The sequence below is a fragment of the Candidatus Phytoplasma sp. AldY-WA1 genome (assembly GCF_020312115.2).
Lineage (GTDB): Bacteria > Bacillota_I > Bacilli_A > Acholeplasmatales > Acholeplasmataceae > Phytoplasma > Phytoplasma vitis.
Window position 1 is genome coordinate 1 of sequence record NZ_JAHRHX020000001.1, and the last position, 52861, is coordinate 52861.

General features: G+C 23.0%; 34 protein-coding genes, 1 tRNA gene, 1 rRNA gene and 1 pseudogene. 28 read left to right on the forward strand and 9 right to left on the reverse strand.

Annotation, left to right across the window (positions count from 1 at the left end; translation table 11 throughout):
* Window positions 1-67: 67 nt before the first annotated feature.
* The 9 genes from KTO59_RS00005 to KTO59_RS00045 all read right to left on the reverse strand — a co-directional run bounded on the left by KTO59_RS00005 (window position 68) and on the right by KTO59_RS00045 (window position 10251).
* Complete coding sequence (locus tag KTO59_RS00005) at window positions 68-244, reverse strand: hypothetical protein (protein ID WP_284928094.1); 177 nt, start codon at window positions 242-244, stop codon at window positions 68-70.
* 274 nt (window positions 245-518) lie between these two features.
* Window positions 519-1289 carry a hypothetical protein gene (locus KTO59_RS00010; protein ID WP_284928095.1) on the reverse strand — a complete coding sequence of 257 codons (771 nt, stop codon included), beginning with the start codon at window positions 1287-1289 and terminating at the stop codon, window positions 519-521.
* A gap of 200 nt (window positions 1290-1489) precedes the next feature.
* Window positions 1490-2776 (reverse strand): glucose-6-phosphate isomerase, encoded by a 1287-nt coding sequence (locus KTO59_RS00015; RefSeq protein WP_284928096.1) that lies wholly within the window; start codon window positions 2774-2776, stop codon window positions 1490-1492.
* Window positions 2777-2800: 24 nt separating this feature from the next.
* Entirely contained in the window at window positions 2801-4267 is a 1467-nt protein-coding gene (locus tag KTO59_RS00020; protein WP_284928097.1) for an MATE family efflux transporter, read from the reverse strand.
* A 432-nt stretch (window positions 4268-4699) separates the two neighbouring features.
* The gene (priA, locus tag KTO59_RS00025) at window positions 4700-6856 is read right to left on the reverse strand and encodes a replication restart helicase PriA (RefSeq protein WP_284928098.1); all 2157 of its coding nucleotides are present in this window, start codon (window positions 6854-6856) and stop codon (window positions 4700-4702) included.
* A gap of 91 nt (window positions 6857-6947) precedes the next feature.
* Entirely contained in the window at window positions 6948-7295 is a 348-nt protein-coding gene (rbfA, locus tag KTO59_RS00030) for a 30S ribosome-binding factor RbfA (protein WP_225696268.1), read from the reverse strand.
* A 2-nt stretch (window positions 7296-7297) separates the two neighbouring features.
* Window positions 7298-9106, reverse strand: a complete 1809-nt coding sequence (infB, locus tag KTO59_RS00035) for a translation initiation factor IF-2 (RefSeq protein WP_225696269.1) — start codon at window positions 9104-9106, stop codon at window positions 7298-7300.
* Between the two features lie 125 nt (window positions 9107-9231).
* On the reverse strand, window positions 9232-9687 hold the full coding sequence (locus KTO59_RS00040) for a hypothetical protein (RefSeq protein ID WP_284928099.1): 456 nt from the start codon (window positions 9685-9687) through the stop codon (window positions 9232-9234).
* Window positions 9688-10152: 465 nt separating this feature from the next.
* Entirely contained in the window at window positions 10153-10251 is a 99-nt protein-coding gene (locus KTO59_RS00045) for a hypothetical protein (RefSeq protein WP_284928117.1), read from the reverse strand.
* A gap of 2460 nt (window positions 10252-12711) precedes the next feature.
* Here KTO59_RS00045 and KTO59_RS00050 point away from each other — a divergent pair.
* The 28 genes and pseudogenes from KTO59_RS00050 to KTO59_RS00185 all read left to right on the forward strand — a co-directional run bounded on the left by KTO59_RS00050 (window position 12712) and on the right by KTO59_RS00185 (window position 52786).
* Window positions 12712-17271 (forward strand): exonuclease domain-containing protein, encoded by a 4560-nt coding sequence (locus KTO59_RS00050; RefSeq protein WP_284928100.1) that lies wholly within the window; start codon window positions 12712-12714, stop codon window positions 17269-17271.
* A 128-nt stretch (window positions 17272-17399) separates the two neighbouring features.
* The gene (locus KTO59_RS00055; protein ID WP_225696141.1) at window positions 17400-18743 is read left to right on the forward strand and encodes an FAD-dependent oxidoreductase; all 1344 of its coding nucleotides are present in this window, start codon (window positions 17400-17402) and stop codon (window positions 18741-18743) included.
* Window positions 18744-19133: 390 nt separating this feature from the next.
* Window positions 19134-21647: a preprotein translocase subunit SecA gene (gene secA, locus KTO59_RS00060; RefSeq protein ID WP_284928118.1), complete on the forward strand. Its 2514-nt coding sequence runs from the start codon at window positions 19134-19136 to the stop codon at window positions 21645-21647.
* Between the two features lie 32 nt (window positions 21648-21679).
* Window positions 21680-22765, forward strand: a complete 1086-nt coding sequence (prfB, locus tag KTO59_RS00065; RefSeq protein ID WP_284928101.1) for a peptide chain release factor 2 — start codon at window positions 21680-21682, stop codon at window positions 22763-22765.
* Window positions 22766-22853: 88 nt separating this feature from the next.
* Window positions 22854-23600, forward strand: a complete 747-nt coding sequence (locus KTO59_RS00070; protein WP_284928102.1) for a YitT family protein — start codon at window positions 22854-22856, stop codon at window positions 23598-23600.
* Window positions 23601-23763: 163 nt separating this feature from the next.
* A complete protein-coding gene (locus tag KTO59_RS00075) occupies window positions 23764-25527 on the forward strand; it encodes a nitrilase-related carbon-nitrogen hydrolase (protein ID WP_284928103.1) in 1764 nt (587 codons plus the stop codon).
* 37 nt (window positions 25528-25564) lie between these two features.
* Window positions 25565-26713, forward strand: a complete 1149-nt coding sequence (mnmA, locus tag KTO59_RS00080; RefSeq protein ID WP_284928104.1) for a tRNA 2-thiouridine(34) synthase MnmA — start codon at window positions 25565-25567, stop codon at window positions 26711-26713.
* A gap of 61 nt (window positions 26714-26774) precedes the next feature.
* On the forward strand, window positions 26775-28505 hold the full coding sequence (locus tag KTO59_RS00085) for a RelA/SpoT family protein (RefSeq protein ID WP_284928105.1): 1731 nt from the start codon (window positions 26775-26777) through the stop codon (window positions 28503-28505).
* A 109-nt stretch (window positions 28506-28614) separates the two neighbouring features.
* Window positions 28615-29880 carry a histidine--tRNA ligase gene (hisS, locus tag KTO59_RS00090; protein WP_225696147.1) on the forward strand — a complete coding sequence of 422 codons (1266 nt, stop codon included), beginning with the start codon at window positions 28615-28617 and terminating at the stop codon, window positions 29878-29880.
* 1 nt (window position 29881) lies between these two features.
* Window positions 29882-31627, forward strand: a complete 1746-nt coding sequence (aspS, locus tag KTO59_RS00095) for an aspartate--tRNA ligase (protein WP_284928106.1) — start codon at window positions 29882-29884, stop codon at window positions 31625-31627.
* A gap of 42 nt (window positions 31628-31669) precedes the next feature.
* Window positions 31670-32938: a tRNA lysidine(34) synthetase TilS gene (gene tilS / locus KTO59_RS00100; protein WP_284928107.1), complete on the forward strand. Its 1269-nt coding sequence runs from the start codon at window positions 31670-31672 to the stop codon at window positions 32936-32938.
* Window positions 32939-33027: 89 nt separating this feature from the next.
* Window positions 33028-33765: a hypothetical protein gene (locus KTO59_RS00105; protein WP_284928108.1), complete on the forward strand. Its 738-nt coding sequence runs from the start codon at window positions 33028-33030 to the stop codon at window positions 33763-33765.
* 34 nt (window positions 33766-33799) lie between these two features.
* Window positions 33800-34651, forward strand: a complete 852-nt coding sequence (gene ylqF, locus KTO59_RS00110) for a ribosome biogenesis GTPase YlqF (protein ID WP_284928109.1) — start codon at window positions 33800-33802, stop codon at window positions 34649-34651.
* A 55-nt stretch (window positions 34652-34706) separates the two neighbouring features.
* Window positions 34707-36656, forward strand: coding sequence for a type I DNA topoisomerase (gene topA / locus KTO59_RS00115; protein ID WP_284928110.1), 1950 nt, complete (start codon window positions 34707-34709; stop codon window positions 36654-36656).
* 97 nt (window positions 36657-36753) lie between these two features.
* Window positions 36754-37710, forward strand: coding sequence for a signal recognition particle-docking protein FtsY (gene ftsY, locus KTO59_RS00120; protein ID WP_284928111.1), 957 nt, complete (start codon window positions 36754-36756; stop codon window positions 37708-37710).
* A 42-nt stretch (window positions 37711-37752) separates the two neighbouring features.
* Entirely contained in the window at window positions 37753-39102 is a 1350-nt protein-coding gene (gene ffh, locus KTO59_RS00125) for a signal recognition particle protein (RefSeq protein WP_225696154.1), read from the forward strand.
* 48 nt (window positions 39103-39150) lie between these two features.
* Complete coding sequence (locus KTO59_RS00130) at window positions 39151-40002, forward strand: 5'-3' exonuclease (RefSeq protein WP_225696155.1); 852 nt, start codon at window positions 39151-39153, stop codon at window positions 40000-40002.
* Window positions 40003-40135: 133 nt separating this feature from the next.
* Entirely contained in the window at window positions 40136-41761 is a 1626-nt protein-coding gene (locus tag KTO59_RS00135) for an AAA family ATPase (RefSeq protein WP_284928112.1), read from the forward strand.
* Window positions 41762-42016: 255 nt separating this feature from the next.
* Window positions 42017-42598 (forward strand): phosphate propanoyltransferase, encoded by a 582-nt coding sequence (gene pduL / locus KTO59_RS00140; RefSeq protein WP_225696122.1) that lies wholly within the window; start codon window positions 42017-42019, stop codon window positions 42596-42598.
* A gap of 169 nt (window positions 42599-42767) precedes the next feature.
* Entirely contained in the window at window positions 42768-44075 is a 1308-nt protein-coding gene (locus tag KTO59_RS00145) for an HD domain-containing protein (protein ID WP_284928113.1), read from the forward strand.
* Window positions 44072-44890: a 16S rRNA (adenine(1518)-N(6)/adenine(1519)-N(6))-dimethyltransferase RsmA gene (rsmA, locus tag KTO59_RS00150; protein ID WP_225696124.1), complete on the forward strand. Its 819-nt coding sequence runs from the start codon at window positions 44072-44074 to the stop codon at window positions 44888-44890. Before KTO59_RS00145 ends, rsmA begins: the two co-directional genes overlap by 4 nt.
* Window positions 44891-45047: 157 nt before the next feature.
* Window positions 45048-45308: pseudogene (gene spoVG, locus KTO59_RS00155) on the forward strand (septation regulator SpoVG); the annotation flags it as partial.
* A gap of 15 nt (window positions 45309-45323) precedes the next feature.
* Window positions 45324-45677: a SpoVG family protein gene (locus KTO59_RS00160; protein WP_225696138.1), complete on the forward strand. Its 354-nt coding sequence runs from the start codon at window positions 45324-45326 to the stop codon at window positions 45675-45677.
* Window positions 45678-45757: 80 nt separating this feature from the next.
* Complete coding sequence (locus KTO59_RS00165) at window positions 45758-47719, forward strand: heavy metal translocating P-type ATPase (protein WP_284928114.1); 1962 nt, start codon at window positions 45758-45760, stop codon at window positions 47717-47719.
* A 648-nt stretch (window positions 47720-48367) separates the two neighbouring features.
* A complete protein-coding gene (locus KTO59_RS00170; RefSeq protein WP_225696126.1) occupies window positions 48368-48898 on the forward strand; it encodes a hypothetical protein in 531 nt (176 codons plus the stop codon).
* A 427-nt stretch (window positions 48899-49325) separates the two neighbouring features.
* Complete coding sequence (locus tag KTO59_RS00175) at window positions 49326-50441, forward strand: lipoprotein 17-related variable surface protein (protein WP_284928116.1); 1116 nt, start codon at window positions 49326-49328, stop codon at window positions 50439-50441.
* A 603-nt stretch (window positions 50442-51044) separates the two neighbouring features.
* Window positions 51045-51128: transfer RNA gene (locus tag KTO59_RS00180), tRNA-Tyr, on the forward strand.
* A gap of 123 nt (window positions 51129-51251) precedes the next feature.
* Window positions 51252-52786, forward strand: a 16S ribosomal RNA gene (locus tag KTO59_RS00185).
* Window positions 52787-52861 lie beyond the last annotated feature (75 nt).

Sequence of the window (52861 nt, forward strand, 5' to 3'; positions counted from 1 at the left end):
AGAGTCTTTTTTATTGTGTTTTCGTAAACTAAATCTTAGTATCGTAATTACTTTATTTCTATAATACTTAAATAACCTTAGTTTGTAATTCGTTATTTTCTAGTTGATAAGAACGTTTTTTTAGTATGATCGTATGAAAAAATAATATTGTCTTTTGAGGTTTGAGTGTATTTTCTATTAATGTAATTAAATTTTCATTTTCATCATAACAATATAATCGGTATTCCCAATCCGAAAAATCCAAATTATCTTTCGATCTACAATAAGATTGTTACATTTTTCCTTGTTTATAAATTTTAAAAAAAGAACTTTCATCATAGACAAGTTCTTTATATAAACTATTAGGATTTTTTAGTTTTGGTTTGATTTATGTTGTTAAGACCGTAAAATTTAGCACAAATTCTTGAAAATTTAAAAATATTTGAGTTATTATATTGTTATAAGGTGTATTTTTAGGTAATTTTAAGTCTTTTTATAATCCCAAGCAAGAAAAATAAAAAGAGCACTAATTATTAAAATTATTTTTTAATAAATTTATTTCTATATTTTTTATAAAAAAATAAATACAATCCACCTAATAACATTAAAATAAATAAAGTTATAATAATCCATAAAAAAACATTTGATTTATTATTAGAAACTTGCGGATTATTTTCTAATTGATTATTTACAGATGAAGTCTCAGAAATTTCTTTTTCTAAAATTTTTATGTTTATTACACCAGTCATTTTTAATATTTCTTTTCTTTGGTCAGAAATAATAATACTTATTTGATTATTTGTTATAGTTAAATCATCAATATTTAAATCTTTTAATAAAGGATTTATTTTTCGAATTTCTTCTAAAATTTTTTCTTTATTATTTTTATCAGTTGCAGTAAGTTTAATGGTTCTTTTGTTTTCAGGTATAATTACCTCTATATTTTGAATTTCTTTAATATTTAAAATTACTTGGCCATATATTTTTGCCATTGTTGACGAATTTTCAGGAATTATAATTTGAATTTCATTATTTGGTTTTACATTTACATATTCTTTGGGTAAATCTTTTAATAAAGGATTTATTTTTCGAATTTCTTCTAAAATTTTTTCTTTATTATTTTTATCTTTTGTTTGAAGAAAAATAATTCTTTTAGAAATTGGTATAAATGTTTCAAGACTTTTAATTTCTTTTTCATTATATGCATTAATTAAAAAAAATATTAAATGATTAGATAATAAAATTATAAACATAAAAAATAAAATTAAAATATTTAAATTTATTTTTTTGTAATTTTTTTTATTTATCATATTTTTTTATTTAATATTATTTTTTGTAAATAATATTACCTTTCTTTATTTAACAAAACTGTTCTAATTTTAAAATATATTTCATTTTCGAAAATAATTTATAAATTAAATTATTTTCTATTAAAAATTTAAATTTTAAAAATTTTAAAGAATGTAATTTGTTTAATATAAAAAGAAATATTATTTTTTTAAATAAAAAATTATTTATTTAAAAGAGAAGACATTTTTTTTTTGTAAATTTCTACTCCTGGTTGATCAAAAGGATTAATTTCTATTAAATAGCCAGACATAGCACAAGCTTTTTGAAAAAAGTAAATGAGGTAACCTAAGTTATATTCATCTAATTGAGGAATTGTGATTTCTATATTAGGAACGCCTCCTTCTATATGGGCTTGTTTTGTAGCTTGTAATATTTTTTGATTTATTTCAGAAAAAGATTTGTTAGCTAAAAAATTTAATTTATCTAATTCTTGATCAATCATTGGTACGAAACAATCATCTTTCATATTAGTAACATTTAGAATTGTTTCGAACATTATACGAGAACCTTCTTGAATAAATTGTCCTAAAGAATGTAAATCTGTGGAGTTATTGACTGAACCTACAAAAAGTCCTTTTTCATTTTTGCCTTCTGATTCCGCAAATAATTGTTTCCACCATTCGGCAAAAGCTAATAAATGAGGTTCATAACTAACAAATAATTCTGTTTTTTTATTTAATTTAGTATACATTAAATATCTAGCTACAGCATATTGATAAGCTAAATTTGTATCTAAGTTATCAGTTAAAGTATCTTTATAAGCTTGTTTAGCACCTTGTAAAATAGCTTCTACATCTAAATTAGCAAAAATAAAAGGTAAAATACCGACAATGGTTAAAACACTAAAACGACCACCAATAGAATTTGGAATAAAAAATGTTTCATAACCTTCTTTTTGGGCGATATCTAATAAAATACATTTATCAGCATCAGTGGTCACAAAAATTAATTTTTGAGCTTTTTCTTTGCCGTATTTATTTTCGATTTCTTTTTTTAAAATTCTAAAGGTTAAAGCAGGTTCTAAAGTAGTTCCTGATTTAGAAATCATATTAATTGCCCATTTTTTATCTTTTAAATAATTAATTAAATTAGTTAAATAATTACCTGAGACATGATGTCCTGCGAAAATAATTTGAGGTTTATTTTTATTAAAAGGAGCTTGAATAAATTCTATTCCTGCTTTAGCTCCCAAATAAGAACCCCCTATACCTATCACTACTAAAACATCTAAATCTTCATTTAATTTTTTTAATTTTTGAATTTTTTTGATATCAGAAACGATATTTTTTTGTAAAGGTAAATCCAACCAACCTAAATATTTTTTTTGTAATTCATAATCTTTATGTAATATATTATGTATTTTAGTTACTTTTGATTGTGTTCGCGAACTTTCTTTTTCCCAATCTAAAAAAGTTTTGATCCCTTGGATGTTTAATTTTAAATTCATTTTTTATAACTCCTGAATTTTTTATTATTTATTTGTTTGTAATTCTATTATTTGTTGTTTTTTGATAAAAGACATAAATAAAGCGATAGTAGTTATTAAGACGATTATATTACTCAAACTTGTGCTTAAACCAAATTGAGTATAAATATTTATTTTAGTATAATCATGAAAGATGTATAATAAGCACATTCTTGTTATAATTCTTAAAATATTTAACAATAAAACAATATTAGCATTTTTTTTATAAGACATTATATAAATCATGATCATGGAAGCCCAAACAGAAGTGAACAAAGACATTTGTTCGTAAAATAAAATTTCTTTAAAATTTTTTAATTTTGCGTTATCGATTTCTTTATTTGTTAAAAACGGAAGTAATTTTTGTCCGAAAAATTGATTGAAAAAAATGCCTGCGATACCGGTTATTAAAGTGATAATAAAAACATTTTTAAAAATTTTTAAAGTTTTTTTATTTTTATTTAATGATGCGTTTTGAGAAACCATTACTGATTCGGAATCTTCAAAAGATTGAGAAATACAATAAAAAATACCGTTTATAATTGTAACAAAGCCTGTTATTTTTAATATCTCGCTACCATCACCTTCACCATAAAATTTAATAATCATATCATTAATGAATTTTTTTCCAATTACATAAGTTGTTTTACCAATAACTAATATTCCTGACAATTTTAATGTATTTTTGATAATATCTTTTGAAAAAATTAATTTATGAAATTGAATTTGAAAATCATTTTTAGGATGAAACATAAAATAAAAAGCTAAAATAGAAATCATTAAATTAGAAAATAAATCTGCCAAAGCCAAATGAACAATTGTAATATCTAAACCTTTAGTATATTTAAAAACGAAGGATATTGAAATTCTACAAATAATATTAAAAACATTTAAAAATAAAACAAAACTATTTTTATTTTTAGATCTTTCTAAACCCATAAACATAGCATTGATTGTAATAAAGACAAAAGTTAATAAAGAAATATTATAATATTCTTTTCCTCCATCAGGATGGAATGCTTTGTTTAAAAAAATATTTCCTAAAGGAGAAGGTAATAAATTGCCAAAATAAAAAATAAAAAAAATAATTAAAGAACTTAAAACCGCAATTACAAAAGATAAATTAGCATATTGTTTCGCTTTTTGATCATTTTTTTGCTTATATTCTCTTGATACTAAAACAACTCCGGCCCCACCTAAAGCTATAGCGATACTGTTAAGCACTTGTTTAATTTGTTTTAAATAAGTTATAGCACCTTCTATATTTTCATTTGATCGTGGATTTGTTTTAATGATATAAAAATCTATTGCAGAACTTAAATGTTGAAATAATAAATATATAGCAATAGGAAAAGCTAAAATAATTAAATTTATCCAAATAGGCCGTTCTTTTTTTAATTGTTTCGGTTCAAATATATTTTTATTGGTAGAAGAATTATTTTTTGTCATTAAATAAATATTTAAACCTTTCAATTAATTTCTTTTCGTAAAAAATAAATTTAATTTGTTTATATTAAAATAAATTTAAAATAATTGATAAAAAAGAAAGATTAATTTTAAAACAAAAAAACTATTCTATTTATACTTAAGAAACTATTATAAAATAAAAATTATTAAACAAAAATTTTGTTTAATAATTGTTTAAAATAATAAATAACATTTATGATTATTCTATTTATTAAAAAGCATAATAAATTATTTTAATTGAATAAATAAAAACAAAATATGATATATTTTTAAATATATATATTTTTATTATATAAAATTTAATAATTATATTAACAAACAAATTTTTGTTTCAAATTTCAAAATTCTAATTAAATAAAAAAATAGAGATTAACTTTTTAAAGTTAATCTCTATAAATTGAAAATTTTAGATACCACAAAGTAAATTAAAAATATAAATTAAATAATACTAGCAAATCGATCAAATAAAATAAAAGCATCTTCATTTAAATTTTGTTCAATAATAAAATTTAAATTCAAAGGCCAATTGTAATATTTTAAAGTTAATAAAATTCTGTAATTTTTATTTTTGTAAAAAACACAAGGATAAGTAGGCCCTAAAACTATAATTTTATAAATTAAATTATTTTCTAAAATTTTTTTGATTTTTTTCGCGATATTTAAAACTTTAAACATTTTGGGATGTGAAATTAATATTTTACTATAAAAACAAAAAGGTGGAATATTAGCTAATTTTCTATCTTTTAAAGTTTGTTCCAAAAAAGGAAAAACATCATAATATTGAGCTTTTTGAAGAACTGAATGGTTCGTATTATAACCTTGGATAATCATCTTTCCTTTTTCAGATAAATAATTAGATAGTTTTATTAATAATTGAAAAGTTTTTTCGGTTGCTTTAAAGTTCGGGATATTTAAAAGAACATCTGACATTAAAATACCTATAGTTTCGATATCAGGTAATTTTAAGTTTTTAGCTATCATCTCTGTTCCTAACAAAAGATCAATTTTATTATCTTTTAATTCTTCCAAAATTTCTTGATATTGAGTTATTTTTTTGATATCATTAGAATCTATACTTACGAAATTAATAGCGGGTAATTGTTTTTTTAAAAATAAGGAAATATATTCAATTCCTAAACTAACATGTTTTAATGATTTATTATGACAAGATGGGCATCGAGAAGAAAATTTTTCAGTATAGTGACAAGAATTACATTTTAAAATAGATTGATTATGAAAAAAAATTAAATTTTTATTACATTTTGGACATTTAGGAATATAACTGCAAAAACGACATAAAACAAAAGGAGAGAATCCTAAAACATTAATAAATAAAATAGTTTTTTTCTTTTCTTTTATATTTTTTTGCAAATGCTCTAATAAAACAGAAGATAAAGGAGATAAATTTCCTTTTTTCAATTCTTCTTTCATATCAATTAATTGCATCGTTTGTTTATTTTTTTTAGTTAAATTTAAAAAAATAATTTTTTTTTGTTTCAGGCGCCAATAACTTTCTATTGAAGGCATTGTTGTAAAAAAGATTAAAGGTATTTTATGATATTGAGCACGAATATAAGCTAATTCTTTAGAATCATAATTAGGACTTTTATCTTTTTCAATTAAAGACTCATCATTTTCTTCATCAAAAATAATAACCCCTATTTGTTGTAAAGGAAGGAAAATAATTGGCCTTGTTCCTATTACGATCAAAATTTTTTGTTCTTGAATATCTTGGATTTTTTGATAATGTTCTTTATAATTAGATTCATATGTTAAAACAATCAATAAAATTTCTGGAAAATATTTTTGAATTTGTTCTTTTAAAAAAGAAATTAAAAGTATTTCTGGAACTAAAATTAAAACTTGTTTATTTTGTTGTAAAGTTTTTTCGATTAATTTTAAATATATGGCTATTTTATTTTCATAACAATCATAATATAATAAATAATTGTTATAATTACCCCAAGAAATTTGTTTCCAAATTGAATCTTGTTGTTCATTTAAACAAAAAGTATTTTTCAAATTAATACTAATTTTATTTTGATTTTTTATAATTTCGGGTTCTATTGAAGGACGAGAATCTTTTTTAGAAATGATAATTTTAGTTTTGATAATTTTCTTTTTTTGAAGTTTGAATAATTCCTCTGTAGGCAAAGTGATATCTTTTAAAGCTAATATCCCTTTTTTTTTAATTAAATATTCTTTAATTTCTTTATTCAATTCTTTTTCTTGAATAATGGTAATTTTTCTGGCATAAGTACTCAAAAAACTTCTTGGCATGATAGTGTTATATACTAAAGCAGAATTGATGAAAGGAATTTTTAATATTTCTTCTGCTAATAAAAAAAGCTCTTCGTTTAAAAAAGGAGTTTCATCTAAAATTTCTGTAATAGATTTAATATATTTAGGTTCGACAAGAGTTTTTTCTTTTAATTTTAAAATATATCCTAAACGTTCAGTATTCTTATTTCCAAAAGGAATGATGACTCTCATTCCTCTTTGAACTATTTTTTCTAAATATTCAGGAATTAAATAATCAAAACATTGGCTTAAATTAGGAATTTTATTATCGACTATTACTTCTGCATACAACATATATTTTTTTGAGCCTTTTTTATATTTTTTAATAATTTATTTGAATAATAAAAAAAGATAAATTTACATTTATCTTTTTTTGATTTATTTTTTATTTTATAATATTATCTAAAATTTTATCTATTTTTTTTCCATAAGTTAAAGATTCATCATATTTAAATATTAAATTAGGAATTTTTTTCATATGTTGAATTTTTCCAGCTAATCTTAAACGAATTTCTCTTTTATTTTCTTCTAAAGTTTTAGATGCTAAACTTAAAATTTCTGGAGTATCGTTTAAAATAGTGTAAAAAATGTTACAAAAAGATGAATCATTTGATAAATCTGCACCTGTTACAGTAATATAACCTATTTGGTCATCCTTAATAATATCATTAACTATATCTACTAATAATTCATAAATTAAATTAGCTCTTCTTTTGTTTGTAATATTGTTCATTATTAAACTATCACTTTCTCTATTTTTAATGATTCTATTATATCATCAATTTGAAAATTATTAAAATTATCCAACAAAATACCGCATTCATGTCCTTGATTAGCACTATTAATATTTTTCTTCAAATGTTTTAAAGAAACAATTTTTCCTTTAAAAATAACTTTATTATTTCTAATTACTTTCGCTATGGAATTATTAAAAATTGTTCCTTTAATAACATAACAACCTGCGATGTTTCCTATCGAACTGATACTAAATATTTTTTTAATCTCGGCTTGGCCAGTAGCTTTTTCTTCTAAAACAGGATCTAATAGATTTTTTAATTTATTTTCTATATCTTCAATCATTTTATAAAGAATATTATAGTTTTTCATATCTACTTTCAGATTTTTAGCATTCTTTTCTAAATTATTGTTAATAGCTGTATTAAAGTTAATTAAACAAGAATTAAAGGTTTGTGCCAATACAATATCATTTAAAGTTACCATTCCGACAGTAGCTTTAATAATATTTACTTTAATTTCTTGAATATTTAATTTTTCTAAAGATTCGACAATAACTTCTAAACTACCTTGAGTATCTGCTTTTAAAATAATGTTTAAACGTTTATTTTCTTTGTCTTCATTCGATATTAAAACATTATTATAAATATGATTATTAGATTGGGAATTATTTTGATTTTGTTCTTTTAAAGAACTTTTTTTGTTTTCGATAATTTGTTTCGCTGTTTTTATATCAGAAACAGCCATGAATAAATCACCTGCTTTAGGTACAGAATCTAAACCTGTTATTAACACGGGTTGCGAAGGGTAAATTTCTTTTAAACTATTTTTTAAATCATCTTCGATAGAACGAATTTTACCATAAGTATTATCACCTACTATTATGACATCACCTATTTTTAAAATCCCTTGAGAAGTGATTAAAGTAGCCGAAGGACCTTTATTTTTATTTAAACTAGCTTCTAAAACAACTCCCTTAACTATTTTAGTTAAATCAGTTTGAATATTTTTCATTTCGCTAATTAATAAAATAAGTTTTAGTAATTCATCTATTCCTTCTTTTTTTAAAGCTGAAATACCTATATATGCAGTTGTACCACCCCATTCTTCAGGAGTTAAACCTAAATTAGATAAATCACTCATAATACTTTCTTTTTTATTATTAGTTTTATCTATTTTATTAATAACAACAATAATTTCTACTTGAGCTTCTTGAGCATGTTTCACAGATTCAATTGTTTGAGGTTTTACTCCGTCATCGGCAGCAATTACTAAAAGACAAATATCAGTTACTTTCGCTCCTCGAGAACGCATTTGAGAAAAAGCTTCATGACCTGGACTATCTATGAAAGTTATTTTTTGATTATCATAAACAATTTCATAAGCTCCGATATGTTGTGTAATTCCTCCAAACTCTTTATCTACTAAACGAGTTTGTCTAATTACATCTAATAAAGTAGTTTTTCCATGATCAACGTGCCCCATAATAGTTACAATAGGAACTCTTTTAGTTAAATTAGAGTCTGTTGTTTCTTTTTTAATATCTTTATTTAAAGATTCTTTAGATGGGGATTCGAAAATAACTTCGATATCTAAAATCGTATTTAACATTTTAGCAATTTCTTTAGTTACAAATTGATTAATATTTGTTTTAATCCCTGCTTCTATAAATTTTTTAATTAAAGCAATATTAGAAATTTCTAAAATATTAGCTAAATCTTTAATAGTATGTTTAGGATTAAATAAATAACTTTTGACTTTAATTTTTTCTTTAGAAATATTGTCGTTATCCTTTTTTTTTTCATTCATGATTTTTTAATCATCTCTCTTTATTATTTCTTTTTTTAATCTTACAATTTTATCCAATTTTTAAAAGGATTATTATTTGTTAATAAAATTAAAATAAAAAATGTTTTTTCAAAAATATTTAAAAATTAGATAGTTTTAACAGAAATATTCCATTTAGTAACTATATTAGCTAATTGTACATTAGTTCCTGATTTTCCGATAGCTAATGAAATTTGATCCTCATTTACTAAAGCAGTGGCTATTTTTTTTTCAAAATCAATAATACTGATTTGATTAATTTGAGCAGGTTTTAAAGCATTAACAATAAGTTCTTCTGGATCTTCGCTCCATAAAAATAAATCTATTTTTTCACCTTTTAAACTGTTAATAATATTTCTGATTCTAACACTTTTATCTCCGATACAAGAACCTATAGCATCAATTGTAGTATCATGAGATAATAAACCTATTTTAGTTCTTAATGAAGGAAAACGAGCCATTGCAACAATTTCTATAATGCCTTCTTGAATTTCAGGAATAAATTCTTTAAAAGTTTCGGCAATAAATTCTACACAAATACGACTTACTAAAATTTTCGGCATTTTAGTAGTTTTTGAACTTCGGTAACATAAACTTTAATTATTTCATCTATTTCAAATTCATCATTATTTAGTTTATCTTTATTTAATAATACAGTTTGAACTTCTTTTTCTAATTCTAAAATACAAAAATTTTTTGATAGAAGTTACTTTAGCGTCAATTAATTTATTTTCGTATTTTTAAAAAAATATAAATATTTTCTTTTTAAATTTAATGATTTCTTCATTAAGTTTGTTTTTGAAATCTTGACTAGCGTAAAAATTAAAATTTTTAGGATCAACTTCGATCCTAATTATTTCTCCTATTTGAGGATTTTCTTTTATTTTTTAGCTTCTTCTAAGTTAATACAAGTTATTTTTTAATATTAATATTTTCTTCTTTAGTTGTATTTATTTCTTCTTCTGTAACTAAATATTCTTTGTATAAAAAATTCTTCATATTTGTTATCAAAATCTAAATGACAACTTTTAATTTGATAATTTTTTACAACCAGAAATAAGACTTTTTTCAAAAGCTTCTAAAATTTGTTGTCTAGTTAATTCGTGTTCTTCGGCTAATTGATCGATATGATTTAAAAATTTTTAGTTTTCATATAATTTAATTATTATTGTTCCTTAAATATATTTAAAATTTAAATTTTAATTTTAATATACTTTCATTTAAAACTAAAATACAAACATATAAATATTTTATCATTTTTAATATTTTTGTTTTGATAAAAAACAATTAATATAATAAAAAATAAAAAATTTTTATTTTTTATTATTTTGTATTATATTAATTAATTTAAAATTAAGATTTAAAATTTATTTTTGTGATAATATTTTTTATTTAATTTGATTTTTTAGATAAAAGAAAAACCAAACTGTTTATTTTTTATAAACAATTTGGTTTAAATTTTTGTTGTTTTTTAATTTTTTTAATGATAAATTTTATCATTTATAATATGTTTTTAAAAATTAAAATTTAAAAAATAAAAAGACTTAAAAGCCTTTTTATTTAGATGTTTGTTTTTTTGTAAATAAAAATTCCACCTGATATAGATGCAATTGTTAAAATTGTGAATGTTACCCAGAACCATATTGTTTTATAAAATGGTTTATTTTGTGTGTTTGTTGGTGTTGTACTTGCAGGTGTTGCTGGTGCAGCTGGTGTTGCTTGTGTGTTGCTTGGCAGCAGTGTGCTTACGTGTTGCTAGCAGTGTGTTACTCAGACAAGTAGTTATCTGTCATATAAGCAGATGTACTTTTAGCTGAGCAGGTGTTTACTGCAGTTTCATTTATCCTGGATTTTTGCATTTCTTAGCTCACCTTTAAATTCTTACTCAGCAACAGGTTGTTGCTAGTAGTTACTGTTGGCGCCATACATTAGTCTATATTCATTAGTTTTACATTGTTTTATTATATGTATCTAAATTTATTTTTTCTCTATGAGATTTACTCTTCAGAACTTGGTCTTACTGAGCGTTTTAATCACTGCATCAGTTGTTACTAGGAGTTTTTTTATCAAACTACTGTTACTTGTGCAGCAGTAGTGTAACTTGAGCTTAGCTTGTGTTTTATTCACTGTCACCTATTGTTGTTTTCAGTTACTTGCTTTAGCAGTGTTTACTGCAGTAGCTGTCACTTATCATTTGTAATCTTTTGAGCAGCAGATTTTGTTTGCGTTAACTGTACTGCTGCAGGATCTGAATACTGGAGCAGCATTTACCATTTAGCAGCAGGTGTTACTGGATTGTTTTTTTAGATCACTGTGTTACTGTTGGTTTATTGCACCTACTTGAAGCATGATCAGCTGTTACTTGTTGATCAGTAGGTGTAACTGACAGCTTAGATGCTACTGTGGCAGCATGTGTTACTTGAGCACATGTTTCTGGCAGCAGGTGTCACTGGAGCAGCAGGTTTGTCACTGAGCAGCAGGTAAATTGAGCAGCAGGTGTTACTGGAGCAGCAGGTGTTACTGGAGCAGCAGGTGTTACTTATTTAGCATGTGTTTCTTGATTAGCAATGCATCACTTGGAGCAGCAGGTAAACATTGGAGCAGCAGGTGAACTGCAGCTGGGTTTGCTTTAGTAAATGTAACTCTTACTTCGCCTGTATAATCAGTAGATGTAATCGCTTCGCTTGCATTTGGTTCCGCATCTATTTTTAAATTTTTATAAATGTTATTTTGTTCTAATTGTAGCTATAATTTCGTTTTTAGTAACTTTTGTGCCTTCAGCTGTAATGTATACTCTAAAGCTGAAACTGCTTATTTTATCCGATAAATTTTCTTTTTCTACTGCTATTTCCAGTTAATTTTGCGCTGTGCGCCTGTACTGGTATAAATCGTATAAACGAAACGCTTAAAATCATTAAAATAGATAAAAATAATAAATTTTTTAAATTTATTGTTTTTTTATTTAAAATTTCTGACATTTATGGTTAGCCAATCCCTTTCTTAATTTAATATAATTTAAAAAAGTTTTTTAAATTATAAAAATAAATAATAATAAATTTAATTTTTATTATTTCTTACAATTAAATTTTAATTTAAATAAAAAAAAAACAACTTATATGTTTTTTAAATAATATTTTATGAAAAATTTTATGAAAAAATAAAAAATTTAAATAATAAAAATTTAAAAGATTAATTTCAAGTTTTTATTTGAATATATTCTGTTCTTAAACTAGTTATAAATATTTTAGAACTTCAAAATTTATTTTTATTTGTTATCTTAAGGTTAAATTGTATCATCATTTTTTTATGATATAATAAAAAATATAGTTATTTTTTCAAAATTTAATTTATTAAAATGCATCAATAAAAATTATTAATTTAATATAATTGGAATTTTCAAAATCATTATATTTATAAAAAAATGTTAATCGATATTTTTCAATTAAAAAAAATTAAAATTAAGTTAAATTTTTGATTTTATAAAACATAATTACATTTAATTTTTATTTATATTTATACTTTTATAAATTTAAATAAAATTATTATTTTTTTCAATTTTAAAAATTAATTTCTAAGAGTAAAAATAAATGTCTTCAAATCTTATATCCGATAAATTTATAAAATTTATAGATGATTTTAATAAAGAAAAACAAACTAATTATGAATTTGTTCAAACAATTGTTTCTGTAAAAAAAATAAAATGGGTTTTAGAATTCTCAGGAGATAAAAATTTATCTAATATTTCTTGTTTAAATGATTTTGAACAATCCATTAAACAATTTATTAATGAAAAAACAAATGACTTAATGAAATATTTTAAAAATTTCAAAATTGTTATTCGTTTTTTATTTACGAAACTTGATAATATTCAAGATGAATCTTTATGGAAAGAACTTTTTCAATATCTTTTGAATAAAATAATTAAGAGTCAATCTAAAAAAGGTTTATTTTCTATTTTAAATTCTCGAAATGGTTATAATTACGATATTGAAATTTTAAAAATTGATTTTGAAAAAAAAATATGTCATATAAAAATTACATTTAATCAATATTCTTCAAAATGTAATGAAGAAGAATTAAAATCTCTAATTCAAGGATTAGATCAATTATTAAAAGAAAGATATGGTTCTGATTTGAGTTTAAATATTAAAGAAATTAAATTTCTAGATGTACCTGAAGAAAAAAATAATGATAAATTTTTTTTAACATTTGATGATATTCCTAAATCATATGAACAAGTTAAAGATTTGCAACCAAAAAAGTTTTGGATCAAAGGTTATATACAGCAAGTTATTAAAAAAGAAACTAAAAATAAACAAATTTTATTTTCTTTTTATTTAGTCGATCCGAAAACAAAAAAAGATTCTATATTGTATAGAATCTTTGCGGAACCTAATTCTAAAGAATATCAAAAAATGGAAAAATGTTTTCAAGAAGGAGTTTTAGTTGAAATTTTTTCTTCTTTAAATAAAATTTATAATGCAAAATATAAAGAAGATTTTAATTTTAAAATCGAAAATGAATATCGAATTGTCAATTCTACACCTTTCTTTTTGGAAAGAATAGATGATTATCCAGGAAAAAAAAGAATTGAATTTCATTTACATACCAAAATGTCTAATTTAGATGCTACAAATAGCGCTAAAGATTATATTGATACGGCTATAAGATGGGGTCATGAAGCGATCGCTTTTACAGATCATCATGGTCTTTACGCTTATCCTGAAATCGATAATTGTACTCGCAAAAAACCTATCAAACCTATTTTAGGAGTTGAAACAGATTTTATCGAAGAAAAACCTATTTTTATTACTAATCAAGAAGAGCATCCTAAATTTGAAGATTTTGTTTTAAAAAAACATAATTATGTTGTTTTTGATATAGAAACTACTGGTTTTTCAGAATGTAGAGATCGAATTATTGAAATAGCAGCTGTTAAAATAGAGAACGGCCAAATAACAGATAAGATTTTTAATGAATTAGTTAATCCAAAGGTGAAATTAAATAAAAATATTATAGAACTTACAAAAATTCAAGATGAAGATTTAGAAAATAAACCTACTATTGAAGAAATTTTACCTAAATTTTTAGAATTTATTCAAGGTTATGTTTTAGTTGCTCATAATTTGGCTTTTGATATAGGTTTTATTAAGGAAAAAGCTAAAAATTTAAAAATTCCTTTTATTGAACAACCTTGTATAGATACTTTAAGAGTAAGTCAAAGATATTTTGAAAAAAATTTAAAATATTTTTCTTTAAAGAGAGTGGCTAAATGTTTTAAAATTAAAACAGAATTAGAAGGTAGTCATCACAGAGCTTTATACGACTCTACTATAACAGCCCTTGTTTTAATAGAAATGTTTAAAAGATTAGAAGAACAAGAAATTTTTTATTTTTATGATTTAAGAGGCCGTATTGATGGAAAATTTGAAATATCTTATCATATTAATATTTTAGCTAAAAATCAAATAGGTTATAAAAATTTATTTCATTTAGTAAGTCATTCTTTAACTAAAGATTTTTATAGAAAACCTAGATTGTTAAAGTCTAATTTAGAAAAATATAGAGAAGGTTTATTAGTAGGAAGTGGTTGTGCTGAAGGTAATGTTTTTCAAACAGCTTTAAATAAAAATGATAAAGAGTTAAGTGAAGTTATTTCTTTTTATGATTATATAGAAGTTCAGCCGATAGATAGTTATAAACATATTATTTATAATTTGGTCGGCGATAATACAGAAAAAGGAAAAATTGTTATTCAAGAAACAATTTTAAAAATTATTAATGAAGCTCAAAAACAAAATAAAATTGTGATTGCTACGGGAGATGTTCATTATTTAAATCCTTATGATAAAATTTATAGAGAAATTTATATTAATGCTAAATTAGTTGGTGGCGGATTACATAATTTATCAAAATATCCGACTAAATATTTACCCGACAATTATTTTTTAACTACTCAAGAAATGTTAGACGCTTTTGATTTCATCGAAGATCAAAAATTAAAAGAAGATTTAGTAATTAATAATACTCATCTTTTAAATGATCAAATTGAGAAAATTAGAATTTTTCCTAAAAAACTTTTTTCCTTAAAAGATGATAATTTTGCTAAAAATTTAAATATTCCAAGTATTAAAATCGAGATGCAAAATTTAATCGAGAATAAATTACAAAAATTATATGGAAAAAAATTACATCCTTTTATTCAACAAAGGATGGAAAAAGAATTAAAAAGTATTATCGGTGATGGTAAAGATAAAAATATTAATCAAAATATTGCTCCTATATATTTTTTAGCTTATTTATTAACTAAAGAATCAATAGGAAAAGGTTATCCAGTGGGTTCTCGTGGTTCAATTGGGTCTTCGTTGATAGCTACTATTTTGGGTATAACTGAAGTTAATCCTTTAAAACCACATTATTTTTGCCCTCAATGTCAATATACCGTTTTCCCTCAAATGACTCCAGAACAAAAAGAAAGTCACGAATATAAAGAATATATTCAAAATCAAGGTTCGGATTTGAATGATTATTCACAGATAACAGATATTTTATCTGGTTATGATTTACCTGATATAAATTGTCCTTTTTGTTCTGTTAAATTTTCAAAAGATGGTCAAGATATTCCTTTCGAAACTTTTTTAGGTTTTGAAGGTAATAAAACTCCTGATATAGATTTAAATTTTGCGGGCGATTATCAACCTAAAGCTCATGAATATATGAGAGAATTGTTAGGACATGATTGTGTTTTTAGAGCTGGAACGATTCAAACAGTAGCTAAACAAACTGCTTTTGGTTATGTTAAAGGTTTTATCAAAGAAAAAGAATTAGAAGATAAAATTAGAAATTGTGAAATTTCTAGAATATCAAATATAATCGAAGGAGTAAAACGTTCTACAGGGCAACATCCTGGTGGTATTGTTGTTGTTCCACCTAATATTTCTGTTTATGAAGTTACTCCAATTCAATTTCCTGCTAATGATATAGAATCTAATTGGAAAACTACTCATTTTGATTACCATTCTTTTGAAAATAACTTATTTAAGATGGATATTTTAGGACATGATGATCCTATTTTGATTAAATTTTTTATGGATTATGTTGAAAAAAATCAGGATAAATTTAGTTTTACATCTTATCAAAATATTCCAGTTGATGATCCTAATGTTTATAAATTATTTTCTAATGAATATATTGACAAAGGTCAAAAAATAGCAACTATTGCTATTCCAGAATTTGGTACTACATTTGTACAAAAAATGTTAAAAGATATTTGTGAAAAAAATCAAAAAATTAATTTTGGTATTTTAGTTAAAGTGTCAGGTCTTTCTCATGGAACTGATGTTTGGTTGCAAAATTCTCAAGATATTTTAGAAAAAAGAGGCGATTTTGATTATTTAAAAAAATCAGATTTAAACATTTCCTTTAATGATATTATCGGTTGTCGTGATGATATTATGTTATATTTGATTCGTAAAAATGTTGACCCTTTAAAATCTTTTGAAATTATGGAATTAGTTCGTAAAGGAAAACAACATTCTAAACCTGGTGAATGGGAAGAAATGATCGAATCAATTAAAAAAGAAACAGATATTCATGATTGGTATTTTGAATCTTTAGGAAAAATTAAATATCTTTTCCCAAAAGCACATGCTTCTGCTTATGTTTTAATGGCTGTTAGAATTGCATGGTTTAAAGTTCATCACCCTCTTTTATTTTACAGTGGTGTTTTATCTACAAGATTAGATCAATTTGATTATGATTTAATGTTAAAAAATCAGAATGAAATTGATGAAAAAATTAACACTTTATTAGGTAAAAATATAAAACAAAAAAACACAACTAAAGAACAAAGTTTAATTAATACTTTAAATATTGCTTCAGAAATGCTTCGAAGAGGTTTTAAATTTTTACCAATTGATTTAAATAAATCCGAAGCTTATGAATTTGTAATGTATAATAATGATTCTTTAATTATGCCTTTTATCACGATAGATGGTTTGGGTGAAAAAGCGGCTAAACATTTAGTTGAAGAAAGAAAAGAAAAATTATTTACGCAAGCAGATTTTAAAAAAAGAGCTAAATTAAACAAAACTATTTCTAAAAAAATAATAGAAGAGTTAAAATTAGTAGAAAAATTACCATTATAATGATTAAAAAACTAAAATAATATTTAATATTACTTAAATTTAGTATAATTATAATGATTATTAATTTTTTTGATTTTTGTTTTTTTTAATAAAAAATATCATTAGGATGGTTTAAAATAAAATATATAATGAAAGTAATCGTAATAGGTTGTAATCATTCTGGAACAGCTGCAGTTAGAACAATGTTGAAAAAAAACGAAGATATTAAAGTAAATATTTATGAAAAAAACGATAATGTTTCTTTTTTATCTTGCGGTATAGCTTTATATATTGGCGGCGTAGTTAAAGATAGAAAAGGTTTATTTTATTCTAGTGCTGAAGAATTAAATAATTTAGGCGCTAATGTAAAATTACAACATGAAGTTGTTAAAATTGATTTAAATAAAAAAAATATTTTAGTTCGCAATTTAGAAAATGGTAATGAATTTTTTGATGATTTCGATAAATTAGTTCTTTCAACTGGTTCTTGGCCTGTTATTCCTAAGATAAAAGGAATCGAATCTAAAAATGTTTTATTATCTAAAAATTTAGAACATGCTAATCATATTATTGAGTATGCCAAAAAAGTCAATAAAATAACAGTTGTTGGAGCAGGTTATATTGGAGTAGAATTGGCTGAAGCTTTTTGTAGACAAAAAAAAGAAGTAACTTTGATAGATATCGAGAATAGAATAATGCCTAAGTATTTAGATAAAGAATTTACTTCAATAGCTGAAGAGAGTTTAAAACAACATAATGTTAAATTAGCTTTAAATCAAAAAGTAGTTGAATTCAAAACTAAAGGCGATTTAGTGACACATGTTCAAACTGATAAAGATTGTTATGAAACAGAGATGGTTATTGCATGTATTAGTTTCAGACCATATACAGATTTATTTAAAGATATTTTAGAATTAGATTCTAATAATTCTTTAAAAGTTAATGAATATTTACAAACTTCACATCCTGATGTTTATGGTTGTGGCGATTGTATAAATATTATATATACTCCGTTAGCCAACAAAAAAATGTATATTCCTTTAGCTACTAATGCTGTAAGAACAGGTACTATTGTAGGATTGAATATTGGAAAAAATGTTTATAAATATTTAGGAACTCAAGGAACTAGTTGTATTCAAATTAATGATTTAAGTATTTCTTCGACAGGATTGAACGAACATTCAGCTAAATTATTAGGTATTGATTATGATTCAATTACTATAAAAGATGCTAATAGACCTGAATTTATGCCTGATTACGACTCAGTATTATTAAAAATTTTATTTGAAAAAAAAACAGGTCTTATTTTAGGAGGTCAAATTTTATCTACTACTGATTTAACTGAAAAAATGAATACTTTAAGTGTTTGTATCGAACAAAAAAATACTATTGATTCTTTAGCTTTTAAAGATTTTTCTTTTCATCCATATTTCAGCAAACCATGGAGTTTGTTAAATTTGGTAGGGATCAAATACTTAGAATCTGCGAAATAATATAAAGCGATAATAATAAAAACTATGTTTATTAGTAAACATAGTTTTTATTATTTATTGAAATTATTTTTTCATTACATTCTTTTTATTCATTTATATATTTTGTATAATAATATTATAATTTAATATTATTTTAATAAAAAAGTTTTTAATTTTAAATTTATAAATTAATATAAGATAATGATTTTTTTCAATTTATAAAAATATTTGAATTTCATTATGTTTATAAATTTAAAATTATATTTTTTTTAAAAATTTTTAAAAAAATATTAAAATTAAGAAAATCTTTTACTTTTTAATATACTAAGAATTAAAAGATAATAAATTTAATATTATTTGTTCTGGAATAAATCTGAAATTTGTTTAGAAAGGTTTAAACATAAAATAATGATTTTTAATTTTTTCAAAAATTTTTTTAACTCTTCTAATAAATACTTAAAAAAAGCTCAATTGTTAGTTAATAAAATGGGTAATTTTAGTGAGGGGTTTGCTAAATTAAATGATGATGATTTTCCTAAAGAAACCGAACGATTAAAAAAAATGTATCAAGAAGGAACTTCTTTAAATGATTTATTGCCAGAAGCTTTTGCTTTAACTAAGGAAGCTTGTACTAGAGTTACAGGGTTAACGCCTTATAATGTACAGCTTTTAGGAGCAGTTGTTTTATATCAAGGACAAATTGCTGAGATGAAAACAGGTGAAGGTAAAACTTTAACTTCAGTTATGTCCGCTTATTTAAATGCTTTAAGTGGTAAAGGCGTTCATATTGTTACTGTTAATGAATATTTAGCACGTCGTGAATCTGAAGGAGAAATAGGAAATATTTTTCGTTTTTTAGGATTAACTGTCGGTTTAAATATTAAAGACAAAAATATCGAAGAAAAAAAATTAGCTTATAAATGTGATATTCTTTATTCTACTAACAGCGAATTAGGTTTCGATTATTTAAGAGATAATATTCAAAATGATATCGAAAATTTATTGATGACAAGAGAATATAATTACGCTATTATTGATGAGGTAGATTCGATTTTAATTGATGAAGCTAGAACTCCGTTAATTATTTCCAGTCCTTCGAAACAAGTAATTAAATTTTATAGAGATGCAAATCGTTTTGTTAAAACTTTAAAAGAAAACGGTTATATAATTGATTTAGAATCTCAAACAATTGAATTATCTGAAGAAGGAATCGCTAAAGCTGAAACTTTTTTTCAAATTAAAAATTTATATAGCGGTAATAATTATTCTTTAATACATTGTATTAAAAACGCTTTAAAAGCTGTTTTTATTATGAATAAAAATAAAGATTATTTAGTAGATAATAATAAAGTTTTAATTATTGATCAATTTACAGGAAGAGTTTTACAAGGTCGTCAATTTAGTGATGGTTTACATCAAGCTTTAGAGGCGAAAGAAGGTTGTAGCATCGAAGGAGAAACAGAAATTAACGCAACTATTACTTATCAAAATTTCTTTCGTATTTATAAAAAAATATCTGGTATGACAGGAACAGCTAAAACAGAAGAAAAAGAATTTATTAGTATTTATAATATGAGAGTTATTGAAATTCCGACTAATCAATTAATGATTAGAAAAGATATGCCTGATTTTGTTTTTGCTACTTTAGATGAAAAATGGGAATCTTTAATTCAAGATATAGAAGAAAGATATAAAAAAAAACAACCTGTTTTAATCGGAACTGTTACAGTAGAAGTTTCTGAACAAATTTCAAGAAATTTAAAAAAAAGAAAAATTCCTCATGAAATTTTAAATGCTAAAAATCATTTTAAAGAAGCGGAGATTATTGCTAAAGCTGGCCAAAAAGGATCAATTACTATTGCTACTAATATGGCAGGTCGTGGTACTGATATTCGTTTAGGAGAAGGAGTAGTAGAATTAGGCGGTTTAGCTGTTTTAGGAACTGAAAGACATGAATCAAGAAGGATTGATAATCAATTAAGAGGTCGTGCTGGTCGTCAAGGAGACCCTGGTTATTCAAGATTTTTTGTTTCAGCAGAAGATGAATTAGTTAAACGTTTTGGTGGCGCACGAATTCAAAAAATGATCACGCTTTTAAAAAGAACTCAAGAGAATCAAGGAAAAAATAAACCTATTTCTTATAAATTTTTCACTAAATTTTTTACTAATATACAAAAGAAAATTGAATCTTCTAATTTTGATTATCGTAAATTTATTTTACAATTCGATTCAGTTTTAGATGTACAAAGAAAAATCATTTATACACAAAGAAGAGCAATTTTAACGTTAGATAATATAGAAGATTTAGTTATTAATATCATACATAAAACAGTAAATAAAAAAATTAAATATTTTATATCAAATAAAATAGGCAAAATAGAAGATCAAAATTTAATTGATTTTATTGATTATCTAGAAAAATTATTTTTACCTCAAGGTATTCTGACATTGGAAGAATTACAAAAAATAAGAGAAAATAAAAATAATTTTGAAAAAAAAATAATTGAATTAGTATATGAAAAAATTAAAAATATTTTAGAACAACATAAACAAAACTTGATTATTGATGGTCAGGATTATTATTTCCAAACTTTAAGATTTATTATGCTTCAAAATATTGATAATCATTTTAGACGTCATATGTCAGATATGAATATGTTAAGTAAAAGTATTAATTTTTTAAGTTACGGACAACAAAATGTTTTAACAGTTTATCAAGATACAGGATGTACTTTTTTTAATGAAATGATGGACAATATTTGTTTTGAAACAACACGTATTATTTTAAAATTCTTTTTTTCAAAAGAAGATTTTTTAGAAAGAAAACAACAAGATCAAATTTTAAGTAAAAATAATTTAAAAAAAGATATTATTAATAGAAGAAAAAGAAGACAACATAAATCTATTAAAAAACCATGGAATTAGAATATTTTTTTAAAAGGATTATTTAATATATAATGGACAAGTATGAAATCAATAAAACTTTAGAAAATTTAAAAACAATTTTATCAGATTTAGAATATAAAATTAATTTAAAAGAAAAAAAAGAAAAAATCGAAGAAATTAATAAATTGATGGCAGACGCTTCTTTTTGGGAACAAAGTGATAATGCAACCAAAATAACTAAACAATTTTCTAAATTACAAGAACAAGTTAATTCTTTTTCGGAATTAAAAAAAAATTTAAATGATTTAATTGTTTTGTTAGATTTAACAGAAGAAAATGATAATGATTTTTTAATTTTGATGGAAGATTTGAAAAAAATAAAAAAAGATATTAAAAAATTTGAAATTAATATTTTATTAAATAAACCTTATGACGAAAATAATGCTATTTTGATTTTGCACCCAGGAGCAGGAGGTACAGAATCTCAAGATTGGTGTGAAATGTTATTTCGAATGTATCAAAGATATGCTCAAAGAAAAAACTTTCAAACTCAAATTTTATATTTACAACAAGGTTCAGAATCTGGTTTAAAAGCAGTTAGTTTATTGATTAAAGGTAATTATGCTTATGGATATTTAAAATCCGAAAGAGGAGTTCATAGGTTAGTGAGAGTATCTCCTTTTGATTCCAATTTACGTAGACATACTTCTTTTGTATCTTGTGAAGTTTTACCTGAAATAAAAGAAGAAATCCAAATTAATATTAAAGATGAAGATTTAAGAATTGATGTTTTTCGTAGTAGCGGAGCTGGTGGACAACATGTTAATACAACTGATTCGGCTGTGAGAATAACTCATTTACCTACTAATATAGTAGTAAACTGTCAAAATGAAAGAAGTCAAATTAAAAATAGAGAAAAAGCCTTACAAATCTTAAAAACTAAATTATTAAATTTAGCTCTTATGAAAAAAAAAGAAAATGAAAATAATTTAAAAGAAGATCAAAAAGATATTAGTTGGGGCAATCAAATTCGAAGTTATGTTTTTCATCCTTATCAAATGGTAAAAGATCATCGTACTAATCATGAATGTTTTCAAATTGAATTAGTTATGAATGGTTATTTAGATGAATTCATCAATGCTTTTTTAAAACAATAAAAATATTATAATTTTATAAAATTTTTATTTAAAAAAAGTTATAATTTAAAATTTAATTTATATAAATTAGAATATTAAGGCAATTTGGTTGAATATACAAAATATGATAAATTATAAAAAGATTTCTGATAATGTTTTTTATAAATGGTTTTTTATTATATTAAATGATTTTTTATTAGCTTTTGCTATTTATTTTTTTATTTTAGGTCCTAAATTGAATAATGGTGGTTTAGATGGTTTATCTTTATTAACAGTACAAATTATTAAATTTGTTTCATGTAATAAATTATTATCAGAACCACACATTTTTGATTTATGGATATTTATTTTTGTTCTTTTTTATAATTTTGTAACGATTTTATTAAGTTATAAATTTTTTGGCAAAGATTTTTGTAAAAAAACGATTTTTTTAGCCTTTTTTTTAACTGTTTGTTTTTTTCTTTTAAATTATTTTATAGGAATATATTCAAGAAAATCGTTTTTATCAAAAATTTTTATTGACCTAAAAAAAAATGATTTTAAAACATTTATGATATCTTCTCTTTTAGGCGGTCTTTTGATTGGTTATACCTTAAGTAATATTCGTAATTTAGGATATAATACAGGAGGAATGGATATTTGCCAAAAAATTTTAAAAGATATTTGTGGTATAAATTTTATTTTAGTTTTATTGTTTACTGATGGAATGATTGTTTTGTTTTCTTCTTTAATCGAAGACAAAGACGAATTAAAAATTTTTTTAAGTAGAATCTTTTGTTCTTTTTTATCTTTAGTTATTGTTGGTTTTGTAATTGAAAAAAGAGATGTTCTTGAAAAAAATGAAAAACTATTATAATATTTTAATAAATATTTTATATATTTTTTTTCTTTAACATATCAAAAAGATATTTTAGATATTTTTGTTAAATACTATAAAAATTTATTAAAAAATGATTTATCCAATGTACATTTATAACAATTAAAAATGAAAAAAACATAATTAGAAAGGTTTTGCAAAAATGTATAAAAATGACTCTATCAAAATAGAAATGTCAAGCCCTGATTTATATGTTGGTAATTCCTTTAAAAATGCTAAAAGTATTATTGAAGTTTTAAATAAAAGCAAATCAAGTTTGGTTTTATTTCCAGAATTATGTTTAAGCGGTTATTCAGCAGGAGATTTATTTTTTGAAACTACTTTTTTAGAAGAAAATATAAATTCTCTTAATTTTCTTATTAATAATAATTCTTTCAAAGGTGTTTATTTAATTGGGATGCCTTTTTTATTCCAAGAAGTTATTTTTAATGTAGCTGTGGTTATTCAAAATAAAAAAATTTTAGGTATTGTTCCTAAACAAATGATACCTAATTATAAAGAATTTAGTGAAAAAAGATGGTTCCAATCAGGTAAATATATAGATACTAAAATAATTAATTTTTTAGGACAACAAGTTCCTATTGGAAATATTTTATTTGTTAATAAAAAATTTGATATTATTTTTGGTGTTGAAATTTGTCAAGATTTATGGACTATTGAATCACCTAGCGATTTAATGGTTTTGAATGGAGCACATTTGATTTTTAATTTATCTTCTTCTACAGAACATTTTGGTAAAGATCAACTTCGTAAATTAGCGGTTTTAAATCATTCACGTAAACAAATAGGTGGATATTTTTACACTAGTAGCGGTATAACAGAATCTTCGGAGAATACTCTTTTTTCTAATCATAAAATTGCAGCTGTTTTAGGAAAAATTATTGGTGAAAAAAATTTAACAAGTTCAGATATTAGTTTGGTAGTAGATGTTTTTATAGACGCTATTAAATATCAAAGAAGAATTGATACAACTTATGCAGATCAAAAAATCGGAAAAGAATTCGTTTTTATGAAATCTTATTTCGAAGTTGAAGAAGTAGATTTTTATGAATTTGAAAAAAATTTTAATTCTAGACCTTTTTTGGATGATAACAAGGAAGAATTAGAAAAACAATTGAAATTATCTAATCTTATTCAAGTATTATCTTTGAAAACGAAAATGTCTTCTATATTTAATTCTAAAATCATATTAGAAATGAAAAATAGATTAAATGAAATTTTGATTCTTTTAGTAGTTTTTCAATACTTTCGCGATAATAAAAAGAGTTTACAATATTTAGAAATTATTATTAAAGAGTTAAATTATTCTGATGATCCACATATTTTATTTTTAACGAAAAAATTATTAAAAAATTTAGGCATAAATAATGTTAAAATTATTAAAGAAAACGAATTTCCATGTTTAGAACAACTTTTTAACGATGGATTTAATAAATTGGTTTTAGACAGCGATAATTTATCAGATTTGGCTGTTGGAAGAATAAATTCTGGTTTCCGTTCAGATAATGTTTTTTTATATAATTTAAATTTAGGTATACCTAATACTTTAATGTCTGAATTAATTCTTTTTCATTTTAAAGAAAACAAAATATTTATTGAAGAAGATATTAAAAATTACTATTTATCTCAAATAGAAAAATTTTTAAATTTTCAAGTTATTGTAGAAGATTTTATTTTATATCATCATTTAAATAATAGTTTTTCAAAAGAAAAGATAGCTTTTTTAATAGAAAAAACTTTTTTGTTAACTTATCAAGAAAGTTTGTTATTGGTTGTACGATATATGAAAAATTTTTATCAAAGTCAATATAAAAGAAATAAAATGTCTCCTGGACCTAAAATTTTATCTTATAGTCTTTCTTATCGTACAGAATTAAAACTTCCTATTCACATGGAAAGAGAATAGTGTAAATAAAAAATATTTAAAAATTTAAAGGACAAATATGAAAAAAAAAGTAATAATTGGTTTATCTGGCGGAGTTGATAGCAGTGTAGCTGCTTTTCTTTTAAAAAAAGCAGGTTATGAAGTCGAAGGTGTTTTTATGCGTAATTGGGATAGTAGCTTGAATTATGATGTAGAAGGTAATCCTTTTGTTAATAATAATATTTGTCCTCAAGAACAAGATTTCAATGATGCTTTGAAAGTCGCTGAACAATTGAATATTAAATGTCATAAGGTTGATTTTTCAGAGGATTATTGGAATCAAGTTTTTACTTCTTTTTTAAACGGTTTAAAAGCGAATTTAACTCCCAATCCTGATGTTTTATGTAATAATAAAATTAAATTTGATATTTTTGTTAAATATGTTGAGCAATTTAATCCAGATTATATTGCTATGGGGCATTACGCTAGGATTATTTATAAAAACAAAGAAATTATTTTAGCTAAAGCTTTGGATCGTGATAAAGATCAAACTTATTTTTTGTCTCAATTAAAAATAGAACAATTAAAAAAAGTTCTTTTTCCTTTAGGAGAGTTGACTAAGGCACAAGTGAGAGAAATTGCTGCTAAGGAAAATCTAATTACTGCTAAAAAAAAAGATTCTACAGGTATTTGTTTTATTGGCGAAAGAAATTTTTTTGTTTTTTTAAATAATTACTTAAAGACTAATAAAGGTCCTATTAAAGATATGAATGGTGTCTTTTTGAAAGAACACGAAGGTGTTATTAAGTATACTATTGGTCAAAGAAAAAGATTAAATTTAAAGGTTACAAAAGAAAACCAATCTCCTTGGTTTGTCGTCGGAAAAGATTTAAAGAATAATATTCTTTATGTAGATCAAAATGCTGAAAGTCCTTATTTATATAGTGATTCTGCTTTAATTATTGATGTTGTTTGGAGAAATTGCGATGGTAATATTTATAAAAAAAACGCTAGAATGAAAATAGAAGCTAAATTTCGTTATCGTCAACCTAATCAAGAAGTTGAAATTATATTTTTAAATGAAAGTACAATTAAGATTTATTATCCGCAAAAAATTAAATTAGTTACTCCTGGTCAAGTTTGTTCTTTTTATAAAGGAGATTTTTGTTTAGGCGCTGGTATAATAAAAGAAGTTTATTCTCAAAACAAAAAAATGTTATATGTTTAAACTTTATTTTTCTAAATAATTTATAATAATAAAAAAATAGAGAAAGCATAGGTTTATTTGTATGGAAGGTCAATTAATTAAAAAATTAGAAAATGAGGAAGATATTTATAAAGAATTAATGGTTCAAATTAATTCGTATATTACTGATAAAGATATTTTAAAGAAAATACACAAAGCTTATTTATTAGCTCAACTTAAACATAAAAAACAAAAAAGAGAAACAGGAGAAGATTTTATTATTCATCCTATTCGTGTTACTCAAATTTTAGCAGATTTAAAAAGCGAACCTAATACTTTGATGGCAGGATTATTACATGATGTTTTAGAAGATACTGATTTAACTTTTGATGAATTGAAATCGTCTATAGGTGAAGACGTCGCTTATATAGTCGAAAGAACAACTAAATTAACTAAAATTGTTTTTAATCAACGTCAAAGACAAATTGAGAATCAACAAAAAATGTTTTTAGCTATGGCTAATGATATTCGTGTTGTCCTTGTTAAACTTTCTGACAGACTTCATAATATGCAAACTTTGAAAATAATGAGACCTGTCAAAAGATTACGAATTTCAGAAGAAACTTTAACTATTTATGTTCCTTTAGCTCATCGTTTAGGTTTATTCAAAATTAAATCAGAATTGGAAGATTTATCTTTTCGTTATATTAATCCTGAGCAGTATTATCGTATGTCTCGTTTGATTAATATGAAGAAAAACGAAAGAGAAAAATCTATTCAACAAATTATTGATAATATTCGAATTTTATTTGTTCAATCTAATATTCAAAATTTTTCTATTAGTGGTAGAAGCAAAAATATTTATAGTATTTATAAAAAAATGAAACAAAGAAAAGTAAGTTTTGAAGAGATTTTTGATTTATTAGCGATTCGTATTATTGTAGACGAAGTGGATGAATGTTATCGTTGTTTAGGTATTATCCATTCTAATTATTCTCCTTTACCTTTAAGATTTAAAGATTATATTGCTATTCCAAAACCTAATTTATATCAATCTTTACATAATACTGTTTTATCTAAAGATGGAACTTTATTTGAGGTTCAAATCAGAACTAAAAAGATGGATGAAATTGCTGAAAAAGGAATTGCAGCTCATTGGGGTTATAAAGAAAATAAAATTTATTCTAAACAAGATAAACAATTAGAAATTGCTAAAAAATTAAGATGGTATCAAGAATTAATAAAAATAACAAAAGATTCAGATAATGATTTGCATAAAAATTCTCAAAATTTTGTAGATTCTATTAAGAATGATATTTTAACAGAAAATGTTTATGTTTTCACTCCAAAACAAGAAGTTTATGAATTGCCGAAAGGTTCTACTACGATTGATTTCGCTTTTTTTATTCATTCTTCTATTGGTTATAGAATGACAGGAGCTATTGTTAATGGTAAAATTGTTCCTTTGGAATATATATTAAAAAATGGCGATATTATTTCTATTAGAACTAATAAAAATATTTTTCGCGTTAATAAAAAGTGGTTAAATATAGTTAAAACTTCTTATGTTAAAAAATTAATTAAAAAATTCTTGAATAAAGAAAACATAGAATTAGTGAAAAACGGAAAAGAAATTTTAGATAAAGAATTATATAATCATAAAATAGATTTTGTCATTGATAAAGCTTTTTTAGCGAAAAACTTTAGGAAACAATATATTCAAAACATTAATGAATTATATATCGCTATCGCTAATAAAAAAATTAATTGTCATTTAGTTATTACTAAAATTAATTCTTTTTTAGCAATGAAAAAAAGATTTCAAAAAAAATAAGAATTTTAAATTAATTAATATTCAATTAAATAGAAAAATTTATTTTAAGTTTATTTTAATTATTTGATATTTAATAAATTTATAGAGGATTTAATTAAAGAAATTAATTATGAAAAAAATTAAAGGGACCCATGATTTAACATTTGATGAAGTTAAAAAATGGACTATTGTGGAAAATAAAATTAAAAAATATTTAAATAAATGTAATTTTAATGAAATAAGAACACCTATTTTGGAATATAGTGAAGTTTTTCAACGTTCCGCTCAATATTCTGATATGGTTTTAAAGGAAATGTTTGAATTTATAGATAAAAAAGGGAGAAAAATCGCTTTAAGACCAGAAGGGACAGCTTCTATTGTTAGGAGTTATGTTGAAAATAAACTTTATCATTTTAATGAATTAAATAAATTTTATTATTATGGTCCTTTTTTTCGTTATGAACGTCCTCAAAAAGGACGTTATCGTCAATTTCATCAAATAGGCGTTGAAATTATTGGTATTAAAAATTTTTTATCAGAAGTAGAACTATTTTTTTTGATAAATGATCTTTTGGATATTTTAAATTTAAAAGAGGCTAAAATTATTATTAATAGTTTAGGAGATTTAGAATCTCGAAAACGTTTTTTAAATGATTTTGTTCCTTATATTGAAAAAAATAAAGATCAATTATGTGATTTATGTTTAAAAAGAATAAAACAAAATGTTATAAGAATTTTTGATTGTAAAGAATGTTCTTCAAAAATTTTTTTACAAGAAGCTCCCGTTATTTTTGATTATTTAACTGATGAAGCTAAAGTTAAATTTAAAATAATTTTAGATATTTTAAAAGAAGCTCAAATTAATTTTGAAACTGATTTTCGATTAGTTAGAGGTTTAGATTATTATACTGATATTGTTTTCGAAATTTCTTTTTTTTCTAATGTTAATCAACAAAATTATATTTTAGGTGGTGGTGGAAATTACAATGAACTTGTAAAAGAATTTAGCGGTCATCGAATTAATAGTATCGGTTTTGCAATCGGCATGGAACGTTTGATGAATGTTTTAGAAGAGAATTTGTTTTTTCAAAATTATCAAACAGAATGTTTAGATGTTTATTTATTTTCTTTAGATGAAGAAATTATTTTAGATACTTTATTTTTGTCGAGAACCATAAAAAAAAATAATATAAAAGTGGAAATGAATTATCAAGTCTTTAATTTTAAAAAACAATTACACAAAATATTAGATTTAAAACCTAAATTTATTATTTTTATAGGAAAAAAAGAAATCGAAAATAATAAATTTAATATTAAAAATGTTTTTAATCACAAAACAGAAATTATAGATAAAAAAGAAATCATTAATTTTTTAAAAGAAGGATTATGTTCATAATATGAAAACAAAATATATTTTTTCTAATAACGAAATAACATTAAAACAGAATGGTCAAAAAGTTTTAATTAAAGGATGGATCGCTAGAAAAAGAAATATAGGTAAGAAAATATTTTTAATTTTAAGGGATTTCTCAGGAATTGTACAATTGGTGGTAGATCATGATCATCATCAATATGATCAAATAGCTTCTTTTAAAGTAGAAACTGTAGTCGAAGTTATAGGATTAGTTCGTGAAAGAATAAATAAAAATTTAAAAATAAAAACTGGTGAAATTGAAATTTTAATTGAAAAATGTAATCTTTTATCTGAGGCTCAAAATTTACCTTTAAATGTTTTTGAACAAACAAATGCTTTAGAAGAACAACGTTTAAAATATCGTTATTTAGATTTGAGAAGAGAAGAACAAAAAAAATATTTAGTCAAACGTCATCGAATTACTCAAAATATAAGAAAAACACTTTTAGATAATGATTTTTTAGAATTAGAAACTCCTATTTTATCCAAATCTATTCCTGAAGGAGCTAGAGATTATTTAGTACCTTCTCGAATTCATCCTTATAATTTTTATGCTTTGCCTCAATCTCCTCAAATTTTTAAACAATTGTATATGTTGTCTGGTTTTGAAAGATATTTTCAAATAGCGCGTTGTTTTCGAGATGAAGATTTAAGATCTGATAGACAACCTGAATTTACACAAGTAGATATTGAAACGGCTTTTTTTGACCAAAAAGAAATTATGACTTTAGTAGAAGAAATTATGAAAAATCTTTTTCAAGATATTCTTAAAAAAGAATTAAAAACTCCTTTACAAAAGATAACTTATGATAAAGCTTTGAATTTATATGGAACAGATAAACCTGATTTAAGATTCGATTTATTAATCGAAGATTTAACATCTTATTTTGATTTAAAAAAATTAAATCAAAACAATATTAAATCTATAATCAAAGGTATTAAATTGAATATTTCTGATTTCAAAAAATTTTTTTCAAGAAAAAAATTGGATGAATATAAAAACTTAATTAAACAAAATTTCTCTTTGGATTTACATTTTATTCAAAAACAAGATAATTTATTAAAAGGTTATTTAAATAATTATATTAAAGAGGTTTCGTTTTTAGAAGAACAAGAAATTTGTTTTTTTATTTTATTTAATAAAGAACATGGAATTAATGAAGATAATTTGTTAAAAGCTTTAGGTTTTTTAAGAAATGAATTAGCTAAAAATCTGGATTTATATGATTCGAATAAAGAATCTTTATTATGGGTTGTTGATTTTCCTTTATTAGAATTTAATGAATCAGAAAAGAGATATTATGCTATGCATCATCCCTTTACTTTACCTATTGATGTTCAACAATTATATGAGGCCCCTGATAAAGTAAAAGGACAAACTTATGATTTGGTTTTTAATGGTTATGAAATTGGTAGTGGTTCTTTAAGAAATTATCAATCTCAAGTTCAAGAATTTATTTTTAATAAATTAGGTTTAAAAAAAGAAGAAATTGAACAAAATTTTGGTTTTTTCAATGAGGCTTTGAAATACGGAGCTCCTCCTCATGGCGGTATAGCTTTAGGTTTAGATCGTTTAGTGATGTTATTTACTAAAACAAACAATATTAAAGACGTAATTGCTTTCCCTAAAACTCAAAGTGGTCAAGATTTAATGATGCAAAGTCCTAGTTTAGTTGATGAACAACAATTAAATGTGTTAAAATTAAAAAAATTAGAAACAAAAATATAAAATAATAAAAATAGTTTAAAATATTTAAAAGGAATTTAAATTATGATTTTTTCTTCTGCATGTTTCAAATTAGATAAAAAAAATATTTATATTATTTCTGTAAGTGGTGGCGTTGATTCTATGGTTTTACTGGATTATTTATATCATTTACAGTATAATTTAGTTGTGGTTCATTTTAATCATTTGAAACGAAAAGAATCATTAGAAGATAAAATTTTAGTCGAAAACTATTGTTTTTCGAAAAAAATTCCTTTTTATTATTTTGAATTACAAATAGTAGGACAAAATTTTCAAAATGAGGCTAGAATACTTAGAAAAGAAAAATTAAAACAAATTGCTGAAAAATATAAGACTTTTTATTTAATAACGGCTCATCATTTAGATGATTTAGCGGAAAATATTTTGTTCAAAATTTCTCGAGGTAGTTCTTTTTTAGGATATAGTGGCATGCAAACGTCTTATTTTAATGATGGTTTTTATTTTTTAAAACCTTTTTTGTATACTCCAAAACAAAAAATTTTGGATTATGCTTTTGACAAAAAAATACCTTTTTTAGAAGATCACACTAATTCTTTGAATATATATACTAGAAATAAAATAAGAAATCAAATTATACCTTTTTTCAAAGAGTTAAATAATTTTTTGAAAAATATTCAAAAGTTTCATTTTCAAATGTCGGAAATTAATAATTTTATAAGAAAACAAACTCATTCTTTTTTAGATAAAAGAATAGATAAAACTTTTTTCAATTTACAATTTTTTTTAAAACTAGATATTGTTATTCAAAAAGATATTATTTTATTTTTATTGGAAGAAAAAAAAATTGATAAAAATTTTTCTTTGATTAATAATATTGTAAAAGGTTTACAAAATAATAATAAACCTAGTATTCAATGGGATTTGTTATCTAAAGAATGGATATTAGTTAAACAATATTATAAATTTTTTTGGAAACGTAGAAATTCTGAAGTGATTTCTAAAAATTGTAAACCTTCCATACATTGTGCTTCTGATAAAAATTTTTTATCTTTTTGTTTTGCGAAACAAAAGATATTTTATGATCTAAATCGTCTTCAACCACCTTTTTTTGTGAGAACTAAAAAAACAGGCGATATTTTAGAATTTTCTTTCGGAACTCAAAAATTAAAAAAATTTTTTATTAATTCTAAAATCCCTTTAAATGAAAGGCAAAAGATTTGGTTAGTAACGGATCAACAAAATATTATTATTTGGATTCCTAATTTATATTTAAATTCTACACTTGGAAGAGATAAATTTCTTTATTTGGGTTTAAAGAAAGAAAATAATTGATTTACTATTATATGTTATTTTTTTAAAATTTCTTTTTTGATTTTAAAATTAATAAAAGAATTTTTATTTTTATAATTAAGGAGTTTTTAATGGATTTTAGTTGGTTGTTCAGTTGGGATAATTGTAAAATTTTTATTTCTTATTTTGCGGGTTTAATCTCAGGATTTATATTTTTTTCTTTAGTATATTTATTTTCTATTTTAAGAAATTTTAATAAAAACATTTATAAAACAGAAAATACAAATGATAAATTATCAAATGAAGATATGAATAAATTAATTAAAGAGAAACAAGAAATTTTTCAACAAGATATCAAACAGAAACCAGATGATTATATTTCTTTTTTATTAATTAATTGCAAAAATTTAATTTTAGAAGTGTCTTCTACTTTTTATCCTGAGTCTGATTTTCCCTATTTAGAACTAAATATTCAAGAAAGTTTAGCTTTGATTCAGTATGTTCATGATAGACTAGATAGTTTATTTAATAAAAAAATTATATTTTATTTTAAAAAAATGACTTTGAGACAAATTTTTGTTTTAAAAAAAAAATTAGTAGATCAAAAGTATGTGCATAAATATCGTAAAACTCGTAAAATTTACAATGTTTTTTCAAATACTTTAAATTTATTAAATCCCTTTCATTGGGTTAAAACGACTTTTATGAAAATTTTTTATAATAAAATTATTGTTAAAATAGGATGTTCTATTATTACAATTATGGGAGAAGAAATTTATAAAGTTTATAGTAAAAAAATATTTGAGACTCAAAATATAGATGATATTTTAAAGGAATTAGAAAAAGAAATTCAAAATACTAACAAGTAATTATTATAATAAAATAGGTAACGGTGTTTTTTTGATGATTGATATTCAATGGTTTCCAGGACATATGTCCAAAACTTTAAAAAATATTAGAAATAATTTAAAATTTGTTGATTGCATTTTAATTCTTTTAGATGCAAGAATTCCTTTTTCTAGTATGAATTTTGAACTTTTAAAACTTTTAAATAATAAACCTTTTTTAATTTTGTTAAATAAAAGTTCACTTGCTGATTTAGATAAAAATAGTTTTTTTCTTGATTTCTTTCATCAAAAAAAAATTTTATATACTTTGAATATTGACGCTAAACAAAAAATTAATATTAATAAGATATATCCAAAAATTAGAGAAATTTTTCAATATAAAGGGATAAAAATCAAAAAATTTTTAAAATTTATGATTGTAGGTGTTCCTAATGTAGGAAAATCTACTTTAGTTAATTGTTTAGCAGGTAAAAAGCTAATGAAAACAGCTAATTTACCAGGAGTTACTAAACAAATGCAATGGATTAATTTAGAAAATAATATGAAATTATTAGATACACCAGGAGTTTTATGGCCTAAATTTAATTATAAGGAAATAGGATATTCGTTAGCTATTTGTGGTTGTATTAAAGAAAATCTTTTCATAAAAAAAGAAATTATCGATTATTTTTTAAAATACTTACAAATAAATTATTCTCATTATCTAAAAAAACTTTTTAAATTAACTGATTTAGATTTAGAAACAGAAATTTCATTTCAATTTTTGATGACCAAAACATATAATAATGTTTCTGATGTTGATCATTCGAAACAAGAAAATAATTTATTATTGATGATTTTTAAAAAAATTCAAAGTAATAAAATGCCAAAAGTTAATTATGATCTTAATTTAAAAACTTTTTTATAGATATATAAAGTAAAATAAAAAAAGATATGTAAAAACAAGAAAGTTGATTTGTGTTATGAAAAAACAAGTCGTTATTTTAGAATCTCCTTCTAAAGCTAAAACTATTAGTAGTTATTTAGGTGATGATTTTTTAGTTTTATCTTCAAAAGGACATATTAGAGATTTAGCTTTTTCAGGTCCAGAACGTTTAGGAATTGATATTAAAAATAATTTTCGTCCTGATTATATTATTATTGATAAACAAAAAAAAATACTTCAAGAATTGATTCAAAAAACAAAAAATCAAAAAGTTTTTTTAGCTATGGATCCCGATAGAGAAGGCGAAGCGATAGCTTGGCATTTATCACAAGTGTTAAATTTAGATAAAAAAGATAAAAATAGAATTTTATTTAACGAAATTACTAAAAGTGTTATTCAAAAAGCATTCAAAGTTCCTTCTGTTATTAATAAAAAATTAGTAGATTCTCAAGAAACTAGAAGAATTTTAGATAGAATTATTGGTTTCAAATTATCAGGTTTAGTAAAGAAAATTAATGCTCCATCAGCAGGAAGAGTTCAATCAGTTGCTTTAAAATTAATTGTTGAATTAGAAGAAGAACGTAAAAAATTTATTCCAGAAGAATATAATTTAATTAGAGTTCATTTTGAGAATTTTCAAGCTAATTTAGTTATTAAACCTAAGGAACATAAAATTAAAGAAGAAGAAGCACTTCAAATTTTTAATAAAATTCAAGATAAAAAATTTTTATTAGAAAGTATTAAAAATAAAAAAGTTATTAAAAAACCTCCTAAACCTTTTATTACATCTACATTGCAACAAGATGCTTTTCAAAATCTTTCTATGGGAGCTCAAAATACTATGATGACAGCTCAAAAACTTTATGAAGGTGTTGAAATAGATAATTTAAGAATTGGTTTAATAACTTATATGAGGACAGATTCTTTTAGGATTTCTGATGAATTTGGTACCAAAATAAAATCTTTTATTAAAACACAATATGGTAAAGAATTTTTAGGTAATGCTCAAACATCAAAATATAATAAAAATAAAAATATTAGTGATGCCCATGAAGCTATTAGAGTAACTGATATTAAAAGAACTCCTGAGAGCTTAAGTAAATATTTAAATAAATACGAATTTTCTTTATATAATATGATTTATGAACGTACTTTATCTAGTTTTATGTCAGATGCTGTTATTAATAAAAATCAATTTTTGTTTAAAGTAGATAAATATAATTTTTTAGCCGAAGCCAATGAAATGGTTTTTGAAGGTTATTATAAAGCTTTACAAGCTTCATTTAAAAATGTTTTTTTACCTCTTTTAGAAATCAATAAAGAATATAGTTATAAAGAGATCGAAATAATTAAAAAAATGACCACTCCACCTCCTCGTTTTACAGAAGCTTCTTTAATTAAAGAATTAGAAAACTTAAAAATAGGAAGACCTTCTACTTACGCTTTAATTATCGAGATATTAAAAAAAAGATCTTATATTATAATTGAAGATAAAAAAATGGTTTGTACTGAATTAGGAGTTTTAACTAAAGAAACTTTAGATAAATTTTTTTCTTCGATAATTAATGTAGAATATACAGCACAAATGGAAAAAAAATTAGATAAAATTTCTTCTGGTAAAGTTGATAAATTAAATTTATTAAAAGAATTTTATAATTATTTTATAGAACTTTATGATATAGCTAATCAAAAAATACAAAAATCTCAGCCTATTGTTACTGAAGAAAAATGTGATTTATGTGGGGCTTTTTTGGCAAAAAGAAAAGGTAGATACGGAGATTTTTTAGGTTGTAGTTCTTATCCAAAATGTAAAAAAATTATAAGTTTGAAAATTAAAAAAGAAGAGGTTTTTGAACAAGAAAAATGTGATTTATGTGGTGCTTTTTTGGTAAAAAGAAAAGGTAGATACGGAGATTTTTTAGGTTGTAGTTCTTATCCAAAATGTAAAAAAATTGTTAGTTTAAACTCAAATTTGAAAAAAAGATAAATAAAATAATTAAATAATGAAATTGTTTAAATATTTTTTTTATTATAATTTGGTGATTTTTTTCTTTTAAAAAAATATATAAAAAAAAGGTGTTCGTATGTTTAATTTTTTAAAAAAATTATTTAAAAAAAATCCTAAAAAAGAATTTTTTTTAGGAATTAAAAAATTAGAATATGATTTTATTCAATGGGTCGATACTGTTTTAAAAACAGAAAATATTAATTCAACTTTATTAGATGATTTAGAAATTTTATTTATTAAATCAGATATCGGAGTTAAAACTTCTTCTTTTTTAATTACACAAATTAAACAAACAATTAAAGAAAATCAAATTTCAAAATCTTCTGAATTATTACCTTTAATTAAAAATGAGATATTGTCTTTTTATCAAAAAGGCGATGACGTTCTAAAACAAAAAGATCTTTTATCGGAAAAAGATGAAACACAAGTTTTTTTATTTGTTGGTGTTAATGGAGTAGGTAAAACAACAACTATTGGAAAGCTAGCTTGTAAATATAAAAAACAAAATAAAAAAGTTTTATTAGTAGCTGGTGATACTTTTAGAGCAGGTGCTATAGAACAATTGAAGATATGGGGAGAAAAAACTAATAACGAAGTTTTTTATAAAGAAAATAATAATTCTGCTTCAAGTTTATTTTTTGAAGCTTTAACTTATGCCAAAAATAAAGATTTTGATATAATTTTATGTGATACCTCTGGAAGATTAGAAAATAAAGTTAATTTAATGAAAGAATTAGAAAAAGTTAAAAAAGTTATTCAAAAAATATATCCTAAAGCTCCACATAAAACTTTTTTAATTTTAGATGCTATGATTGGACAAAACGGATTAAAACAAGTAGAATTATTCAATAAAACAGTTTCTTTAAGTGATATTATTTTAACTAAATTTGATGGAATCGCTAAAGGCGGATTAATTTTAACTATTAAACATATTTATAATTTACCAACTAAATATATAGGTATCGGAGAAAAAGAAGATGATTTAATATTTTTCGATATTAATCAGTATATTGATGCTTTATTTGGTAATTAGTTTTTTAAGATTAAAATTAATAAGAAGAGGAGTAAAAATAAAATGAGCTTTTTAAGCGACGGTTTTTCTAAAATTATAAATAAAATCAGAGGAAAAAAATTTATTAGTTCTCAAGATATTGAAACGATAATGAAAGAAATTCGTTTATCTTTACTTGAAGCCGATGTAAGTTACGAAGTTATTACTGAATTTAATGAATTAATAAAGCAAAAAACTTTAGGACAAGAAGTTCTTAAAGGAATTAAACCTCAAGAACAAGTTATTAAAATTATAAAAGATATTTTGACAATTATTTTAGGTCATAAAAATACCGCTTTAAGTTTAGATAAAAAATTAAATATTATTCTTTTGATGGGATTACAAGGAAGCGGAAAAACTACAACTGCTGGTAAATTATCTTTTTGGATTAAAAAGAAAATGCAAAAAAAAGTTTTATTAATTGCCGCTGATATCTATAGATTTGGAGCTGTAGAACAGTTAAAATCTATTGGGGAAAAGATAGGTATCGAAGTTTTTAATCAAAAAGATAAAAAAGTTTTGGATATTGTTGAAAATGGTATAAAATATGCTGAACAAAATAATTTTGATGTAGTTATTGTTGATACAGCAGGACGTTTGACTATTGATACCGAAATGATAGAAGAAATAAAAAATATTAAACAAAAAGTTAATACGTCTGATGTATTAATTGTAGCTGATTCTCTTTTAGGTCAACAGTCTGTGAATATAGCTAAGAGTTTTCATGAACAAATAGGAGCTACAGGGATTATTTTAACTAAAATGGATTCTGATACTAAAGGTGGAGCTGCTTTATCGATGAAGTATATCACTAAGTTACCTATTAAATTTACTTCTTCTTCAGAAAAACATAACGATGATAATTTTGAAATTTTTTATCCAGAACGTATGGCTTCTAGAATATTAGATATGGGTGATATTTTAACTTTAATTGATAATGTAGAAGATAAAATAAATACAAAACAAGATAAAGAAGTTTTAGATAGAATTTTACAAGAAGATTATAATTATAATGATTTAATAAAACAACTTAAGTTGTTAAAAAAATTAGGTTCTATGAGTAAAATGTTAAGTTTTATTCCAGGGATCAATTCTAAAATCAAAAAAATGCCTTTTTTAGAAAATGATGTTATTTTAAAATTTCAAGCTATTATTCAAAGTATGACCAAAGAAGAAAGATTGAAACCTAAATTAATCGAAAATAATAATAGAAGAAGAACTAGAATCGTTAAAGGTTCAGGAAGTGAACCAACTGACATTAGTCATTTAATAGAATTTATTAAAAAACAAAAACAAATATCTAAACAAATGAAGAATTTAGATTTAAATGATTTAAATAATCCTGAAGATTTATTGAGTAAATTTTTAAATTAAAAATGATTTTTTCGTTTATAAATATTTGTTTTGGAGATGAAATAAAAAATGCGTAAATTAGTTTTAGTAGATGGTAATTCTTTGGTTTTTCGAGCTTATTATGCTACTTATTATAAAAACAAAAAATTAATGCAAAATAAAGAAGGACAAGATGTAAATGCATTAATAGTTTTTATAAACATGTTTAGAAAAATTTTGGAACAAACTGAAGATTATATTTGTGTCGCTTTTGATTCTAAATATAAAACATATAGACATAAACTTTACGAAGGATATAAACAAAGTCGTGTTAAAACTCCTGAATCTTTGATTAATCAAATTTTTTTAATTAAAGAATATTTAACTTTGTCAGGCATACATCATTGTTCACAAGATGGTTACGAAGCGGACGATATTATCGGAACTATTGCAAAACAAGCAGGAAGAAATAATATTTCTGTTCTTATTTTTTCTAGTGATAAAGATTTTCTTCAATTAATAGATTCTAATATTACAGTTTGTTTAATTAAACAAGGTTTAAAAAATGTTATTTATTATGATTCTCAAACATTAGAAAAAGAATTTTGTTTGAGGCCTAATCAAATGATTGATTTTAAAAGTATAACAGGAGATATTTCGGATAATATTAAAGGAGTTCCTTCGATAGGACCTAAAACAGCTTTGAAATTATTGAATCAATTTGATAATTTAGAAAATATTTTTGATAATTTAAATAATTTAAATTTAAAAATAAAATCTAAATTAATTCAATTCAAAAAAGAAGTTTTGTTAAATCGTCATTTAGTTATTATTAATAAATCAGTTCCTTTATCTTTTGATTATACTCAAACTAAAATTCAAAAAAAACCATTTTCTGTATTATATAATTTTTTACAAAAATATAAATTAAAACAAAATTAAATCTTTTAAAAATATAAAAAAATTTTAATTTTCATTCAAAATTTTTTTATATTTTTTGTTTAAATGATTTTAATAAGTTGTTTTAAAAATATATTTTTATTGATAAAATAAAATATAAAAGGAGAGATATAAAATGAATTGGCAACCACAAATCTTTGAAAACCCTCAAGAAAATAGACCGACACCACCACCATTATTTCCTAAAAAAAGAAAATTTAAATATTATTTATCAATAGTTCAAATAATTGTTAATATTATTTTTTATGTTTTAATGATTTTCTTTTTTTCTTTGGGTATTCATGCAATGTTAAATATTAAAAATAGTGATTTGCCGATCAATTCAGATAAAGAATGGGCTAAAGATAAAATAATTAAAGACAATAATCTTACAATTAAAGAAGATTTTCAGAGTTCTGAGTCTTTTAAAAAAGACATGGAGGAATTAATAACAAATATTGACAACCAAAATAAAGATATTCCTAGAGGATTTTTGTTACATGGGCCGCCCGGGACAGGAAAGACTTATTTAGCTAAGTGTTTAGCTGGTTCTTTGAAACAAAAAGCATCTTTTTATGTTGTTAATGGTTCTGAATTTGTAGAAAAATATGTAGGTGTAGGATCTTCTCGTATCAGAAATCTTTTTAAAACAGCTAGAGAAACAGCTTTTAATAAGGGTCAAAGTTATTTTTTTATTTTTATTGATGAAATAGATTCTATAGGCAGAAAAAGAAGTTCAGAAGGAAATGCAAATATCGAAATAGAAAATAGTTTGAACGCTTTATTATCAGAAATTGATGGTTTTAATTCTGGAGAGGGTAAAAGTAAACCTCCTTATGGAATTGTTTTTGGCTCTACCAACAGAAAAGACTTGTTAGATGAAGCTCTTATTAGAGAAGGACGTTTAGGAAAACATATTTATTTAGGTTATCCTAATCAGGATGATATTAAAAATATTCTTGAATATTTTATTGGCAAAAATAAAAGTAAATTTGCACTTCTTAGTCCAGAAGACAAAACAGAATTATCTCATTTTTTATCAAAAAATCATTCTACTGCTCCAGACATTAATTCTTTGATAAAAGAAGCAAAAAAATTAACCAATACATCAGTAACAAAAGATAATTTTTATGATGCTTGGGATGAAGTAGTTTTAGGACCTAAAAATACAGTTATTAAAGATGAATTAGATAAAAATAGAATTATTAACCATGAATTAGGACATGCTGTTGTAGCTAGAGCTTTTAACTTTAATGTAAATCGTATTAATGTCGAGTCGAGAGGTGATAAAGGCGGTTATACATTATTTTTTCCTGATAAAGATAGCAAGTTATTAACTCGTGATGATTTTCTTAAACAAATTATTATATTGTTAGGTGGAAGAGCGGCCGAATCAATTTTTTGCGATTCTGTTAGTATAGGTTCTTATGATGATTTACAAAAAGCTAAAATAATTGCTTCGAACATGATAGAAAAATTTGGAATGTTAAGTTCTGAAGGTCAAGATAATAAAGATTTAAAAGTAGCAGTTGAGGAATCTAAAGATAAAGAACAACAAATTGCCTTAATTATTAATAAATATTATAATAAAGCTCGGGAAATTATCAAAAATTATACACAAGAATCATATAATAAGCAAAAATGGAGTTCTTTAAAAAAATTATTACAAAATTCTCCATATAAAATAAATAATAAACAATTTGAAGATGCTGAAGGCAAATTTTTTGAATATGCTGAAGGCAAATTTTTTGAAGATGATTAAGGCAAATTTTATGTTTTTGATAATTTTCAATTTTAAATTTAATTAATTAAGATTTAAATTAAATTATTGATTTTATTTACCTTATTATATAATTTAAATATGATAATGATTTTTTTGATTATTTGTATATAATTTAATAAAAATAATTATTATTAAAATTGTAATGACTTTTTTATTAAATAAATAATATTAATTAAATCATTTGAATTAAACAAAATAAAAATAAATTAAATAGAAATTAGGACATGTGAATTTATGAATTTAATACCAATAGGAATTTCAGGAAGACATGCGCATTTATCTCAAGAAACGCTTGATATTTTATTCGGTTCCACAAATTATAAATTAACTTTTTGTAAAAATTTAAAACAAAAAGGACAATTTGCTTCCGAAGAAAAAATTGATGTTATGAGTCCATCAGGACAAATTTTAAAAAATGTTCGTATTTTAGGTCCTGTAAGAAAATCAGATCAAGTAGAAATAAGCCAAAGTGATAGTTTAAGACTTAAAATACAAGTTCCTGTTAGATCTTCAGGAGATATTAAAGGTTCTGCTCCGGCTATTTTAATAGGGCCTAAAGGTAAAGTCGAAATTAAAGAAGGCATAATTATAGCTGATAGACATATTCATTTTTCGCCACAAGAAGCCAAGGAATTTAATGTTGTAGATAAACAAGTAGTCAATATTAAAATTGATGGTATTAAATCCGGCATTTTAGGAAATGTTTTATGTCGTGTAGATGAAAGTTTTTCATTAGAATGTCATTTAGATACTGATGACGCAAGCGCTTTTTTGTTAAAAACAGGTGATTCAGGACAATTGATTTTCGAAATTTAAATTATTTAAATATTCTTATTTAATAAATAAAAATTTTTTAAAATTTTTATTATAATATACATAATAAAGAATTAATTTATATATTCGATTTTGTTCAATTTTTAGAAAAGTTTTAGATTTGAATGAGATAATAATTAGGATGATTTATCAGAAAGAAGTTTATTAAATATTGACTAATAATAAAAATAACACAACATTTGCAGAATATCAAAGACCTAAAAAATTAAAAAAACCTGAAGTTTTTAATGATGCTATTTATGGTTATATATATATTGATTATGATTTTTTAGAACAATTAATTAATACTTTTCCTATGCAAAGATTGAGGAGAATTAAACAATTGAGTTTTGTCAATATTGTTTTCAGTTGTGGCGAAAATTCTCGTTTTATTCATAGTTTAGGAGTTTATGAATTAGCTAGAAGATTTTTAGACAAAAATAATAATATTTTAAAAGGCATATTTACTCATAGAGATCAAATGCTTTTATTAACTACAGCTTTATTACATGATGTAGGCCATGGTTCTTATTCTCATGTTTTTGAGGAAATTTTCGAAACTAATCATGAAAAAAAAAGTGCAGAAATAATTGAAAAACATTCTCAGATTGTTGATATTTTAGATAAACTAGATCTTGATTTTAAATATGATGTCGCTTCTATAATTAAAAAAGAAAATAAATTTAAGTTGATTGAACAACTTTTAACAAGTCAATTAGATTTCGATCGTTTAGATTATTTAAAAAGAGATGCTTTTTTTGTGGGTGTAAGCTATGGTTATATTGATTCCGAACGTTTAATTAGGAGTATGGAAATAGATAAAAAAAATAATAATATTGTGTTCAAAAAAAGCAATATTTCTGTTATAGAAAATTATTTAATTAGTCGTTATCATATGCATTCTATAGTATATAATCATTCGAAAGTATTAGGATTTTCAGTTATTTTTAGAAACATTTTTAAAAGACTTCTTTGTTTATTAAAAGGAAATTATAAATTCCAAATAGATAAGGAAAATAATTCTAATAGTATTCTTTCTATTTTAAGAAAATTTCAGAAAAATCGTGATGATATTCAAGCTTATTTGGATATTGATGATTTTTATATAAATACTTTAATCTTTTATTTAAAAGATGAAAAAGATCAAATTTTATCTGATTTATGTTTTGATTTTTTAAATCGTAAGATTTGGAGTTGTTTAGAAAATAATTCTAAAAAAAATAAAGAACAAATTGAAAAAATTAATAATTATTATGGTGATAATAAAGAATATTATACTTATGACAAAGATATTTCGTTTATTATTTATAATAATAAGGATGAGAATATTGGTGAAAGTATTTTGATTTATAAAAAAAATAAATCACAATTTAAAGTTTTTAGTAAAGAATCGCCTATTATTAATAATGTTGTCTTAAATAAAAAATCAGAAAAAAAACAAAATAAATCAAAATTTTTTTATAGAGAATATCAAGAATGAAACAAAAACATATATTTAAAAAAAAATATGGACAAAATTTTTTAAGTGATGTTAATTTATTAAAAAATATTATCCAAAAAGCTGATTTAGAGAATAAAAATGTTGTTGAAATTGGTCCTGGTAAAGGTATTTTAACTCGTTTAATATTACCTAAAGCTAAAAAAGTTTTAGCTTATGAAATTGATTCTGATTTAAAGATTTTTTTAGATTTTGATGAAGAATCTAAAATTAATATTATTTATGATGATGTTTTATCACGTGATTTATTAGAAGATTTTAAAAAATATTTTCAAAAAGAAGAAATAGTTTTGATCGGCAATTTGCCTTATTCTATTTCTACTCCTCTTTTATTTAAGATTTTATTTATACCTCAAATCAAAACTTTTACTATTATGATTCAAAAAGAAGTAGGGTTGAGGATTATATCTAAGGAAAAAGAAAAAAATTATAACGCTTTAAGTGTTTTAGTTCAATCTTTAACTCGTATTATTAAAATAAAAGTAATAAAAAAAAATATGTTTTTTCCACAACCTAAAGTTGATGGTATTGTTTTGAGATTTGATAAATTGGATTTGAATAATGAAGAAAAAGAATTTATTGAAAAAGATTTTTATCGATTTGTTAAAGCTGCTTTTCAGCAAAAAAGAAAAAATTTACTTAATAACTTAAGTAAAAATTTTGATATTGATAAAAATGAAATTTTAAATTTTTTTCAAAAATATAATATTTCTAAAAATATTAGAGCTGAAGAAATTAGTATTTCAAGATTTAAAGAAATAACAATGCTTTTTTTAAATTTTTTTAATTTTAAATAGAAATTAAAAAAATTAAAAAATATAAAGTTATATAAAATATTAAAATAAAAGATGTTATTTTTTAATAAATATGTTAACATACTTTATAGTATTAAAATTATATTTAATTAAATATAAAATAAGATAAATTATTAATAAGGGATAAATATATATTAAAATGCAAGTTACTTACGTAAGAATAAATTTATATACTAATAAAAATAGATTAAAAGCTATCGCTTCTATTACATTAAATAATTGTTTTGTAGTTCATAATATTAAAGTTATAGAAGGTGAAAAAGGTCTTTTTATCGCAATGCCAAGTACAAAAAATTCCAAAGGAATTTATGTAGATATTGCTCATCCTATCAATAGAGAAACAAGACAAATGATTGAAGAGAAAGTTAACAAAGCTTTCCAAGAAATGGTTGATAAAGAAGAAAGTAAAATGGAAATGGGAACATTTGAAAATAAAGATAGTCAAAGCAATTTTCAAGTTACAAATGTTAAAGTCAATTTATATCCTAACAGTAAAACTAGATTAAGAGGAAAAGCTTCTATTACATTAAATGATTGTTTTGTAGTTCATGGTATTAAAATTATCGAAGGCGAAAGAAGTTTATTTATCGCAATGCCAAGTACAAAAAATTCTAAAGGTGTTTATATAGATATTGCTCATCCAATTACTCAAGAAACAAGACAGATGATCGAAGAAAAATGTAAAAAAGTTTTCCAAGAAGTAACAGAAAATAATTTTCAATCAGAAGGAAATGAACAAATAGAGGATGATTTTCAATCAGTTTCATAGAAAATAAATTTTTAAAAAACAAAATTGTTTTTAAAATAGTGATTTTATAAATTCTTTAGAAAGATAATATTATAGTTATAATGAATAGTACTTTGAAAGAAAAAGAATTTGAAAGTCATAAAAAATTTATTTATTTATTTTTTATAGGTATTTTATTTTATTTTTTATTTTTTCTTCCTTTAGATTTTGGAATTACTTTTGGAATGGATGATTCAAAATTAAATTTTTTCAAAATATTTTTAACAATTTTGATTTTATTTTTAACTGGATACCCAGTTATTAAAGAAGGTTTGATTAAAACTTACGAACAAACAAAGAAAAATCGAAAATTAACTTTTAATGTTCATATTTTAATGATTTTGGTTTCTTTTTTGTCTTTTTTTATGAAACATTATAATGAATCTATTTTATTGATTATTATTTTCGGAGGAGCTCATTTTTTAGAAGAATATGTCGAAAATAAAAATCAAAAGGATATAAAGAAACTTTTAGATATAAAACCAAAAAAAGCTAGATTATTAAAACAAAATAATGATTACGAATTGATAGATGTTTCTGATTTAAAAATAGGCGATCGAGTTATGGTTTTGAATGGTGAACAAATACCTTCTGATGGTGTTATTGTATTAGGTCATTCTTCTATAGACGAATCGGCTATTACAGGTGAAAGTATTCCTTTAGAAAAAAAAAAAGGTGATAAAGTTTTCGGTAGCAATTTGAATTTAAGTAATACTTTGATAGTTGAAATTACTCAAACTGAAGATAAAACTATTTTTTCTGAAATAATTCGATTAACTGAAAAAATTCAAAACAATGTTTCTAAAAAAGCTTCTTTTATTAATAAAATAGCTCCTGTATATATTAAATTAATTATATTTGCTATTTTAGGGTTTATTGTTGTATCTGGAACATATAATTATTATTTTTATCATGAAGTAAAGTTTAAAGAAATTTTATTGAAAAGTATGATTTTTTTAACTGTTGCTGCTCCATGCGCTTTAGCTGTTGCTGATATACCAGCTACTCTTTCGGCTATTTCTAATTTAGCTAAAAAAGGAGTTTTATTAAAAAATGGAAAATCTTTAGGTATTTTATCTGAGGTTCAAACTATTGTTTTTGATAAAACAGGCACTTTAACGCAAGGAAAAATTGAAGTTCAAGAAGTTTTTTTTAATTCAGAAATATTAGAAAACGAAAGAAAACAATATTTAGATATTTTATGGACGATAGAAAAAGATTCAAATCATCCGATAGCTTTTTCAATACAAAAATATTTAAAAGAAAATTTTGATTTAAATTTTTCTTTAAAATTAAAAACTACTAATTTAATTGGAGTCGGTATTGAAGCTTTTGATAAAAAAGATAATCATTATAAAATAGCTAAATATAATATTTTTGAAAAAGTTCCTACTGAAATAGAAGAAAAAACTCAAGAATTTTTGAATCAAGGTCAAACAGTTATATATTTTAGCCATAATGATAAAATTATTATGATTATTACTATAATTGATATAGTTCGTAATGAATCTAAAGAAATGATTGATTATTTTAATAAAAATAATGTTAATACTATTATGCTGACAGGCGATAACAAGCAAGTAGCAGAAGCTATTTCTTCTGATTTGAATTTGAATTATTTTTTTTCTAATTGTTTGCCAAAAGATAAAGTTAAATATATTAACGAAATGAAAGAAAAAAAACATATTGTTGCTATGGTTGGTGATGGAGTTAATGATTCTCCAGCTTTAGCTACTTCTGATATTTCAATAACTTTACAAGAAGGTAGTGATGTTGTTATTGATATTGCGGATATTGTTTTAGTTAAAAATGATTTAAGAAAAATAATATATGCACATAAGTTGTCTAAAAAATTAAATAAAGTAGTATGGCAAAATATTATATTCGCTTTTTTTATTATAATAGTATTTTTTTTAATTAATATTTTCTTTCAATTACCTTTACCTATAGCAGTTATTGCTCATGAAGGAAGTACTTTATTAGTTATTTTTAATTGTTTAAGATTAAGAAATGATATCGAATAAAAAAAACCATTAAATATTTAATTATAAATATAGCTTAGTTATTCATTAACTAAGTTTTTTTTATAATTAATTTGCTAATTTTAATTATAATAAAGGTAATAAGAATATTTAATTTGTATTTTAAGTTGAATAAAGTATAAATTTTAATTATAAAATATATAAAATCAAAATTTTATATATTTACTTATAAATAATTAATGTGTCGTTTATGATAATAAAAAAAATAAAAAAATAGATAGCAAATTTTAATGAAATATATAGGTTTAATTTTAAGAATATATGAATTACCTAAATATATAAAAAGAACATTGTTTAAAGGTTAATAAAATGACTTTTAGAACTATTTGTTTATGAGAATATAGTTTAGGAAACTTGCTTTTACGTTTTAGATGCGGAGACCAGTTTGCAATAAAATCGATAAATACAAATACTAGACATAAACGCATCTTTATTTTAAAAATAATTAATAACCAAAATATAAAAAATACTTACATATAAAAATTAGTTATCTTTTAATAATAAATAAATTATTATTAAAAGATAAGATTAAAAAAATATATTTTAAAATAATTATTTAATTTTATTAAGTTTAATATTAAAAATTATTTAATATTTTTTAAAAAAAATAAAAAGAAATGATTTTCGCAAATGAGAATATTACCTTATGAACTTTATCCATATAGTTCTGATTTATCCTTATGTGCTCTCAGAAAAGAGTTTGGAATGTATGATTATTGTTTAAATAATAAAAAAAACAATAAAGCTATGGAACTTTTTTTAAAAAAAGGCCGAAGTTATTTTAATTTATCTATTTATCAATGGATTCAAGAAATGAAAAAAAGAAAACATTATGTCAATAGTTTTCATTTGTTTTATGCATTGAATAATAAATATCAAATTATTGAAACAGATTTATTTTTAATTTTAGAATGTTGTATCCAATGGGAAATAAAATCTTTTGTCCCTTATAATACTAATTTGACTTGGTATCAAATTTTTATTAAGATTGCTAAATTAAGAACAGTTAATATTGAACAATTAGATTTAGTACTTTATAATCAACTTTTTCAATGGTATAAAGTTAATTTTATGCGTTTAAACAAGCAAGGTTCTTTAAAACCTTATCAACTGGATATGGCTAAAGTTATAAAATATTTTAGTAAATTATTAAATTTTTAATTTTAATTTATAAAGTTTAACTAATGTAAGTTAAACTTTATTTTTTTAGAAAATAAATTTTTTTTGAATAAAAATTTTATTTTCTAAAATAACTATTTAAAACTTCAAATTAATTTGATTATTTAATACTTTTTTAAACTAAGAAAATATTTTATGAATTAAAAGGTATCTAAATTTTGAAAAAATATCAAAAAAGTATTTTTTTATTGTTATTATTAATTATAAAATGATCAAAACGATAAAAGATGATTTCATTATTTTAATATAAAAAATTTTTATCATAATATTTTTTTCAGAATTTATAAATTATTCAATTTTTTTTGTTTTTTTTTATTGTAAAATTAATATGTAGAAGTAATTTTATATAAATTATTCTCACAATTTTGAAAATATATTTCGAACATATTGAATTAGATAGGAAAACAAAATGATAGAAAAACAAATGAATAGAAAAATTAATATTCAAAGTTTTATATCTTTAATTTTTGTTTTTATGTTTTTATTTTTAAATGTTTTTTATTTAACACAAATCAAAGCTGTTCAGACTTTGAGTGATGTTTTATCGACAAAAGAATTAGGGTCAATCCTAATTGAAGGCACAACGATTACCAAAGAAGAAATTATAAGTCAAATTAAAGAAAAAAATAACGATTTAAAAAATAAAAATTTACAAATAGTAGGTGAACCAACTGAAACTAAAGCTAAAGTTAAATCTAATGATTTTCAAGGTGAAGTAGAAGTTACTTTTACTGTTAAGAAAAAAGAAGTTTCAAAAGTTGCATTATCTACTGTTTTAAAAACTACAAAATTAGGTGAAATTACATCTAAAGATTTAAAAGCTACTAAAGAAGAAATTATAAGTCAAATTAAAGAAAAAAATAACGATTTAAAAAATAAAAATTTACAAATAGTAGGTGAACCAACTGAAACTAAAGCTAAAGTTAAATCTAATGATTTTCAAGGTGAAGTAGAAGTTACTTTTACTGTTAAGAAAAAAGAAGTTTCAAAAGTTGCATTATCTACTGTTTTAAAAAATAAAAAATTAGGTGAAATTACATCTAAAGAAGAAATTATAAGTCAAATTAAAGAAAAAAATAACGATTTAAAAAATAAAAATTTACAAATAGTAGGTGAACCAACTGAAACTAAAGCTACAGTTAAATCTGATGATTTTCAAGGCGAAGCAGAAGTTGATTTTACTGTTCAACAAAAAGAAGTTTCAAAAGATACATTATCTACTGTTTTAAAAACTAAAAAATTAGGTGAAATTACATCTAAAGATAAAGAAGAAATTATAAGTCAAATTAAAGAAAAAAATAACGATTTAAAAAATCAAAATTTACAAATAGTAGGTGAACCAACTGAAACTAGAGCTAAAGTTAAATCTAATGATTTTCAAGGCGAAGCAGAAGTTGAGTTTACTGTTAAGAAAAAAAGTTTTTTTAGTTTATTTACGATAGCTATTATTTTAAGTATAGGTGTAGCATCTTTAGTTTTATTAGGTTATTATTTTTATGAAAAAAACAATAAAAAAATAGATTAAAATTTATTTTGAGTATATTTTAGATCGAATAATTAATTTTTTAATTATTCGATTTTTTTATATAAATAATTGTGAGTTTTTTATTGATTTATTTTGAAATCAAAATATAATATTAATTGTGTTTTCAAGAATTAAATAAAATTATCGAAATTTAATTTTTTATATTGAAATTAAAGTTGTTAGTTAAGAATTTAAAAGCTTATTAATAATTTTTTGTATATATAAAGTTCGAAAATAATTTATTTTGTATTTTATTAAAAAAAATTAATTAAAAATATTTTTTTACAATAAAATAAAATATTTTTTTGTATAATAATAAAGTTAAATTAATTTTATAAAAAAATAAATTTTATAATTTATTTTTGATAAATATTTAATTTTTATGAAATTTATAAATTAAAAATATATAAGAAAGTTGTGTATTTGTAATTATAAATTTTTGATTTTTTTTAAAGAAAATAAAACATTTTTAATTATAATTTAGTATAATTATAAATGTTATGAAAAATTTATTTTAATTTATTTATTTGTTATAAATTATGTTAAAATTATTTGTAGTTTTTTTGGATAAAAAAATTATTTTTTTGATTTATTTTATGTATCGGAGGGGTAGCGAAGTGGCTAAACGCATCAGTCTGTAAAACTGCTCCGTAAGGTACGATGGTTCGAATCCATCCCCCTTCACCATTTAATATTTTTTTATCTTATTTATTTAAAAATTTGTGTTTTTGAAAACTGAAGATGATATTTTAATATTAATTTTTAATTAATAAAAACAGAATTTTTGTTATTAAAATATCAAAAATTTTATAAACCAAGAGTTTGATCCTGGCTCAGGATGAACGCTGGCGGCGCGCCTAATACATGCAAGTCGAACGGAGACCCTTCAAAAGGTCTTAGTGGCGAACGGGTGAGTAACACGTAAGTAACCTACCTTTAAGACGAGGATAACAATCGGAAACGGTTGCTAAGACTGGATAGGAAACAGAAAGGCATCTTTTTGTTTTTAAAAGACCTTCTTCGGAGGGTATGCTTAAAGAGGGGCTTGCGCCACATTAGTTAGTTGGTGAGGTAAAGGCTTACCAAGATTATGATGTGTAGCTGGACTGAGAGGTTGAACAGCCACATTGGGACTGAGACACGGCCCAAACTCCTACGGGAGGCAGCAGTAGGGAATTTTCGGCAATGGAGGAAACTCTGACCGAGCGACGCCGCGTGAACGATGAAGTATTTCGGTATGTAAAGTTCTTTTATTGAAGAAGAAAAAATAGTGGAAAAACTATCTTGACGTTATTCAATGAATAAGCCCCGGCTAACTATGTGCCAGCAGCCGCGGTAAGACATAGGGGGCGAGCGTTATCCGGAATTATTGGGCGTAAAGGGTGCGTAGGCGGTTAGATAAGTCTATAATTTAATTTCAGTGCTTAACGCTGTCTTGTTATAGAAACTGTCTTGACTAGAGTGAGATAGAGGCAAGCGGAATTCCATGTGTAGCGGTAAAATGTGTAAATATATGGAGGAACACCAGAAGCGTAGGCGGCTTGCTGGGTCTTTACTGACGCTGAGGCACGAAAGCGTGGGGAGCAAACAGGATTAGATACCCTGGTAGTCCACGCTGTAAACGATGAGTACTAAGTGTCGGGGGTAACCTCGGTACTGAAGTTAACACATTAAGTACTCCGCCTGAGTAGTACGTACGCAAGTATGAAACTTAAAGGAATTGACGGGACTCCGCACAAGCGGTGGATCATGTTGTTTAATTCGAAGATACACGAAAAACCTTACCAGGTCTTGACATACTCTGCAAAGCTATAGAAATATAGTGGAGGTTATCAGGGATACAGGTGGTGCATGGTTGTCGTCAGTTCGTGTCGTGAGATGTTAGGTTAAGTCCTAAAACGAACGCAACCCCTGTCGCTAGTTGCCAGCACGTAATGGTGGGGACTTTAGCGAGACTGCCAATTAAACATTGGAGGAAGGTGGGGATAACGTCAAATCATCATGCCCCTTATGATCTGGGCTACAAACGTGATACAATGGCTATTACAAAGAGTAGCTGAAACGCGAGTTTTTAGCCAATCTCAAAAAGGTAGTCTCAGTACGGATTGAAGTCTGCAACTCGACTTCATGAAGCTGGAATCGCTAGTAATCGCGAATCAGCATGTCGCGGTGAATACGTTCTCGGGGTTTGTACACACCGCCCGTCAAACCACGAAAGTTAGCAATACCCGAAAGCAGTGGCTTAACTTCGCAAGAAGAGGGAGCTGTCTAAGGTAGGGTTGATGATTGGGGTTAAGTCGTAACAAGGTATCCTTACCGGAAGGTGAGGATGGATCACCTCCTTTCTAAGGACATACATATAAAAATCATCATCTTCAGTTTTGAAAGACTTAGGTTAAAATATAAGTTTTTCTTTTTAT

Coding starts and splice junctions, on each gene's coding strand:
- KTO59_RS00010 (WP_284928095.1), bottom strand. CDS start 1,289: ATGATAAATAAAAAAAATTACAAAAAAATAAATTTAAATATTTTAATT.
- KTO59_RS00015 (WP_284928096.1), bottom strand. CDS start 2,776: ATGAATTTAAAATTAAACATCCAAGGGATCAAAACTTTTTTAGATTGG.
- priA (WP_284928098.1), bottom strand. CDS start 6,856: ATGTTGTATGCAGAAGTAATAGTCGATAATAAAATTCCTAATTTAAGC.
- rbfA (WP_225696268.1), bottom strand. CDS start 7,295: ATGAACAATATTACAAACAAAAGAAGAGCTAATTTAATTTATGAATTA.
- infB (WP_225696269.1), bottom strand. CDS start 9,106: ATGAATGAAAAAAAAAAGGATAACGACAATATTTCTAAAGAAAAAATT.
- KTO59_RS00040 (WP_284928099.1), bottom strand. CDS start 9,687: ATGCCGAAAATTTTAGTAAGTCGTATTTGTGTAGAATTTATTGCCGAA.
- KTO59_RS00050 (WP_284928100.1), top strand. CDS start 12,712: ATGTCTTCAAATCTTATATCCGATAAATTTATAAAATTTATAGATGAT.
- KTO59_RS00055 (WP_225696141.1), top strand. CDS start 17,400: ATGAAAGTAATCGTAATAGGTTGTAATCATTCTGGAACAGCTGCAGTT.
- prfB (WP_284928101.1), top strand. CDS start 21,680: ATGGACAAGTATGAAATCAATAAAACTTTAGAAAATTTAAAAACAATT.
- KTO59_RS00075 (WP_284928103.1), top strand. CDS start 23,764: ATGTATAAAAATGACTCTATCAAAATAGAAATGTCAAGCCCTGATTTA.
- mnmA (WP_284928104.1), top strand. CDS start 25,565: ATGAAAAAAAAAGTAATAATTGGTTTATCTGGCGGAGTTGATAGCAGT.
- KTO59_RS00085 (WP_284928105.1), top strand. CDS start 26,775: ATGGAAGGTCAATTAATTAAAAAATTAGAAAATGAGGAAGATATTTAT.
- hisS (WP_225696147.1), top strand. CDS start 28,615: ATGAAAAAAATTAAAGGGACCCATGATTTAACATTTGATGAAGTTAAA.
- aspS (WP_284928106.1), top strand. CDS start 29,882: ATGAAAACAAAATATATTTTTTCTAATAACGAAATAACATTAAAACAG.
- tilS (WP_284928107.1), top strand. CDS start 31,670: ATGATTTTTTCTTCTGCATGTTTCAAATTAGATAAAAAAAATATTTAT.
- KTO59_RS00105 (WP_284928108.1), top strand. CDS start 33,028: ATGGATTTTAGTTGGTTGTTCAGTTGGGATAATTGTAAAATTTTTATT.
- ylqF (WP_284928109.1), top strand. CDS start 33,800: ATGATTGATATTCAATGGTTTCCAGGACATATGTCCAAAACTTTAAAA.
- topA (WP_284928110.1), top strand. CDS start 34,707: ATGAAAAAACAAGTCGTTATTTTAGAATCTCCTTCTAAAGCTAAAACT.
- ftsY (WP_284928111.1), top strand. CDS start 36,754: ATGTTTAATTTTTTAAAAAAATTATTTAAAAAAAATCCTAAAAAAGAA.
- ffh (WP_225696154.1), top strand. CDS start 37,753: ATGAGCTTTTTAAGCGACGGTTTTTCTAAAATTATAAATAAAATCAGA.
- KTO59_RS00130 (WP_225696155.1), top strand. CDS start 39,151: ATGCGTAAATTAGTTTTAGTAGATGGTAATTCTTTGGTTTTTCGAGCT.
- KTO59_RS00135 (WP_284928112.1), top strand. CDS start 40,136: ATGAATTGGCAACCACAAATCTTTGAAAACCCTCAAGAAAATAGACCG.
- pduL (WP_225696122.1), top strand. CDS start 42,017: ATGAATTTAATACCAATAGGAATTTCAGGAAGACATGCGCATTTATCT.
- rsmA (WP_225696124.1), top strand. CDS start 44,072: ATGAAACAAAAACATATATTTAAAAAAAAATATGGACAAAATTTTTTA.
- KTO59_RS00160 (WP_225696138.1), top strand. CDS start 45,324: ATGGGAACATTTGAAAATAAAGATAGTCAAAGCAATTTTCAAGTTACA.
- KTO59_RS00165 (WP_284928114.1), top strand. CDS start 45,758: ATGAATAGTACTTTGAAAGAAAAAGAATTTGAAAGTCATAAAAAATTT.
- KTO59_RS00170 (WP_225696126.1), top strand. CDS start 48,368: ATGAGAATATTACCTTATGAACTTTATCCATATAGTTCTGATTTATCC.
- KTO59_RS00175 (WP_284928116.1), top strand. CDS start 49,326: ATGATAGAAAAACAAATGAATAGAAAAATTAATATTCAAAGTTTTATA.